The organism is Streptomyces sp. MJM8645 (assembly GCF_001625365.1).
GTDB lineage: Bacteria > Actinomycetota > Actinomycetes > Streptomycetales > Streptomycetaceae > Kitasatospora.
Window position 1 is genome coordinate 1 of record NZ_LJJF01000001.1, and the last position, 56214, is coordinate 56214.

Below are 56214 nucleotides of genomic sequence, written 5' to 3' on the forward strand. Positions count from 1 at the left end.
ACAGACACAGGCACAGGCCAAAGGCCAGAAAGCAAGAACTCAGGACTTCAGGAATTCAGGAAAGAACAGGAGGGCCCGCCATGCACACCTACGACCTCATCAACGAAGCCATCATCCACGCCCCCACCCAACAAGTCTGGAACCACCTCATCGCCGAACTCAACGGCACCACCACCTGGTGGACCCCCCACAACACCCACCAACCCGGCAACCCCACCCCCGAACACCCCGGCGGCACCACCCACATCACCATCCACCCCAACGGCCACACCAAACCCGGACCCAAAATCCACACCACCGCCACCACCACCCACACCACACCCCCACACACCCTCACCACCACCCACACCGGCCACTTCACCGGCACCACCACCTACACCCTCACCCCCACCCACAACAACCAACACACCAAACTCACCATCACCTTCACCACCACCCCCCACGGATGGCCCACCCTCCTCCCCAAACACACCATCCCCAACCAACACACCAAAGCCACCCACAACGCCCTCACCAACCTCAACCACCAACTCACACACGGCACAGCCGCAGACAGGAGCACCTCGTGACCACCACCGCCGACGTCACCATCACCGACCTCGCCACCACCACTCCCGACGGCGCCCGCCTCACCGTCGCCATCCACCACCCCGCCCACATCGACACCCACGACACCACCGCCACCACCACGCCCCTGATCGTCCTCGCCCACGGCTGGGGCGCCACCCACACCGTCTGGCACGCCACCGCCCGGCTGCTGGCCGCCCAGGGCCACACCGTCGCCGCCTACGACCAGCGCGGCCACGGCACCAGCACCCTTGGCTCCAACGCCCTCACCATCCAGCAACTCGGGCACGACCTCGCCACCGTCGCGGACGCCCTCGCCCCCCACCGCCCCGTCGTCGTCGCCGGCCACTCAGGCGGCGGTTACGCCGCGCTCGCCTATGCCACCCAGCTCTACGCCGACGCCCCCCGCACCGCGCCCCAGCGCCTCGTCGGCCTGCTCCTCGCCGCCAGCGCCGCCGACGACCAGCAGACCCCTCCGGGCGAACTCCGCATCATGAAGACGAAGGCCTTCCAACGCGCCCTCAGGAACCCCCGCCTCGGCCGCCAGCTCCTCAAGAAGACCCTCCACCCCAACGCCCCCGCTCACACCCAGGAGACCAACCGGCGCCTCTTCGCCAACACCGACCCCCACACCCGTCTCACCACCTTCGCCTCCACCAGCACCATGGACCACACCCCCCACCTCCGCCACATCACCACCCCCACCACGATCCTCCGCGGCACCCACGACACCTCTGTCGGCCAGACCCACATCCGCACCCTCCAGACCCACCTCCCCAACACCACCGTCGACACCCTCTCCGACGCCGGCCACATCCTCCCGCTCGAAGCCCCTCACCAACTCGCCCGCCAGATCCACCAACTCACACTCACTTCGCAGCGGTGACCACCACCACCCTCACCACCGAGCTGGGCAGGCTCCTGCCGCCAACTGTCCACTGCACCGAGGCCTTCGGGCCGCCGCCCCAGGGCGCGCTCCTTCCTGCGGAGCGCGCCCACATCAGTGGCCGATCGCCCCGCAGGCAGCGGCAGTTCACCGCCGCCCGTACGCTCGCCCGTCGTGCTCTCGCCCAGCTCGGCCACCCGCCGGTCCCGCTCCTCCCGGGGCCGGGCGGGGCTCCCGAGTGGCCGTCGGGGACCGTCGGGAGCATCACCCACTGCGACGGTTACACCGCTTGCGCTGCGGCGCACACGGCCGATGTCGTCTCGCTCGGCATCGACGCCGAGCCTGCTCTACCGCTCCCCGACGGGGTCCTCGCCCTCACCGCTTCCGAGGACGAACGTCACCGGCTCGACCGGCTACCTCACGGCCAAGTCCCTTGGGACAGACTGCTCTTCAGCGCCAAGGAGGCCACCTATAAGGCCTGCTACCCGCTCACCCGACGCTGGACCGGTCTGGCCGGCATCTCCGTGCGCCTCCACCCCGACCGCACCTTCACCGCCCACCACCCCCACCTGCCCGGTCGCTGCCACGGCCGCTGGACCACCACCGGTGCCATCCTCCTCACGACCCTCACCATCCCGCACGGGACGACGACCGGTTGAGCGCGCAGCACCGAAGCACCACCGAACCGCGAACCGGCCGCCGCAGGGCCTACAGGCCCCGCCCCCACGTGCGGCGTCGGAGCGAGGCCGACACGGGGGCGAGGGGGCGAGGCGACAGCTGACGGCTCCGGTCAGCGGGACGATCCGAGGGACAGGACAGGGAGCCCCGGCCCATGGACCTGCCCCGCCCGGGCGCTCGCCCTCAACGGGCGGGGCCCGCCGAGCCGTTGTCGGCCGTGCGCACCGCTTCGATGAACCCCGTGGTGCTCGGGCCCGAGCCGGGCGGGAAGGGGCGGCCGTACGCGACGGCGACCTCGTCGAGCAGGGTGAGCCGGGTGGTCCAGCCGTGGGCGTCAAGCCACTCGTGGGTCTGGGGGCCGAGGCCGCCCTGCCACAGGTCGGTGATGTGGGCGAGGGTCGGGTCCTGCGGGGTGCTGGTCACGTCCCGGCCCTTTTCGAGCAGCAGTCGGCTGCCCGGCGCGGAGAGGGTGCCGACGGCGGTGAGCAGGCCGGCCGCCTGGTCGGCGGTGAGGTAGACCAGCAGTCCTTCGGCCAGCCAGGCGGTGGGCCGCTCCGGGTCGAAGCCGGCTTCGACGAGGCGGCGCGGCCAGTCCGAGTCCAGCAGGTCGCCGGGCAGCGTGGTGCGTTCGCCGGCCGGGTCGGCGCCGAGTTCGTCCAGGACGTGCTGTTTGAAGGTCAGGACGGGCGCGAGGTCGAGTTCGAAGAGGCGGGTGCCGGACGGCCAGTCGAGCCGGTAGGCGCGGGCGTCCAGGCCTGCTGCGAGCAGGACGACCTGGTCCGCGCCGGCGGCGAGCAGACGGTCGTCGTAGAAGCGGGTGCGCAGGATGCCGTGGACCACCAGGCCTTTGGCGAGGCCGCTCGCCGGTCCCGAGGTGGGCATCGACATGCCGGAGGCGGTGACGAAGGCGGCGGCGTAGGGGTCGGTGAACAGCGGTTCGGGGCGGGAGCTCTCGTAGGCGCGCACCAGCGCGACGGACAGGGCCGTACGGGAGACCGGGCTCAGCGGGTCGGTGGTCGTCATGCCCGGGAATCTACCCCGGCGCCGAACCGGCCGGGCCGGCACTCCCCTCACCGGTCCGGACGGGCACCTGGCCTGCGGGGAAGGCGAGTTGACGCAACGCCACGAGGTCACGTCAGGAGGTGCCGCCAGCGGTCGGCGGACTCCACCATGTCCTGGATGACGCGCTCCAGGAACGTCCCGCCCCTGGCGAGCCGCTGCCCCACGGGGCTGTCGGGCCCGAACTCCGCCGCGGCCGTCATCGCGATCTGCGCCGTCCCGAGCGTCTCCCGCGAGCCGATCATGATCGAGTGGTACCAGGCCTCGTCGTCGACCACGTAGATGTCGCGACGCCGCTGCGGGTCGCGTTCGCGCCGGACGTACCCGTGCTGGACCAGGTAGTTCACGGCCACGGAGACGGAGGCCGCACTGACGTTCAGCCTGCGGGTCAGCTCGGCCGCGGTGCGCCTGCCGTCCTCGGACAGCAGCAGGTCGACGTGCACGCGCGCCGTCATCCTCGGCAGCCCCGTCCTGACCGCCATGTCGATGATCTCCTCTCCCGTCGGGCTGCCCGAGGGCCCGTCCGCGGGTGGCGGTGCCGGGGTGCCGCGCCGCGCGCGCTGGACCGTCGCCCGGTGCGCCTGTTCGGGCCGGTAGCCGCTGGGGCCGCCGTTGCGTCCGATCTCCCGGCTGATCGTCGAGGTCGGCCGGTCGAGCTGTCTGGCGATCTCGGCATAGGAGAGCCCGTCGGCGAGTCCGGCCGCGATGCGCTGGCGGTCCTGCTGGGTCAGTCGTCCTCCTGGCATGCCGCCAGTATTGCCTTCGCATTCATTCATTGCAATGCGGCATTGCATTCGACTTCAGTGTCATTGCATCAATTTACCGCTGTTCACCTGGGAATACTCATTCGACTGATTGCGACCATGCTCAATGCAACGTAGCTTTCGAATAGTCCCGAAGACACATTTCCGCGAGATGAGGAACGGTCATGGGTGAATCCGTCCACACCGTCACGACGCTGCCGACGGCGCGCCCGCCCGGCTGCCCCTTCGACCCGCCGGCCGAGCTGACCGACGCCCGACGGCACGGCCCGATCAGCCGCTACACCCACCCCGGCGGGGCGGCCGGCTGGCTGATCACCGGGTACGAGCTGGTCAGGTCGGTCCTGGCCGACCCGCGGTTCAGCTCGCGCAAGGAGCTCATCAACGTGGGCGACTTCGAGATTCCTCCGGCGCCGCCCGGCGAGTTCCTCCTCATGGACGACCCTCAGCACGGGCGCTACCGGAAGCCGCTGGTGGGCAAGTTCACCGTGCGGCGGATGCGGCTGCTCGCCGAGCGCATCGAGCAGATCACCGCCGAGTGCCTGGACGCCATGGAGGCGGCCGGGCCGTCGGCGGACCTGGTGACCGCGTTCGCCAAGCCCATCCCCGCCATCGTGATCTGCGAGCTGCTGGGGGTGCCGTACGAGGACCGCGGCTCCTTCCAGGAGCAGATCGACTCGTTCGTGAACGGGGAGACGAGCGACGAGGAGCTGATCGCGGCCTACACGGCGACCCAGCAGTACCTCGCGGAGCTGGTGGCCGCCAAGCGCGCGAACCCCACCGACGACGTGCTCAGCGACCTCATGGACAGCGACCTCACCGATGAGGAGCTGAGGGGCGTCAGCCTGATCCTGTTGGCGGCCGGGCTCGACACCACCGCGAACATGCTGGCGCTGGGCACCTTCGCGCTGCTGCAGAACCCGGCGCAGCTGGCCGACCTGCGCGCCGATCCCACGCTCACCGGCCGGGCCGTCGAGGAACTGCTGCGGTACCTGAGCGTCGCCAAGTCGTTCATGAGGACGGCGCTGGAGGACGTCGAGGTGGGCGGCCAGACCATCAAGGCCGGCACGACGGTCATCCTGTCGTACAACACCGCCAACCGTGACCCCGAGCGCTTCGCCGATCCCCACGTGCTCGACTTCCGGCGGCAGTACGGCGGGCACCTGGCCTTCGGCCACGGCGTCCACCAGTGCCTGGGGCAGCAGCTGGCCCGCGTCGAGCTGAGCGTCGCGATCACCGCCCTGGTCAAGCGCTTCCCCACGCTGCGCCTGGCCGTACCGGCGGAGGAGGTCGGCCTGCGGCCGGAGACTGCGGACATCTACGGGGTGAAGAGCCTCCCGGTCACCTGGGACGTGTGACCGCGAACCAGACCGGGCGAGGTCGGGGCCAGGGTCGGGGTCGGGGTCGGCGCCGGGAGCCGGAGCGGCCCGGCACACCCACGGGGGGTGTGCCGGGCCGCCGGCGCCACCGGGTTCAGGGGGTGTAGCTCACCCAGCCGCTCAGGGCGGTGGTGTTCGGCGGGCAGTAGACGCGCACGTTCAGGAAGGTGGTGTACGGGCCCACGGTGCGGGTGGAGCCGTCGGAACAGCTCACGTTGACCCACCACTTGGTGGTTCCGGTGCCCGAGCAGGAGATGTTGAAGTACTGCTGGGTGCCGTCGCTCCCGAACGTGCCGGTGCTGCAGTTGATGCTCTGCAGCGCGTCCGGGGAGGCGGTCTGCGCCTGTGCTGCCGGGGCCGCGGCGAGGCCCAGCGCCGTGGCTGTGGCGAACGCCGCGAGGCCGCCCGCGATCCTGTTCCTGGTCCGGTTGTTCACAGCTGTCCGTCCTCGGGGTCGGTGGTGCGCGTGGGGGCGCCGGGCGGCAACTCGCAGAGCAGCCCGGCGCCCTGTCTGCGGTGACTTTAGGGAGCGGTCGGATCCGCGAGCATATGACGGCGGAAAATGCGTCCACCCCGGCCTGGTCAGGCCTCTTGGCCCGTCGATCGCGAATTCCTGCGACGGGGCACCGCCGATGGGGCGGCCGAGGTGGTCCGCCCGCGCCCGGAAACGACCGAAAACACGCGGGCACCGACGCACCGCCCGCACCCCCGGCATGGCACAAGTCCGTTACAGCGGTGCCGGGTTCCTCCCGCCCTACCCCTGCCCCTGGCATCATCCAAGTCCGTGCCGCCCCCGGAGCCGCCCACGGCGTGCCGGGGCGTCGGCCCGCATGGCGACCGATGTCCAGACGAGGGGGAGTCCGATGGCTCTGTTCGGCAAGCCGCCGGGCCCGCAGGACGCCCGGCCGCGCGGGCGGGCCACCGCGCTGACGCTGCGGGTCGTGGTGCAGGCCCTGCTCCTGCTGCTCGGCCTGTCCGCGGTCGGCCTCGGGTTCGCACGGTTCGTCGCCGCGTACCACGAGGGGTGGGCGTATCGCGGCGCCCCGGTCTGCGGCGCCCCGGCGATCGGGCCCGGGGTGGACTGCACGCTGCGGGAGAGCGGGCGGGTGACGAAGAGGGCGGCGGAGCGGGACGGCGACTCGACCTCGTACACCCTGACCGTGGCCCGCGAGAAGGCTCCGACCGGCGCCTACGACGTCGGGGAGGCGTTCTACGACGACGTGCGGACCGGCACGGTCGTGAACCTGACGGTCTGGAGGGGCCAGGTGGTCGAGGTCGACTACCAGGGGCACCGGGCCCGCAATCCGCACACCCTGTGGCTGGCCGTCCTGAAGCTGGCGCTGCTGGTCGGCGCGGGCACGGCCCTGATCGCGGGCGGCCTGCTCGGGCCGAACGTGCGCTCCTGGTGGATCCCGGCCGGGATGTCCGTCCCCGTGGCGGTCACCACGCTGGTGGGTGCCGCCATGCTCCTCCTGATGGACTGGCCGCTGCCCGTGACCGTGACCCTGGCCGTCCTGGCCTGGCTGCTCGCGGTCTCCGTCATCAGCGGGATGTCCGTGGAGTAGCGGCCCGGAGCGGATCCGGAATGCCCCTCACAGGTTGTCAGGTTCCCAACGTGGGAAACAGTTGTCAGGTTCTCAACGTGGGAAATAGGCTGCCACCTCCCGCTCACGCCACCACCGGGGAGGCCACCCATGCCCAGCAGTACCAGGAGCCGCAGGACCAGAACCGCCGCAACCCTCCTCACCGCCGCCCTGGCCGCGGCCCTCCTCGGCGGCGCCCCCGCGCTCGCCGCACCCGCAGCCCCGCCCGGAACCACGACGGGCGCCGCCCCCACAGCCGCTCCGACGGACGGTCGGCACCCGGTCGAGGTGTTCGGCGAGGACGGCGGCATATCCCGGGCCCTCGTCCCCGGCGGCTCCCCGTACACGGCCAGCCCCCGCATCCAGGGCGTGGCCCCGATGCAGGACGACGGCGACGTCACCGCGCTGGTGCGCAACGGCGATCCGGCCGCCAAGCTCGACGTGGTGGTCATCGGGGACGGCTACGCGGCGCAGGAACAGGAGAAGTTCCGCAGCGACGCGGCCGAGAAGTGGCGCGAGATCACCGCCGTCGAGCCGTACGCCACCTACCGCAACCTGTTCAACGTCTGGGCGGTGTCGGCCGTTTCGCCCGAGTCGGGCGTCTCCGGGGATCCGGACCAGACGACCGTCCGGCACACCGCGCTGGGCTCGTACTTCTGGTGCGACGGGGTGGAGCGGCTGCTCTGCGTGGACGAGAAGGCGGTCGAGCGCTACGCGGCCAAGGCCCCGCAGGCGGACCTGGTGATCGTGGTGGCCAACAGCACCAAGTACGGCGGCGCGGGCTACAACGACGTGAAGTCCTCGCTCGGCTACGAGGGCATCGCCACCGTGGCGGGCGGCAACGCGAAGTCCGGGCAGATCGCGGTGCACGAGACCGGGCACTCGCTGGGCAAGCTCGCCGACGAGTACGCGTACGACGGCCAGGGCACCTACCAGGGCGCGGAGCCGGCCGAGGCCAACATCAGTACGCTGACCGCCGACCGGATGCGCGCCCAGGGCACCAAGTGGTCCCGCTGGCTCGGCCGGACGTCCCCCGACGGCGGGACGGTCGGCGCGTACGAGGGCGGCGGCTACTACCCGACGGGGCTGTACCGGCCGACCGAGAACTCGATCATGCGCTCGCTCGGGCGGGAGTTCAACCTGCCCGGACGGGAGGCGATGATCGCCGGCTTCTACCGCCACGCCACCCCGCTGACGAGTCCCGTCTCCACCGACACCCAGCTCACCTCCGCCAGCCGCCTCACCGTCGACCTGCCCGTCCCGGGCACCCGGCTGCGCTGGTTCCTGGACGGACGCGAGCTGCCCGGGCAGCGCGGGCGCACCGCCCCCGACCTCGCCGCCCTCCACCCGGGCGGCCCCCGCTCCCGGCCGCACCTGCTCACGGCCGTCGCCACCGACCCCACCCCGGCGGTGACCGACCCGGCGCTGCGCGAGCACCTGACCGGCAGCCTGTCCTGGCTGGTGACGTTCTAACGCGCGTCGACGCGGCGCGCCGGCCGGCACGGCGACGGCCCCGGGCCCGGCAGCATCACGCTGCCGGGCCCGGGGCCGTCGCCGTGCCTACCGCCCGCTCTCTCCCGGCCTGCGCGGGGGGTTGCGCCGCAGCGGGGCCAGTTCACGGGCCAGCGTCCGCACGTCCACGGCTATCCGCGCCGCGAGTTCGCCCGGCCCCGCGTCGCCCGGCAGGCGCCGGGACCAGGAACGCGCCTTGGCCGGACCGTCCTGGACCATGTCGAAGTTCAGTCGCACCGCCCCGGCCACGTCCGCCAGGGTCACCAGGATCCGGGTGTCCACGAGGTCGATCGTGACCTCGTTCCCGATGCACGAACACGCCACCAGACCCTCGATGTCCTCCTCCGCCAGATATCTGGCCAGGGGAACCGCTCTCCCCCGGATCAGGTACGGACGTACCACCGCCACCACAGACCCCGCCCCCTCTCCAGCTCACCGGACACGCCGACCACCGTACGGCCCGGCAGCGGCGCAAGCGCGCCGCAACGACCGGGCCCGCCCATGCTCCACCCATAGCCCCCGGATCGCCAAGTCCAGGACGCCCCAGGCGACTTGACCGACAGCACTGGCCCGGCGCACCGGCGCACGCCCCGGCGCACTCGGGCGCCCCACCACCAGGCCCACCACCGGGCCCGCCACCGGGCCCGCCGCACCCGGAACGCACGAAGGCCCGCCCGCACGAGGCGGACGGGCATCCCTGCGGCCGCGCAGCCCTGCGGCGCGCGGCCGGGCCGCTCAGCGGCCCAGGCGGCTGAACCGGCCGTGCAGGACCAGCGAGCGGCTCAGGGCCGCCAGACCTGCCGTGCAGAGCAGCGTGCGGAGCATGTTGGCAGCGACCCAGCTGCCCTCGAACTTGGCGCGCGCGCCCGCGAAGTCGTGGATCTGGGACGGGTCTCCGGCCGCCGCCAGCTCGTTGTTGAGCGGGATGTTGACGCCCATCGTGACCATCAGCGCCACCACGTAAAGCACCGTCGCCCCGGCCGCCCACAGCGCCGCCTGGCGCCGGCCGGCCTTGTGCTGGAGCCAGGCCGCCACGCCGGTGGCGGCGAAGGCGCCGACGAAGACCAGGCCGAACATCCCGTTCTCGATCGACGAGTTGATGTGCTGCATCGCCGTCACGTACGTCCGGTCGTCCCCGGCCGCGAGGCCGGGCATCACGGACACGTCGAAGGCGAAGAACAGGCCCGCCATCAGGCCCATCGCGATGGTGGCGCCCGCCAGGACGGGCCCGGCGGCGCGGCCCTGCCCGGCGGTTCCGCCGTGCGGTGAACTCCCCGGCCGCACACCGCCGATGGCCGACGGGACGGCGTACGACACCGGTGCCGACCTCTGATCCGAACGCATCACAGGACCCCTTTTCACTCTCCCGGCCCCGCAGGACGCGGCGCCGGCGAACAGCGGAACGAACGACACCACCCACCGTGCGGCGCCACCCGCAACGGAACCGCGACAACCGGAACCCCACTACGCGCCAGGGCACTTGCGGCACCGGAGGGTGCCGGGAGGAGTTGGGAAGGGGCCGACGGTCACAGCACCGGGTTCAGGGTGCGCCGGTACCGGCGCTCCAGCACCGTACGGCCGATCAGCCGCACCGGGCCCGGGATGGTGGCCGACACGGCCCGCACGGACGCCGCGTCCGCGCCGTCGAACATCCACGGCTGCAGGTACGTCATGACCTGCCCCGGCGCGCTCTGGATGATCCGCCGCTCCACCCGCAGGTACTCGTCCACCGGCAGGCCCGCGAGAGCCGGGAACACCACCGGCTCCTCGTGCCCCAGGTGCTCGCGGATCAGGTTCTCGAACCCCGCTGCGGCCTCGGGCAGTTCGGCGACCCGACGGGCGGACAGCACCTCCGCCACCCGGCGCATCGTCCGGTCGAGCGCTTCGTGGTCCTGTTCCAGGATGCCGCCGCCGTCGAAGCCGGCCAGCCGCTCGCGCAGGAAGGGCCAGAGGATCTCGTCCTCGCTGTGGTGGTGCCAGTCGATGACGGCCCGCAGTCGGCCGAACCAGTCCGCCAGGGCCGCCGAGGGCCCCCAGCCGCCCGCCGACGAACCCCGGGCGGCGGCCGCGCTCAGCCGCGCGGCGTCCCGGCGCATCGCCACGTGCATCAGCCCGAAGCCCCGGATGTGCCCGGGCAGCGCGCCCACACCCTGCTCACTCGACCAGACCTGCTTGCCGTCCGACATGGCCAAACCTCCACTGTTATGTCCGGATACACGACCAACGCCCGCCCGGTGGCGGCCTGTTCGGGCCGCCGCCGGCGAGCCGGCTCACACGTTCCACACGCCCGAGGCGGCGGCCTCGCGGGCGAAGTCGGCGAAGTCCCGCGGCTCACGCCCCAACGCCCGCCGCACCCCGTCCCCCAGCGAGGCGTTACGACCGTCCAGGATCACCGAGAACAGCTCCGCGAAGTCCCCCGGCAGCCCCGCATCCTCCAACACCCCCCGGTACGCCGCCTCCGACACCGCCTCGAACCGCACCTCACGACCCGTCGCCCGCGACAACTCCACCGCCACCTCCGCGAACGACAGCAACCGCGGCCCCGTCAACTCGTACACCTCCCCCGCATGCCCCGCCCGCGTCAACGCCGCCACCGCCACCTCCGCGATGTCCTCCGCATCCACGAACGGCTCCACCGCACCCCCCACCGGCAACGCCAACTCCCCCGCCAGCACCGGATCCAGGAAGAAACTCTCACTGAAGTTCTGGTTGAACCACGCGCACCGCACCACCGTCCACGCGGCCCCCGACTCCATCACCGCCTTCTCCCCCGCCTCCGCCGCCTCCTCACCACGCCCCGACAGCAGCACCAGACGCCCCACACCACGCCGCGCCGCCAACCGCGCGAACGCCCCCACCGCCTCCACCGCCCCCGGAAACGCCAGATCCGGGTAGTACGTCAGATACGCCGCACTCACCCCCTCCAGCGCCGCCTCCCACGTCCCCTCGTCATGCCAGTCGAACGCCACCGCCCCCGACCGCGACCCCACCCGCACCCCGTACCCCAACCCCGACAACCGCTCCGCCACCCGCCGACCGGTCTTACCCGTCCCACCCACCACCAGCACCACACCAGCACCGACCGGAAGATCCACAACACCCTGACGAGTCATCACGAGCACCTCATTCGGAGAGACGGAGGAAACTGACGGAACCGACCCCCCGAAGGCGCCGGCGGCGCCCGGGAGGTCCGACGCGATCCGCGGGCCCCTACCGCTCTGCGAGCCCGGTCGGTTCGTCGTCATGGCACCATTCAAATCCACCCCGAGTCGGCGAACCATAGCCACCGCACTCACATCCATGCGCGAGCGTCTACGCCGCCCACCAGCGGCTGTCCGCCCGGGCCGGGCCGCCACGGGGGTGCGGCCCGGCTCCTCCACCACCCCACCACAACACACCGCACCCTCGCCGGAAAGCCCTTTCCAGTACCTCTCGACCCCGGCTCCACCACCCCCGGAAATCGACTTCGCATGGGCTCCGGAAAAGGGCGGGAAGAAAATCACCGATGGTGCGGAAATGCGGGTGGAATTCCGTCGGAACACCGGGGCGGCGACGGCGGCGGGCCCCGGGGGCGCGTCCGGACCGGGTGCGGGCGCCCGCGCCCCGCCCCGCCAGCGGTAGTCTCGCGGCTGCTGTCGACCTGTGGGAGGGCATGTTCATGGCCAAGCTGATAGTCCTGCTCGCCGCGATCTCGGTGGTCTTCTCGATGATCGCGTTCAACGGTGGAAACGCCCCGATCGGTGTGCTGTTCGCCGTCGTGGCGGCGTCCCCGATCCTCTTCATCGCCTACGCCGTGGCGACCAGGAAGCGCGCCGCCACCGGCGCCGCACGGCAGTTGACACCCGGCCAGCGCAAGGGACGGACGATCGCCGCACGGGTGGTCGCGCTGGCGATGGTCGGAGTCCTCGGGTACGGCGTCTACTGGGTGATCTTCGAGCCGAAGGCGAGCGACAAGGCACTCAGCCGGCTCTCCGACCTCGACGCCGGCTGCGCGTCGAACATCGCGCGCAAGTACTTCCCCAAGACCGCCGAGCACACCGGCGCCGGGCCGCACCCGGTCGCGATGTTCACCCTCAGCGAGTCCGGCTCCTCGCACCCCGCCTCCCCCACCGCCGGCTCGCCGGACTACTGGAGCGCGACCCGCCTGGACCCGTACCGCGTCCAGCTGATCGCCTGCCTGGACTCACCCGACGAGGGCGAGTTCCTCACCGACTGCAAGTTCACCTCGGACACCCTCAAGCTCTACCGCGGCAAGTACGAGGTGACCGTGTACGAGGCCAGGACGGGGAAGAAGGTCGGCACCGAACAGCTGCTGGGCAGCGCCAAACCCAGCTGCCCCAGCATGGTCTACCTGAAGAAGGACGTCTCCAAGCTGCACACCGAGCCCGAGTTCGCGGACTACCAGCAGGTACTGCGCAAGTACGTCGAGCAGTAGCCCGGACGCCGCCTTCCACAGCCGGACCCGCCCGCCGCCGCCCGCCAGGAGGAACGCCTCCCCGGGCGGCGCCTCCGTCCTCGGGGGATGATGACGGAGGGAGCGCCTAAGCTCACCGAGCGTAGCGAAGAGGGCGCCCGCGTTCGATCCTGCGGAAAGCGGGCAGACGGGGCGTCTCGATACGGCGAGCGAAGGAGCCCCGCATGGCCGATCCGGCGAAGTCATCCGCGCGGAACCCGCACGGCGGTACGGCCCCCGGGGCCGGGTCCGGGTCCGGGTCCGCCGGAACCGGGGTCATCGAGACCAACGTGCCGGCCCGGCTGGACCGGCTTCCGTGGTCCCGCTGGCACTGGCGGATCGTGATCGGCCTGGGCACCGTCTGGATCCTGGACGGCCTTGAGGTGACGATCGTCGGCAACATGGCGGCCAGGCTCGCGCAGCCCGGCAGCGGCATCGCCATCTCGACGACGCAGGTGACGACGATCGCGGCCGCCGTGTACGTGGCGGGCGCCTGCGCCGGCGCGCTGTTCTTCGGCTGGCTGACCGACCGGCTCGGGCGCAAGAAGCTGTTCATGGTGACGCTCGCCGTCTACCTGGCGGCGACCGCCGTGACCTCGCTGTCCTGGACGGCCTGGTTCTTCTTCCTCTGCCGCTTCTTCACCGGGTTCGGCATCGGCGGCGAGTACGCGGCGATCAACTCGGCGATCGACGAGCTGATCCCGGCCCGGGTGCGCGGCCGGATCGACCTGATCATCAACGGCAGCTTCTGGATCGGCGCCGCGCTCGGCGCCTTCGCCTCCGTCGCGCTGCTGAACACCGCGCTGTTCGCCACCGACGTGGGCTGGCGGCTCGCCTTCGGGATCGGTGTCGTGCTGGGCCTGGTGATCCTGCTGGTCCGCCGGCACGTCCCGGAGAGCCCGCGCTGGCTGTTCACCCACGGGCGGGCGCCGGAGGCCGAGGAGGTGGTGGCCGAGGCCGAGCGGATCGTGGAGCGGGAGACCGGCCGACCACTGCCGGCCGTCACCGACCGGCCGATCCTGATCCGCGAGCGCGGCCCGCTCGGCTTCGTCACGATCGCCCGCACCGTGATCCGCCGCTACCCGCGCCGCACGGTGCTCGGCCTCTCGCTCTTCATCGGGCAGGCGTTCCTGTACAACGCCGTGACCTTCGGCTACGCCGTCATCCTGACCCTCTACTTCGACGTGCCGGAGGGCGACACCGGCTACTACTTCGCGGTCATCGCGGTCGGCAACTTCCTCGGCCCGCTGCTGCTGGGCCACCTCTTCGACTCGGTCGGGCGGGTGCCGATGATCGCCGGCACGTACATCGGCTCCGGCGTGCTGCTGTTCGGCACCGCCGCACTGTTCCAGCAGGGCGCGCTGAGCGCGGCCGGCATGACGGCCTGCTGGACGGCCGTGCTGTTCCTGGCCTCGGCGGGGGCGAGTGCGGCCTACCTGACGGTCAGCGAGATCTTCCCGCTGGAGACCAGGGCGATGTGCATCGCCTTCTTCTACGCCGTCGGCACGGCGGTCGGCGGCATCAGCGGCCCGCTGCTCTTCAACGGCCTGGTGAGCAGCGGGAAGGTCTCCGACACCACGCTCGCGTTCTGCATCGGGGCGGCGCTGATGACGGCCGCGGGGCTGGTCGAGGCCGCGATCGGCGTGCGGGCGGAACGGCGCAGCCTGGAGGACCTGGCGGCCCCGCTGAGCGCTGTCGAAGCGGCGGACCGCTAGGACTTCCGCGGCACCCGGCCGGGGTCGTCGCGGCGGCCTCCTCGGCGGACACCGCCGGCCCGGCGATGCCGCCGCCGATGACCGGGATCCGTGTCAACTCGCCTACCCTTCAATGCGTTTGTCACCGTCCCGAAGTCCAGGGCGGTGGCGCAGCCGGGCCGGCTGCGCGGCGTTGCGGTGGATCGGCCCGCCCGGGAATCGCTCAGCCATCCGGCCGTCGAAGGCCGCATCGGAGATTTTCTGATGAATCATCAGACTTCTTTGGCGTCAGCCATGTTGTTCGTGCGAGCCCCATCGATCTGCGGTTAGCATGCGGGGCGTTCCGTTCGGAGGCGAATTGCCCGGGAGGGCCGGCTTGAGCTGCCGAGATCGGAGCCGGGCAGGCCAGGAGGAGAGTTCATGCACGAGTCCTTAAAGCACGTCCAGCCCATCAGCGAGGGCCCGACCGCGGGCGATGTCGCGCTGCCGCCGGGCCTGCCGTACCCGGACGGGTGGGCCTCGGTCGGCTTCGCCGACGAACTCAAGCCCGGCACGGTGCTCACCCGCCGGCTGGCCGGGGAGGACGTCGTGCTGTACCGGCTGCGGAGCGGGCGGATCCGCGCGATCCGCCCCTACTGCCCGCACCTGGGGGCCCACCTCGGCCTCGCCGAGGTGGAGGGCGACGACCTGGTCTGCCCCTTCCACCGCTTCGCCTTCGACCCGGACGGCCGGTGCGTGCGGACCGGGTACGACTCCGCGCCGCCGAAGGCCTCGCTGGCGCAGCTCCCTGTGCGCGAGGTGAACGACGCCGTCTTCGTCTGGCGCCACCACGACGGCCGGCAGCCGGACTGGGAGATCCCGGCGTGGCACACGCTCGGGCACCAGCCGCCCCGGCACGCCGCCTGGGAGATGGCCGGCTACGCCCAGGACGTCATGGAGAACGCGGTGGACCTGGGCCACTTCGTCACCCTGCACGGCTGGCCCAGCGGCGAGTTGGCGGCCCCGATCGACTGGGACGGCACGCGCTTCCACGTCTCGATGCGGGTACAGGAGGACTTCCCGCTGCTGGGCCGGCGCCAGGTCGAGATCGAGGTCGACGGTTACGGCCTCGCCTGCCTGCACACCGACGTGCACACCCCGGCCCTCGGTCTGAAGATGTGCTCGCTGGTGATGGCCACCATGGTCGCGCCCGGCCGGATGCAGTTCCGGCAGGCGAGCCGGTTCTCCTTCGACGAGCCGTCCCGGCTGCCGCCCGTGCTCGGCAGGGCGGTCAGCCGGTCGCTGTCGAGCCTGCTGGCGGGTCCGATGTTCAAGCGGAGCTGCGAGTTCACGGCGGCCGACTTCCCGATCTGGTCCACCAAGAAGTACCTGTCGCCGCCCCGGCTCGCCCCGGGCGACGGGCCGATCGGCGCCCTGCGGCACTGGGCCCGGCAGTTCTACCCGCCGGACCACCAGGAACGCCTGTCCGTGCCGGCCGCCCTCACGGTCCGGGCCGAGAACGGTGCCCGCAGCGGGCTCGCCCAGCCCTGAGCGGACGTACGGACGGCCGGTCGGGGCCCGGGTCGGGGCCCGACCCGCCGTCTGCTCAACTCGGGAGCCGGCCGCCGAGCAGGAAGGCGGTGAACGGCGCGAGCACCCGGGGGTCGGTGAAGTCCACACCGTGCGCGGTCGTGTCGAAGGTGACCATCGCCGCCCGGTGCCCGAAGGCGCGCTGGGTCTGCCGGGCGCCGTTGTAGGTGGTGTCGGGGTCGTACCGGTTCTGCAGCATCAGGATGTTACGCGGGCCGTCCGGGTCAGCCCGGACCGGCGGCTCCTTCGGGCCGTAGTGCCAGAAGGCGCACGGCCAGACGTTGCCGCTCATGCCGTTGGTGAGCGGGTAGCGGGCCCGGTCGGCGGCAGTGCGGGCGGCGTAGGCGGCCGGGTCGCGGGGCCAGGCCGAGTCGCCGCAGATCACCGCGAACTGGGCCGCGAGGAAGTTGTCGGGGATGACCTGCGGCAGCGGGTTGCCGCCCGAACCGCCGGTGCCCGCGCCCGCCGGCATCGGAGCCGTAACCGTAACCGGGGCCTGGGCCTGGGCCGGAGTCGTGTCGCGCTCCTCGGCCAGTTGCAGGACCCGCGCGCCGAGGGGGTAGTAGCTCGGCTTGACCAGCGAGGCGTAGACGACGCTGCGCAGGCCGCCGCCGGTGAGCAGCCGGCCGCCCGACAGCGGCAGCGGGTCGCGGTCGACCTCGCCGGCCAGCCGCAGGTAGCTCGCCCGGACCGCCTCGGGGGTGGCGCCGAGGTGCAGGGTGGCGTCCTGGGCGGCGACGAAGCGGGCCAGGGCCGGGAAGGAGTCGGCGAAGCCCTCGCTGAACAGCCTGAACCCCTGCTCCAGCCCGCCCGGCGGCACCGTGCTGTCCAGCACCACGCGGTCGGTGTGCGAGGGGAAGAGGGTGGCGTAGACCTGGCCGAGGTAGGTGCCGTACGAGCTACCCAGGTAGGAGATCCGGGGCAGGCGCAGGGCGGCCCGGATCCGGTCCAGGTCGCGGGCCGAGTTGGCCGTGGTCACGTCGGCCAGGTAGCCGCCGCTCGCGGCCGCGCAGCCGTCGGCCACCCGCTGGGCCTGGTCGAGGTTGGCGGTGATCGAGCCGTCGGGGCCGGGGAAGGGGTAGTTGAGCTGGGCGTCCCGGTCGGCGGCGGACAGGTCGCAGTGGACCGGGGTGCTGTTGCCCACCCCCCGCTCGTCGAAGCCGATCAGGTCGTAGGAGCGCAGGACGTCCGCCGGCAGCAGCTTCGCCATCTCGCCCGGGTAGTCGAGTCCGGAGCCGCCCGGCCCGCCCGGCACCACGGCCAGGGTGCCGCGCCGGTGGGCGGGGTCGGCGGTGCGCAGCCGGGAGACGGTGAGGGTGATCGTGCCGGCGTCCGGGTGCTGGTAGTCCCGCGGCACCCGCAGGGTCGCACACTGCTGGCGCGGGTCGCGGGGGAACGGCACCCCGTTGGCGTTCGGGGTCGGCGCGGGGCAGGGCCCCCAGGAGAGCTGGGCCGCCGGGGCCGCGACGGCGGTCGGTGCGAGTGGTGCGGCGAGCAGGAGGCCGGCGGTGAGCAGCGCGCCGCCGGCGCGGGCCGTGGTACGGCCGGTAGGTCGGGTCATACGTCCGACGCTAGGACTGCTGAGGTGTCGTCAGCCTCGGCGCGGGGGTGGAGAATTCGCCGGAGTGCTTCTCCACCCGGCTCCACCCGGATCCACCCGGCTCCACCTCGGGGGTGAGTGCGACCCGGGCGGGCCGGTGTCGGCCCGCCCGGCGTCGGACCGGACCTACGCGTGGGCGCCCACGCACTCCGGGTGTCCCCAGCTGCTGCCCACCTTGGTGATGGTGTCGCCCTTGGCGTAGGAGCGGGTGCAGGGGCAGGTGCCGGGGAAGCGGGCGGCCAGGGTCCGCGAACCGCCCGAGGAGCGCTTCTTCGCCGTGGACGAGCCGGCCGACGAGCCGGCCGACGAACCCGCCGACAAGGAGGCCGGGCGGGCGGCCCGCGCCGGGGTGGTCCGGGCCGGGTCCGGCTCGGGGAGGTCGGCGGCGGTTCCGCCCGCGGCCTGCTGCTGGCGGGCGGCGTCGCTGGCGGCCTTGTCGGCGATGGCGTTCAGCGGGTCGCCGTTCACCTGGTGGGCGGGGACGTACACGAAGGTGACGTCCCGCCCGGTCAGCAGCTCGTCGATGTGCTGGATCAGCTCGCGGTTGGCGACGGGCTTGCCAGCGGCGGTCTTCCAGCCGTTGCGCTTCCAGCCGACCAGCCACTTGGTCACCGCGTCGCGGGTGTACGTGCTGTCGAGCCGGACCTCCAGCGGGACGGCCGGGTCCGTCGACGCCAGCAGCTGCTCCAGCGCCGTCAGCTCGCCCACGTTGTTGGTGCTGTGCCCGAGCGGACCGGCCTGCCAGCGCTGGGGCGCCCCGGCGGCGTCCGCCACCACGTAGGCCCAGGCCGCCGGACCGGGGTTGCCCTTGGCTGCTCCGTCACACGCTGCAATGACTCGTTCGACCATGCCCCGATCATGCCAGGACGTGGCAGGCCGGGGCCAAATCGGTCAGGCGCGGAGCAGCAGCAGGAGCAGGGCGGCGGACCAGCTGAAGTTGGTCGAGTTCCGCCCCTCCCCCGTCAGCGGGTCGTAGTTCTCCCGCAGCGGACCGTCGCCGCCGAGCCCGGCTGCTGTGGCCAGGAGCCGGTCCGTCGCCCGGCGGGCGTCCTGGTTCCAGCCGTACCGGCGCAGGCCTTCGATGGCGAAGTAGGTCTGGTCGATCCAGGCCAGCCCGCGCCAGTACCCGGCGGGGTCGAAGGAGGGCGAGCTGCGGGCGACGGTCGGGAACGGCAGCGCGGTGCCGAACTCGGCCGGGTCGAGCAGGAGCCCGCGGACCGCACGGGCCTGGGCGGGCGAGGCGGTGCCGGACCAGAGCGGGATCGCGCCCTCGATGCCGCGCCCGCGCGCGGTGAGGCGGGCGCCGGTGGCCAGGTCGGTGTCGTGGAACCAGCCCGTGGCCGGGTCGAACATGGTGTCGCGCACGGCCCGGTCGATCGCCTCGGCCCGTCCGCGCAGCCGCTGGGCGGCGGTGCGGTCGCCGAGTTCGGCGGCGATGGCGGCCAGGGCCCGGTGGTCGGCGGCCAGGTAGGCGTTGAGGTCGACGGAGCGCTGGGTGAGCGACCAGCCCAGCAGGGCCCCCTGCGCGCTGCGGTTGGCGACGACGGCGGCGCCGAGGGCGGCGTCGAAGCGCGGCGCGTTGTCCATGCCGGACTCCCAGGCCGCCGCCGCCAGGCAGTCCGCCGGGGCGGCGTTGCCCGGGTCGACGGTGGCGCCGTACTCGCACAGGCCTTCGCCGTCGTGGTCCCGGGTGCGGTACCACCAGTCCTGGTAGGCGGTCAGTTTGGGCAGCAGCTCGCGCAGGAACGCCCGGTCGCCGCCGCGCCGGTAGACCTCCCAGACGGCCCAGGAGGCCAGCGGGGGCTTGGAGTTGCGCTCGTTCCAGTTGCCGCCGCCGGTGCTCGGGTCGTTGTAGAAGACGCAGTCCGGGATCATCCCGGCGTCCTGCGGGCGGTCGGCGGAGTCGGGGCGGATCTGGTGGTCGAACATCGCCCGGATCTGGTCGGCGGCCAGCTCGGGGGCGAAGACGGCGGTGCCGGCGGCCTGCTTCCAGGTGTCCCAGGCCCAGACCCCGCTGAACCACTTGTACGAGAGCGTGGGCGTGACGGCGTCGTGCCGGATCCGCCCGGCCGGGCTGCGCCAGTTGGTGACCAGGGTCTGCACGCACTTGACGGCCGTCCGGCGGCGCGCGGCGGGGACGCCCTCGGTCGCCCGGGCGACGTACCCGGCCCAGCGGGCGGCACCCGCCGCGGCGACCCGGTCGGGGGCGCGCAGCGCGGCGTCCGCCTCGGCGACGGCGCGGGAGTGCTCGGCGTCGGTGAAGGTGTAGCTCTCGGCCCAGTCCAGGGTGCGGGCCGCGCCCGGGGCCAGCCGGACGGCCCCGGCCAGTTCGGTGCGGTGGCCATCGCCGCTGACGGTGGTGCGCACCGGCGCCGCGTGGCGGACTTCGAAGCGCTCGGTGCCGTCGGTCAGGTAGTCCCAGGTCTGCCGTACCCGGGCGAACCGGACGGCGATGCCGCGTTCGGCGGCGACCAGGGCGGGGGCGTCGTGCTGGGGGCCGGTGGCCGGGCGCAGCAGGGTCCCGGTCCAGGCGACCTGGAGGGTCCGCTCGGCCGGGCCGCCGTTGGCCAGCCGGGCCCTGACCAGGGCGGTGCGGTTGCCGGCGAAGCGCAGTTCCAGGGTGAGCGCCAGGCGGCCGCCGAGGTCGTAGGACTGGCGCAGCAGTCCGGGCAGCGAGGTGAGCCGGGGGGCGCCGCCGGCGGCGAGGTCCAGGACCTTTCCCTGCTCGGTCAGTTGGAGGCGGTTGAGGCCGTCGCTGAGCCACCACGGGTATTCCTGGGCGAGGTGGAGGGGGCCGGTGAAGCCGCCGAGCGGGTCCTGCGGGCGCGGCAGGGCGTAGGCGTGCCAGGCGCCGAGGTCGGCGAAGACGTTGATCGGGTTGTTGCCGGTGGCGTCGCCGGGGTAGGCCTGCGCGGGGGTGCCGTGCAGGTCGAGGACGTCGGCGTAGCGGTCGGACGGATCGGCTAAGTCGGCCTGCCGGTCGTCGGCGTGGGCGGCCGGTGCGACGCCGCCGGCCACGGCGAGGGCGGTGCCGGTGGCGGCGGTGGCGGCGGTGGCGGCGGTGGCGGCCAGGAGTCGGCGGCGGGACAACGGCGTCATGTGCGCTCCTCGGCGGGCGTGGACGGGGGCGTGGACTGAGACGGAGGTGGGGAGGCCGGGTCGGGGCCCGCGGCGGGGACGCGGACGACGGCGGCGCCGAGCGGCGCGAGGGTGAGGCCCCGGCCGGTGTCGGCCCCGGTGAGCAGGTCGGTGCCGGGCCGGTCCAGCGCCACCCGGCATACGGCGGGGCCGTGGTTGAGCAGGAACAGGTAGTCGGTGCCGTCGGCGGCGCGGCGGCGGGTGGCCTCGACGCCGGCCGGCAGGCCGGGCAGTTCGGCGCCCACCCCGGCTTCGGCGAGCGGCAGGTCGAGCACCCGGCCGACGTCCGCGCCGAGGTGGCAGCCGAGGTACCAGGCGCTGCCGGTGCCGTGGCGGTGCCGGGTGACGGCGGGCAGGCCGGCCAGCTCGCCGGAGGCGTAGCGGGCGACGGTCTCGGCGCCCTCGGTGTCGATCCATTCGCTCCAGTGCTCGGCGCGCAGCTCCGGCCCGCCGTCGTCGAGCCGGACGGTGGTGGCGGCACCGTCGGGGATCGGCCAGTGCTCGTCCACGACGAGGCCGAACAGCGGCCGCAGCGGCCCGGGGTGGCCGCCGGGGTGGAGGTGGTCGTGCCGGTCGCTGATGCCGCTGAACGGGCCGCAGACCAGGTGGCCGCCCGCTTGGACGAAGGCGGTGAGCCGGTCGGCGGTGGCGGTGTCGAGCAGGTACAGGTTGGGGGCGAGCAGCAGCCGGTAGCCGTCGAGGTCGCCGGTGGGCGGCACGAAGTCGACGGTCACGCCGCGGTCGTGGAGGGCCGCGTACCAGGGCCGGAGCAGGTCGAGCCAGCGCATCCGCGCGGAGGGGTGGTCGTCCAGCTCCAGTGCCCACCAGCTGTCCCAGTCGAGCAGGACGGCCGCCCGCCCGCGGATCCGGCTGCCCGCGATCTCGCCGAGCCGACGCAGCTCGGCCCCGAACCGGACGGTCTCCCGCCAGCCGCGCGAGGAGGTGCCGCGGTGCGGGAGCATCGCGCTGTGGAACTTCTCGGCCCCGGCGACGGAGGCGCGCCACTGGAAGTGCAGCACGCCGTCCGCGCCCCGGGCCAGCGCCTGGAGCGACCAGAGCCGGTACAGTCCGGGCCGTTTGGGCAGGTTGACGGGGCGCCAGCTGACGGCCGAGGGGGCCTGTTCCATCAGCAGCCACGGCTTGCCGCCCTTGAGGGAGCGCATCAGGTCGTAGTTCATGGCCGCGTTGACGTGTGTGCGGGGGTCGGCCGGGTCGGGGTAGGCGTCGTCGGAGACGAGGTCCTCGTGGCGGCTCCACTCCCAGTAGTCCAGCGACTTGAGCATCGACATGAAGTTGGTGGTGACGGGCACGCCCGGTGAGACCTCGTCGAGGACGGCCTTCTCGGTGCGGTGCAGGGCCAGCAGCGCGTCGGAGCAGAACCGGCGCCAGTCCAGCAGTTGGGTCGGGTTGACCGGCCCCGGCGCGGCGCGCGGCGGTTCGATCTCGTCGAACGAGCCGTAGCGCTGCGACCAGAACGCCGTTCCCCAGGAGCGGTTGAGTTCGTCGACGTCGCCGTGCCGCTCGCGCAGCCAGCGCCGGAAGTCGGCGGCGGACGCGGGGCAGAAGCACTCCTGGACGTGGTCGCCGTACTCGTTGTGGATGTGCCACAGGGCGAGTGCGGGGTGGTCGTGGTAGCGCTCGGCGAGGGCCCGGGTGAGTCGGGCGGCGGCGGCCCGGTAGACGGCGGAGGAGGGGCAGTAGTGCTGGCGCGAGCCGAACTCCAGCCGGACGCCGTCGGCGGTGACGGGCAGCAGCTCGGGGTGGGCGCGGACCAGCCAGGCGGGCGGCGAGGCGGTGGCGGTGGCCAGGTCGACGGCGATGCCGTGGCGGTGGACGAGGTCGAGGAGGCGGTCCAGCCAGCCGAAGTCCCAGCTGTCGGCGGCGGGTTGGAGCCGGGCCCAGGAGAAGACCCCGACGGTGACCAGGTTGACCCCGGCCTCGGCCATCAGCTTCACGTCCTCGGCCCACACCTCCTCGGACCACTGCTCGGGGTTCCAGTCCCCGCCGTAGAGGAGGCCGGGGACGCGGGTGAGTGCGCCTGCGCGGGAAGGGGTGCGGGGGGTCATGCGGGGGGTCATCCTTTCAGCGCTCCGCCGAGCAGGCCGGCCACGAACTGCCGCTGGAACACCAGGAAGAGCAGCACCAGCGGGAGGGTGGCCAGCAGGGAGCCGAGCATGAGGCCGGAGTAGTCGACGTGGGTCAGCCCGGTCAGCGTGTTGAGCGCCACCGGTACGGTGTACTTGTCCTCGGTGTTGAGCATCAGCAGCGGCCAGATGAAGCTGTTCCACTGGCCCATGAAGGTGAAGATCACGAGCGCGCCCAACTGAGGCCGCACGCACGGCAGGACGACCTGGTAGAAGGTGCGCAGTTCGCCGGAGCCGTCGATGCGCGCCGACTCCAGGAGTTCGTCGGGGAAGTCCAGGAAGCCCTGGCGCATCAGCAGGATGCCGAAGGAGTTGGCCAGGAAGGGCAGGATGACCGCCTGGTAGCTGTCGATCCAGCCGACGCTGGCCATCATCTGGAACAGCGGGACGAGCAGCACCTGGAGCGGGATCATCATGGTCGCGAGCACCAGCCCGAGCAGCAGCCCGCGGCCCCGGAACCGGTACTTGGCCAGCCCGTAGCCGCACATGGCCGACAGCAGGGAGCTCAGCGCGGTGTAGACGACGGCGACGCCGAGACTGTTGAGCAGCACCCGGCCGAAGCCGATGCTCTGCTGGAGGTGCGCCAGGTTGCGCAGCAGTTCCCCGCCGGGCAGGAACGGCGGCGGGGAGTGGAAGAGTTCGGAGCTGCTGTGGGTGCTGGCGATCAGCATCCAGGCGAACGGCACCAGGCTGACGACGGCGCCGAGGGCGAGCACGGCCAGGACGGCGCCGCGGCCGAGCCGGGCGGTCAGCGGGCGGGCCACCGGTGGGCGGACGGCCGCCGGCCGGGCGGGCCGGGGGCGGGCGGAGGTGGTGCTCATCGGCGGCGTTCCCTTCCGTAGAACCGGAACTGGAGGAGGGAGACGGCCGCGATGACCAGCACCACGACCCAGGCGATCGCGGCCGCGTACCCGAAGTCGAGCTGCTGGAAGCCGACCTTGTACAGGTAGACCACCGGGGTGAGGGTCGCGTCGCCGGGGCCGCCGCGCGTCAGCACGTAGTTCTCGTCGAAGAGTTGGAGCGTGCCGATGGTGGAGGTGATGACGCAGAACAGCACCACCGGCCGCAGCTGCGGCAGGATCACGCTGGTGTAGGTGCGCAGCGTGCCCGCGCCGTCGAGGGCGGCGGCCTCGTACTGGTCCCGGCCGATGGCGTGCAGGCCGGCGAGCAGGATGACGGCGTTGTAGCCGGTCCAGCGCCAGGTGACCGAGCCGATCAGGGAGATCCGGGCCCAGGTGGGCGAGTTGAGCCAGTCGACGGGGCCTGCGCCCAGGCCGTGCAGGAGCTGGTTGGCCAGGCCTCCGTCGGTGCGCAGCAGCACCTGGAAGACGACGGCGTAGGCGACCAGCGTGGTGACGGCGGGCAGGAAGAAGACGGCCCGCCAGCCGGCCCGGAAGCGCAGCCAGGACTGGTTCAGCAGGACGGCCAGCACCAGCGCCAGCCCGATCATCACGGGCACCTGGACGGCCAGGATCATCCCGGTGTTGACCAGGGAGTGCAGGAAGGCCGGGTCGTCCAGCATGCGCCGGTACTGGTCCAGGCCGACCCAGACGGTGGCGCCGTCCCGGCGGGCGGTGAAGCTCTGGTAGAGGCTGGCGCCGAGCGGATAGGCGAAGAAGAGGATGAAGAGCACGGCCGTGGGCCCGGCGAAGAGCCAGGCCGCGGAGCGTGGCAGCCGTCGTCGCCGGGTGGGCGTGGTGCGCGCGGGTGCGGCGGCCATCCGGGGGGCGGGGGCCTGGAGACTGGTCATGGCGCGTGTCCCTACGGGGCCGGCTGGCGACTGGTCGCGGTGGCGATCTGGCGGGCGGCGGAGCGCAGCACGGTGCCGGGGTCGGCTCCGTTGTGCAGCACCTGGTTGACGGCGGTGTTGACGATGTCGCCGGCCTTGGAGTCGTCGGCGGTGGTCTCGACGGTGGGGATGGACCGGGCGAGGTCGGCGAAGAGCCGCATGGCGGGCTGGTTCGCGTAGTACGGGTCCGGCTGCTGGAAGTACGGGTCGTCCAGGGCCGGGAGGTAGGCGGGGAAGAGGCCTTCGTGTTCCATCATCGAGGCCTGGTTGGCCCGGTCGGCGAGCAGGAAGGAGAGGAATTCCCAGGCGAGTTCGGGGTTCTTGCTCTGTGCGGTGACGGAGAGGGTGGAGCCGCCGCTGTTGGAGGTGCGGCAGCCGCCGGGGTCGAACGCGGGCAGGGGGACGACGCCGAACTTGCCGTTCAGGTCGGCCATGTCGCCGGTGAGGGTGCCGTCCCACCAGGCGGCGGTGGGGGTGGTGGAGGCCTTGCCGTCGTGGGTGCCGGAGACCAGGCCGTCCCAGCCGTTCTCGAAGTCGACCAGGCCCCGGTCGACGAGCTGCTTCATCAGGGTGAGCGCCCGTTCGGCGGCGGGTGAGGCGACGGCGACCTTGCCGTCGACGAACCAGCCCTGGCCCTGTTGTTGGAGCAGCAGGGCGAACATGCTGTCCTGCTTGGCGTCCAGGATGAGCAGTTTCTTGCCGGTGCGGTCCTTGAGGGTGGTGCCGGCGGCGAGGTAGTCGTCCCAGGTGGTGAGGGTGGCGGGGTCGATTCCGGCCTGCTGGAAGTGGTCGCGGCGGTAGAAGAGGGCGCACGGGCCGCTGTCCCAGGGCAGGGCGAGGACGCGGCCGCCCGCGTCGGTGACGGTGCGCCAGACGGACGGTGCGAAGTCCTTCGCGAGGCCGCCGGCCCGGCTGGTCAGGTCCACCAGCGCGTGGGGGAAGTTGCCGATGTAGGTGGGCATTCGGTGGCCCTCGACGGTCAGTACGTCGGGGAGTCCGCTGCCGGCTCCGAGTCCGACGGTGATCTTGTCGTAGGCGTTGTCGTAGCCGATGTCGACGACGTCGACGGTGGTGCCGGGGTGGGCCTGTTCGAAGGCCTTGCCGAGCCGTTGCATGGCCTTGGCGGCGACGTCCCAGGACCAGATGGTGATCTTCCCGACGGCCTTGCCGCCCGAACTCGCGTCCAGCCGTTTGGCGTTCGGGGCGCCGGCGCCGCCGGTGGCGCAGCCCGTCGCCCCGGTCAGCAGCAGCGCGCCGCCCGCGAGCCCGGCGCCGAGGACCCGGCGCCGGGTGGGGCCCGGTCCGGATCCGGCCCGGTTGCCCGCCGGAGCGTCAAGGCGTCTGTGCCGGGTGCCGGTTGAGTTCTTTCCTCCCGACATCTTGCCTCCTGAAGAGTGAATGCCGAATGCTGTATACAGAACTCAGCACACACAGTGCCGTCAAGGCTTGTGACCGAAATCGCGGAAGGTGCCAGGATGACCGCACGCGCCCCCCGGACCCACCCGTACATCCCCAACGCCGCCCCCGACGTGAAGAAGGCCATGCTGGCGGCGATCGGCGCGCACAGCGTCGAGGAGTTCTACGCCGACATCCCCGCCGAGCTCCGCCTGGACCGCCCGCTGCGACTGCCCGAGCCACTCGGCTCCGAGGCACAACTGGTCGCCCACATGGATGAGTTGCTCGCCCGCAACACCGCCGTCCCGCCCGGCCGCAGCTTCCTCGGCGCCGGCTGCTACCGCCACCACGTGCCCGCCGTGGTCGACGAGGTCGTCAACCGCAGCGAGTTCCTCACCGCCTACGCCGGCGAGCCGTACGAGGACCACGGCCGCTTCCAGGCCCTGTGGGAGTACCAGTCGCTGATGGCCGAACTGCTGGCCGTCGACGTCGTCAACGTGCCGACCTACGACGGCTTCCAGGCCGCCGCCACCGCACTGCGGATGGCCGGCCGGGCCACCGGGCGCCGCCGCCTCCTCCTGGTCGGCGACCTCGACCCGGACAAGCTCTCCCGGATCCGCGACTACGTGCGCGGCGTCCACGACCTCGTGCTCGTCCCGGCCGAACCCGGGGCCGTCCGCGCCGCCCTCGCCGCCGGCGACGCCGCCGCCGTCTTCGCCGAACTGACCGACCACTGCGGCCGCGTCGACCCCGAACTGCCGCAGTACGTCGAACTCGCCCACCAGGCAGGCGCACTGGCCGTCATCGGCGCCAACCCGCTGAGCCTCGGCGTGCTCGCCCCGCCCGCCTCCTTCGGCGCCGACCTCACCTGCGGCGACCTCCAGCCGCTCGGCATCCACCCCAGCTTCGGCGGCGGCAACGCGGGCTTCATCGCCAGCGCGGACGACGAACGCCTGGTGGCCGAGTACCCGAGCCGCCTCTTCGGCCTCACCCCCACCGACGTGCCGGGCGAGTACGGCTTCGGCGACGTCGCCTACGAGCGGACCTCCTTCGCCGTGCGCGAGGAGGGCAAGGAGTGGGTCGGCACCGCCGCCGCCCTGCACGGCATCGCCGCCGGGGTCTACCTCTCGCTGATGGGGCCGCACGGCATGCGCGAGATCGGCGAGACCATCCTCGCCAACACCGCCTACGCCCGCCGGCGCCTCACCCAGGCCCCCGGCGTGGAACTCGCCGACCCCGAGGCCGTCCACTTCGCCGACTTCACCCTCCGCTACACCGGCGGGCGCACCGCCGCCGAGGTCTCCGCCGCGCTGCTCGCCCGCGGCCTGCACGCCGGCACCCCGGCCGGGGAACGCGAGGGCCGCTACTGCGTCACCGAGCTCCACACCCAGGCCGACATCGACCGCCTCGCCACCGCCCTTGAGGAGATCGTCAAGTGACGGACCGTCAGACCAGCGGCGGGACCGACCCGCGGATCGCCCCCAAGCCCGCCCTGCGCCGCTTCCACCAGGCCCGCTGGGACGAGAAGCTGATCTTCGAACTGGGCGCGCCCGGCGAGCGCGGCATCCTGCCGCCGACCCCCGGCCCCGGCGTCACCGCCGCCGTCGGCAACCCCGCCGACGGCCTGCCCGCCGCGCTGCGCCGCGCCACCCCGGCCGCGCTGCCCGAACTCGGCCAGCAGCAGGTGCTCCGCCACTACCTGCGGCTCTCCCAGGAGAACCTCGGCGCCGACCTCAACGTCGACGTCGGCCAGGGCACCTGCACCATGAAGTACAGCCCCAAGGTCAACGACGCCTTCGTCCGCGACCCGCGCATCGCCGCCCTGCACCCGGCCCAGGACCCCTCGACCGTCCAAGGGGTGCTCGAACTCGTCCACCGGCTGGAGCAGTTGCTCAAGGAGGTCTCCGGCATGGACCGGGTCTCACTGCAGCCCGGCGCCGGCTCCGCCGCGATCTGGACCAACGTCTCCGTCATCCGCGCCCACTTCGCCGCCCGCGGCGAGCTGGAACAGCGCGACGAGGTCATCACCACCGCCTTCTCGCACCCCTCCAACGCCGCCTGCGCCAAGACCGCCGGCTTCAAGGTGATCACCCTGCACCCGGACGCGGACGGCTACCCCGACATCGAGGCGCTGCGCGCCGCCGTCGGCCCGCGCACCGCCGCGCTGCTCATCACCAACCCCGAGGACACCGGGATCTACAACCCCCGGATCGCCGAGTTCGTCCGCATCGTGCACGCGGCCGGCGGCCTGTGCGCCTACGACCAGGCCAACGCCAACGGCGTCCTCGGCATCACCCGGGCCCGCGAGGCCGGCTTCGACCTGTGCCACTTCAACCTGCACAAGACCTTCTCCACCCCGCACGCCTGCGGCGGCCCCGCCGCCGGCGCCTGCGGCGTCACCGCCGAGCTCGCGCCCCACCTGCCCAGCCCCACCGTCGAGTTCGACGGCGAGCGGTACGTCCTGGACCACGACCGGCCGGAGTCCATCGGCAAGATCCGCCCCTACCTGGGCGTCGTCCCGAACCTGGTCCGCGCCTACGCCTGGATCATGTCGATGGGCGCCGCGGGGCTGCGCGAGGTGGCCGAGACCGCCGTGCTCAACAACAACTACCTGATGCACCAGGTCCAGCGGATCCGCGGCGTCTCCGTGCCCTACGCCAAGGGGCGGCCGCGCGTCGAGCAGGTCCGCTACAGCTGGCAGCAGCTCAACGAGGACACCGGCCTGCACAGCGAGGATCTCGGCTACCGCGCCGCCGACTTCGGCACCCACTACTGGACCAGCCACCACCCGTACGTCGCCCCCGAGCCGATGACGCTGGAGCCGACCGAGTCCTACTCCCGCGCCGACCTCGACGAGTACGCCGCGATCCTCGCCGAGGTCGCCCGCGAGGCCTACGAGGACCCGGAGACCGTCCGCACGGCCCCGCACAACTCCACCGTGCACCGCATCCGGCACGAACCGCTGGACGACCCGGCGGTCTGGGCCGTCAGCTGGCGCGCCTACCGCCGCAAGGTCCTCGGCGAGCGGCCGTGACGGCGGACCCCGGGGCCGGTCGTCCAACTCTCGTCGCCCGACCGGCAGTCGGGAGTTCGACGACGGGCCCCACCATCGGGCTCGTGGTCAACCCGGTCGCCGGACTCGGCGGCCGGGTCGGTCTCAAGGGCAGCGACGGCACCGAGGTCCAGCAGCGGGCCCGCACCCTCGGCGCCCAGCCGGCCGCAACCTCCCGCACAGAATTGATGCTACGTCAGTTCACCTTGCTCGCACCGCACTCGACCCTGCTCACGGCGGCCGGGCCGATGGGCGCGGACGCGGCGCGGGCGGCCGGCCTCGACCCGACGGTGGTCCACCGGCCCGCCGGCCCGGGCACCACGGCGGCGGACACCCGCGCGGCCGTCCGCGCCCTCGTCGCGGCCGGCGCCGGCCTGCTGCTGTTCTGCGGCGGCGACGGCACGGCCCGCGACGTCCTCGACGCGCTCGGCACGCTCGACGCACTCGGCCCGCTCGGCACGCTCGGCCCGGAGCCAGGACCGCCCGTCCTCGGCATCCCGGCCGGCGTCAAGATGCACTCCGCCGTCTTCGCCGTCCACCCCCGCGCCGCCGCCGAGGTGGCCGCCGCCTGGGCGGGCGGCGGCGTCCGGCTGGCGTCCGCCGAGGTCGTGGACCGCGACGAGGCGGCGCTACGCGAGGGCCGGGTGTCCGCCCGCCTGCACGGGTGGCTGACCGTCCCGGTCCTGCCCGCCCGGGTCCAGCAGCGCAAGACCGGCAGCTCCACCGCCGACTCCGAGGCGCTGGGCGGCATCGCCGCCGAGGTCGCCGAGCGCGTCGGGGCCGGCGGGCTGCTCGCCCTCGGCCCGGGCGGCACGACGCACGCCGTCGCCACGGCACTCGGCGCGGCGGACGCCTGCCTGACCGGCGTCGACGTGCTCCGCCTCCAACCCGGCGGCACCGCCCGCGTCGTGATCCGCGACGCCCGGGCCGACCAGCTGCTGGCCCTGCCCGCCGCCCCGTGGATCGCGCTCTCGCCGATCGGCGGCCAGGGCTTCCTGCTCGGCCGCGGCAACCAGCAGTTCACCCCCGAACTGCTGCGCGCCGCCGGCCGCGAGCGGCTGCTCGTCCTCGCCACCGAGGCGAAGCTCGCCGCCCTCGCGGGCCGCCCGCTGCTGCTGGACACCGGCGACCCGGAGCTGGACGACGCCCTGTCCGGGCACGTCCGGGTGATCACCGGCCGCCACGCCAGCGCCGTCTACCGCCTGACCGCCTGAGACCCGCCCCTCCCTGAGACCCCCTGAGACCCCCTGAAGAGGAGCCCCCAGTGATCGACCTCCACGGCAAGCGCGCCCTCGTCACCGGCGCCGCCTCCGGCATCGGCCGGGCCACCGCCGCGCTGCTGGCCGAACTCGGCGCGGCCGTCGTCCTCGCCGACCTCGACGCCGACCGCGGCGAGCAGGCCGCCAAGGAGACCGGCGGCACCTTCGTCCGCTGCGACGTCTCCCAACGCGCCGACTGCGAACGGGCCGTGCGCACCGCCGTCGACCTGCACGGCGGCGTCGACGTGCTGTTCAACAACGCCGGGATCATCCGCCGGTCCACCGTCTGCGACATCACCGACGACGACTGGGACCTGGTGATGGCCGTCAACGTCCGCTCCGTCATGCTGCTCAGCGGGCTGGTCGTGCCGCTGATGGCCGCGAACGGCGGCGGCAGCATCATCAACACCGGCTCCGGCTGGGGCATCCGGGGCGGCGGCCGGGCCGTCTCCTACTGCGCCTCCAAGGGCGCCGTCGTCAACATGACCCGGGCCATGGCCATCGACCACGGCCCCGACAACATCCGCGTCAACTGCGTGTGCCCCGGCGACACCAACACCGGTATGCTCGCCGAGGAGGCCCGCCAGCTCGGCGAGAGCCCGGACGCCTTCTACGCCGACGCCGCCGACCGACCGCTCGGCCGCATCGGCCAGCCTCGGGACATCGCCCAGACGGTCGCCTTCCTCGCCAGTGACGCCTCCACGTTCGTCAGCGGCGCGATCATCGCCGTGGACGGCGCCGGGACCGCCTGACCAGTCGCCCGGCCGGTACGCTACGGACCGAGGAAGAAGGGAAAGCCCGATGGCGATCGAGCGGCGTCCGCTGCGCGAACAGGTGAAGGACGAACTCCTGGAGCGGCTGGGCCACGGCCGGTTCACCCCCGGCGAGTCGATCAACGAGGTCCACCTCGCGGAGGAACTGGGCGTCAGCCGCACCCCGTTGCGCGAGGCGCTGATCAGTCTGGAGCGCGAAGGCATCATCACCAGCGAGCGCGGCAAGGGCTTTCGCTTCGCACCCACCGGCCGGCAGGAGTTCCTCGACCTCACGGCCATCCTGATCGCCCTGGAGTCGCTGGCGCTGCGGACCTCCGACCGCGCGCACCTCTCGGCCATCGCGCCCCGGCTGCTGGCGGAGGCCCGCGCCTTCTCCGCGCCCCAGGCCCCGCACGGCACCATAGAGCGCTACGACGACGCCTGGCACGCGCTGTTGCTCTCCGGCTGCTCCAACGCCCGGCTGCGCGAGCTGATCGACTCGCTCAAACTCACCCTCCACCGCTACGAGCGGGTGGTCGTCGGCGACCACGAGATCCTCGAACGCGCCGCCGAGGAGCACGAGCGGATCGCCCAGTGCCTCCTCGACGACGACATGGAGCAGGCCGTCGCCGCCCTGGAGGCGAACTGGACGAGCGGCATGGAACGGATCATGGAGCGCCTGCCGGCCCTCGGCGTCCGCTGACGCGCGCTCCCCCGCGGCCGGGACGTCACTCCTCGTCGGACCGGCCGCGGACGCAGGTCAGCACTCCGGCCACGGCCGCGAGCTGCGCGGTGAGCCCGCCGGCGTCGCCCTGCCCCTGCACCGACAGGGCGACCTCGACGGGCTTCTCGGAGACCTCGCCGGGGAGCTCCCCGTCCGTGCCGGACAGCGTGCGCAGCTCGAAGACGGCGAATCCGGCCCGGGTGCACTGGTCCAGCACGTCCCGCAGCACCCCCCTGCCCGGACGGTAGACGATGCGGTACGAGACCGCGGGCCGGTGCAGCGCGGGCAGGCGGTTGAGCAACGGCCTGATCGCGTAGGAGGCGAGGAAGTACGCCGCGACGGTCAGCGCCGCGAGCAGCGGCAGGCCCGCGGCCGCGGCGGAGCCCACCGCCGCGGTGAGCCAGATCGTGGCCGCCGTCGTCAGCCCCTGCACCCAGCCCCGGTGCACGAAGATCACCCCGGCGCCGATGAAGCCCAGCCCCGACACGATCTGCGCGGCCATCCGCGACGGGTCCAGCACGACGCTGCCCTCGCGCATCACGTCGGCGAAGCCGTACTTGCTCACCAGGGTGAACAGCGCCGCGCCGCTGCCCACCGTCGTGTACGTCCGCAGCCCCGCGGACTTCTGGCGGATCTGCCGCTCGACCCCGATCAGGCCGGAGAGCAGGAAGGCGAACAGGAACTCCAGTACCTGGACCGACCCCTGACCGGACGGCCCGGCCGCCCATTGAACCGCTGCCATAGCCCTGACGCCTCTTCTCCGCCGCACCGCCGGCCCCGGACGTGGTGATCCATGCTAGGGCCCGGTACCCGACGGCACGGCCTCCTCTCGGAAGGCGGGGGGTCGATTCCACGTCAATTCCCGCCGGCTCCCCACCCGTCGGCGCGCGCGGACGGCCTGGGCCGGACCGAGGCGAGCAGGGCGGCCGGGTCGGGGTTCTTCTGGAGCCCCGGCAGCAGCAGTTCCCACAGGTCGCACAGGCGCTCCTCGATGGTGCGCCGTCCGTCGATCGCGTCGGAGACGGTGTGCAGCCCGAAGAAGGCGCAGATCACGCCGTGCGCCGTGGTCGACGGGTCGACCCGGGCGGCGAGCTCGCCCTCGCTGCCCGCCCGTTCGAGCAGGACGCGGACGGTGTCGATCCACCCCACGAACGGCACCGGGAGGTCGGCGTCGATGGCCGCGCGCTCGGACCAGAGCCGGGCGCCGGCCCTGACCACGACGTCGTCGCGGAAGGCCCGCGCCACCGCGAAGCTCAGCCGGACGAGTTGCTCCAGCGCCGGCACCGGCGTGCGGGTGTGGCGCGCGACGAGCTCCGGCCAGGTGGCGAAGTGCGCTTCGATCACGGCGCGGGCCAGGTTCTCCTTGCTGGTGTAGTGGAAGTAGATGGCCCCGCTCGTCCTGCCGGAAGCCGCGCTGATGTCGCTGATGCTGGTGCCCGCGTACCCGCGTTCGTCGAACAATCGCGCAGCTGATTCGAGGACTGACCTCCGTGTCGTCTCCGCCCGATTCTGCACGCGCCTCTGCCTTTTCAAGATCACCCCGGCTTTTCGCACGCACTGTAGTGATCCGCGGGCCGGAGCGCCAACTGACGACATGCGAAACCAAGGAGATTGATATTTTCTGTAAATATGAAGATGCTGGATTTCCTCCCCTCCTCGGCGGCCCGGCATCCTGCCCGACCGCTCAGCTGGTCCCGCACGGTCCCCCGCGAACTGGTCCACCGCGCCGCCGTGGCGGAGGTGCTGCTGACCGACGTCCGGGCCCGAGGCGGCGACCGCTTCGAGGCGGCGGCCCAGTGGCCCCGCTCCCACCCCACCTTCCCGCGCGGACGCGGAGAGCGGCACGACCCGCTGATCGCCGTGGAGACCGCCCGCCAGCTGGGCATCTACCTGCCGCTGCGCCACTACGGGGTGCCGGCCGACACGCACCTGCTGATCACCGACGTGTCCTGCCGGGTCGACCCGGCGGCCGAGCCGCGCGGCGACGGCCCGGCGGCGGTCCTCTGCCGGGCCCAGGTGCACGGCCTGCGGACCTCGGCCGAAAACCACCGGCCCACCGGCATGCGGCTGCGGGTCGACTGCTCCGCGCGGGGAGTGGTGTTCGCCCGGATCGAGGGCGGCACGCGCTTCGTCGAACGGCCCGCCTACCCGGCCCTGCGCGGCACCGCGCTGGCCGGGGGTCCCGCGGACTCCGGCCCACCCCCCGACCCCCCGTCACCGGCGGAGGTCGGCGTCGCCCTGCCCTCCGACGTGCTCGTGACGCGCGCGGGCGGCGGTTCGCGGGCGAGTGATGGTTCGCGGGCGGACGACGCGCTCCTGATCTGCCCGGCCGACCCGGCACACCCGTTCTTCTTCGACCACTCGTCCGACCACATGCCCGGCATGGTGCTGCTGGAGGCGGCCCGGCAGGCCGCGGCGCTGCGGAGCGCGGGGCGGCTGTCGCACCCCGTCGACTACCGGATGAAGGCGGTGCGGTTCACCGAGTTCGCCCCCCTCCCGGAAGTCGACATCACCGAGTACGAGCATTTGTGCGTTTTTCATATTCGTCAGAACGGTCATATCACCGCCGTGGGGTCGCTGGGCTATTGAAGTAAAGACCCGGCAAATCTAGGGCCGCCAAGTTTGACCGCGAAACATATCGATCGTAACGTTGCGATCGTTATGTTCCGGGTCGTTTTCTCCGACCCGGACGCCGAGGCGCGTCGTTCCGCCGCACTCCAGATTCCGGCCCCGGACAGGTCGGCAAAAGCGGCCACGGCCCAGGTCATGGTCGGCCCCCCTCGTCCCGACGCGCACTCCGGCGAATCCCACAGAGCCAATCCCACCTGAAGGGCGTAGGCATGACCGTGGAGAGAATCAACGACTGGACCCCTGCAGCGGTCGTCTTCGACTGCGACGGCACGCTGATGGACAGCGAGTCGCACTGGCACCAGGCCCGTGCGGAGGTGCTGCGAGGCTACGGACTCACGGCCGGACCGGAGTTCACGGCGCGCGCGGCCGGGTTGCACTACTCGGACTGCGGGCGGCTGATGGCCGAGACCGCCGGCGACCCCTCGCTGGCACCGGAGCTGACCGACCGGCTCCTGGTGAGCTTCCGGGCGCTCGTCGACGCCGACCCGGTCCCGATGCCGGGCGCGGCCGAACTGGTCGGCCGGCTCAGCGGGTTCGTCCCGCTGGCGGTCGCCAGTAACTGCCCGCGCGACGTGATCGAGGCCGGACTCGGCGGCGCCGGGCTGCTCGAACACTTCGAGCACATCGTGGTCCCGGCCGAGGGGATCGGGCCCAAGCCGGCGCCGGACGTCTACCTGACCGCCGCCCGGCTCTGCGGCGCCGAGCCCACCGACTGCCTCGCCGTGGAGGACACCTTCTGCGGCATCCGCTCGGCCGTCCTGGCGGGGCTGCGGGTGATCGGTGTCGGGCCGAACCCGTCGGCCGAGGCGCGGGAGGCGGTCGACCTGTGGGTCGCCACCCTGGGCGAGCCGGGACTGCTCGACTGGGTCCGGCGCCGGAGCGCTCTCGCCCTCACCAGCTGAGCAGCCCCCGGCGGGGCGGCCCCTGACCGAACAACCCCCGGCCGAGCAGCGCCCGGCGGGGCGCAAGCCGGCTGGGGAGTCGGCTGGGCGCCGCCCGGCCGGGGCCGGGCGGTCACGGTCCGGCGGGGGCCGGCTCGGGGCCGCACAGCGGATCGGGCCCGCCGAACGCGGTGTCGGTGGACACGGTGTCGGTGGACGCGGTGTCGGTCGGCACGGTGTCGGTCGGCACGGTGTCGGCGGACGCGGTGTCAGCAACGCCGTCACCGACCAGCACGCCGTCCAGCGTCCGCGGCACCGCGTGCGCGGAGGCGAACAGCAGCGCGATGCCCACGGCCCCCGGGTCGGGCACTCCCGAGGCCCGTTCGCCGAGGTAGCTGGCCCGGCCGCGGCGGGCCCGCAGGGCCCTGGTCCGGCGGACGCCCGCCGCGGCCGCGGCGGCGGCCGCGGCGAGGCAGTCGTCCGGGCGGGCATCGGGAGTGCAGCCGCGCAGGGCCAGTGCGGCCGGGTGCAGGGCGTCGACGAGCGTCTTGTCACCCGGCCGCGCCTCCCCCACCCGCTGGACGGCCTCCAGGGCCGCCGTCGCTCCCCGGGCGAGGGCCGGGCCGGTCAGCGGGCCGGCGCCGACGGCCGCCGCCAGTTCCTGGAGCACCAGGCCGAACAGCGGCCCGCTCGTCCCGCCGACCTCGTCCAGGAACGCGCCCGCCGCCGCGCCCAGCGGTACCGCCGCGGCCTGGCGCCCCGGCGGCAGCCGGTCCAGCGCGGCCAGGGCGCACCGCACGCCGGTGAGCAGGTTGACGCCGAAGTCGCCGTCCCCGGCGGCCTGGTCGAGCCGGGTGAGCTCCTCCTCGGTGACCGCGACGGTCTCGGCGAACCGTCGCATCCAGCCCGCCGTGAAGACGCCGTCGAAGGCCTTCGTGCCCGTCATCTCCTGACCTCCTGGTGACCGGGGGCCGGCGCCGATTGCGCGACCGGCCAGGCCGCCGTGTACGCGGGGGCGTCGAGCAGCGCGAGCGTCTGCTCGTCGGCGGCGAGCAGGGTGATCGAGAACCCCCGCATGTCGAGGGCGGTGACGTAGTCGCCGACCAGGCTGCGCGCCAGGCGGCGCCCGCCGGCGTCCAGGACGGCGGCCAGTTCATACAGGACCGCGTACAGCTCCAGGCCGGTGGTCGCGCCCAGCCCGTTGACCAGCGCGACCAGGGGGGCGCGGGCCGGGCGCAGCGCCTCCAGCAGGCGCAGCGCCATCCGGCCCACCAGGACGGCCAGTGGTTCGCACTCCAGGGAGAGTTCGGCCCGTTCGCCGTGGATGCCGACGCCGAACTCGACCGTCCGGTCCGACACCTCGAAGGCCGGCCGGCCGGTGGCCGGGGAGGTGTGTGCGGCGCCGGCCACTGCGATGCTGCGGCAGCGCCCGGCCAACTCGGCTCCCAGCAGGGAGAGTTCCGCCAGTCCGAGCCCGAGGTCGGCGGCCGCTCCGAGGATTTTCTGCACCAGGACGGTGGCCGCCGTCCCGCGCCGGCCGGCGGCGACGGACTCGGACTCGGAGGCGAGGTCGTCGTCCACCAGGACCCTGGCGCACGGTATGCCCTGGCGGTGCAGCCGTTCGGCCGCGATGCCGAAGTTGATCCGGTCGCCGGTGTAGTTCTTCACGATGTGCAGGACGCCGTCCTCGCCGGCGACCGCGCGCGAGGCCTCGAAGATCTGCCGGTTGTGCGGTGAGGCGAAGATCCGACCCGGGCAGGCGGCGTCGAGCATGCCCCGGCCGACGAATCCGACGTGCAGGGGCTCGTGCCCGGAGCCGCCGCCGGAGAGCAGTCCGACCCGGCGCCCGGGGGCCCGGTCACGGGCGCGGACGAATCCGAGGTCGGGGTCGTGGACGACGAGCGATGGGTGGGCCCGGGCGAATCCGGCGAGTGCGCTCGCCACCAGGGCGTCCTGATCGGTTTCGAGGTAAGGGGCCACGTCCGGCTCCGCTCGGTAGGGCGGCCGCGCTGCGCGCGATCGCCGATCACGTTCACCCATGCTTGGGCAGGCGCCCGCGCGCGGCAACCCGCAGACGGAAGTGCGCGAGGGCCCGGGACGGCCGCCCGGCGGGCGGTTCGGGGCCTTCGGGGCGCCGGCGCTTCGAAGGGGCGCGGCACCCACTCGGGTGATGTCGCGCCCGCCGGTCCGGCGGGCCCGGGCCCCGGGTTTCCCCCCGCTTCCGCACGGTCTCCCGGTGTCCGGGCCGTAATCCGTTCCCGGAGTTCCGGTGGCGGCCGGATGGTATCCGGAGTTTTGACATTCTGCTTAAAGTCATACAGTCTTCTCGGCATGTCTGACCGTCACCCGATCGAGTGCGCCGCCATCGAGCTGGCGCTGATCGGCGTGGCCGCGCACTGCGTTTCCGACAATCTCTGTCGCTGAATCCGCCTGTCCCGACGCGTAGCGGTGATCGCCGCCCCGGGACGTCGCCCCTCCCTGCGGGCGCGGTGCCGCTCACTCTCCTCACGGCCTCACTGTCGCCCGCCTTCCTCCGTACACCATCGGTAGCGAAAGGCCCCCTTTCCGATGTCTCGAACCACCTTCACCCCCCGCCGCCTCGCGGCGGCGACCGTCACCGTCGCCCTGGCCGTCGGAGTCGCGGCGTGCGGACCGAAGGGCGACGGCGGTGGAAGCACCGGTAAGGACGCCGCACCGCAGCAGGGCGGCACCCTCACCGTCCTCAACCAGAACCCGCAGGACCAGTTCGACCCCGCACGGCTCTACACCTCCGGCGGCGGCAACGTGCCCTCCCTGGTCTTCCGCACCCTCACCACCCGCAACCGGGCCGACGGCGCGGCCGGCACCAAGGTCGTCCCGGACCTCGCCACCGACACCGGCACCCCCTCGGAGGGCGCGACGGTGTGGACGTACCACCTCAAGGACGGCCTGAAGTACGAGGACGGCTCGGCGATCACCACCGCCGATATCAAGTACGGCATCGAAAGGTCATTCGCCCCCGAACTCTCGGGCGGGGCGCCATTCCTGAGGGACTGGCTGGTCGGCGCCGCCGACTACCAGGGCCCGTACAAGGACGGCCGCGCTCTGGACGCGATCGAGACCCCGGACGAGAAGACCATCACCTTCCGCCTCAACAAGCCCGAGGGCGACTTCCCGTACCTGGCCACCCAGACGCAGTTCGCCCCCGTCCCGAAGGCCAAGGACACCGGGACGAAGTACCAGGAGCACCCCGTCTCCTCCGGTCCCTACCAGGTCGTCAAGAACGAGAACGACGGCGCGCACCTCGTCCTCAAGCGCAACCCCAACTGGTCCGCGGCCAACGACGACCAGCGCAAGGCGTACCCGGACACCGTCGACGTGCAGTCCGGGCTCGACCCGGCGGTGATCAACCAGCGGCTCTCCGCCGGCACCGGCGCCGACGCGGCCGCCGTCACCACCGACACCAACCTCGGCCCCTCCGAGCTCGCCCAGGTGAAGGACGACAAGGCGCTCGCCGCCCGCGTCGGCACCGGCCACTTCGGCTACGTCAACTACCTGGCGTTCAACCCCAAGGTCAAGCCCTTCGACAACCCCAAGGTCCGGCAGGCCGTCGCCTACGCGCTCAACCGCACCTCGGTCGTCAACGCCGCCGGCGGCTCCTCGCTCGCCGAGGCCGCCACCACCTACCTGCCCACCCAGGAGACCTTCGGGTACACGCCGTACGACCCGTTCCCGGCCGGCGCCACCGGCAACCCGGAGAAGGCCAGGGAGGCGCTGAAGGAGGCCGGCTACCCGGACGGCCTGACCATCACGCTCACCCACTCCACCGAATCGGGCAAGGGCTACGGCCCGAACCTGGCCACCGCCGTCCAGGACGGCCTGAAGGCGGCCGGGATCACCGTCCAGCTCGACGCCCTGGACTCCACCAGGTACTCCAAGACGATCCACACCGTCAGCACCGAACCCGGCCTCTTCCTCTCCGGCTGGGGCGCCGACTGGCCCTCCGGCGGCCCCTTCCTCGCGCCGATCTTCGACGGCCGGCAGATCGTCACCGACGGCTACAACTTCAACTCCGCGCAGCTGGACGACCCGTCGGTGAACGACGAGATCGACCAGATCAACAAGATCACCGACCACGCCGAGGCGGCCAAGCGCTGGGGCACCCTGGACAAGCGGATCGGCGACCAGGCCCTCACCGTCCCGCTGTTCCACCCCGTCTACAAGCGCCTGTCGGGCAAGGACGTCCGCAACATCGTCATCAGCGACTGGACCGGCGTGCTCGACATCTCCCAGGTCGCGGTCAAGTAGCGGGCGGGATCGGACGGATCGGTCAGACAACCATGGCTCCACAGGAACCCCAGGCCGGGGAGGCCCTCGCGGCCTCCCCGGCCGCCGGGGGCCGGACGGTGTGGCGGCGGCTGCTCGCGCGGCGCGCCGTCCTCGCCGCCGGCCTCGTCATCGCCCTGCTCGCCCTGATCGCGGCAGCGGCACCGCTGCTCAGCGCGATCGAGGGCCAGGACCCCACCAGCTACCACAACGACCTGCTCGACTCGGCGGCCGGCGGGGTGCCCACCGGCTCCTTCGGCGGCGTCAGCGCCGAGCACTGGCTCGGCGTCGAACCCGGCACCGGACGCGACGTGTTCGCCCGGCTGGTCCACGGCGCCCGGATCTCGCTGCTCGTCGCCGTCGGCGCCACCCTCGTCCAGGTCACCATCGGCGTCCTGCTCGGCCTCGCCGCGGGCCTCGGCAGCCGGCTGCTCGACCAGCTGATCGGCAACACCACCGAGGTCATGCTCGCGCTGCCCTCGCTGGTCTTCGCCATCTCGCTGATGGCCGTCGTGCCCTCCGACTTCCCCCGCCCGCTCCTGCTGACCCTGGTCATCGGGCTGCTCGGCTGGGCCGGCACCGCCCGGCTGGTCCGGGCGCAGACGCTCAGCCTCCGCCAGCTCGACTACGTGGCCGCGGCCCGGCTCGCCGGCGCCACCCGCTGGCGGATCGCCCGCCGGGAGCTGCTGCCGTCCCTGGCCGCGCCCGTCATCACCTACGCCGCGGTGCTGCTGCCGTCCAACGTGATCGCCGAGGCCGGGCTGTCCTTCCTCGGCGTGGGCGTCAAGCCGCCGACCTCGTCGTGGGGCCAGATGCTCTCCGGCGCGACCACCTGGTTCCGCGCCGACCCGATGTACGTGCTGCTCCCGTCCGCGCTGCTGTTCGCCACGGTGCTCGCCTTCACCGTGCTCGGCGACGCCGTCCGCACCGAGCTCGACCCCCGCGCGGCCTCCCGGCTGCGGGTCGGAACGGCGCGCGGCGCCGGCTCGTCGGGCAGCGGCTCGTCAGGCTCCGCATCGTCGGGCAGCGGCTCGCCGGACCCCGCCCGCCCCGGCCCGTCGGCCGCCGCCGCCGAGGAGGCCACCGCATGACCCGCTTCCTGTTCCGCAGGGCCATCGGCATGGTCGGCGTCCTGCTCGCCATCTCGCTGATCGTCTACGCGGTCTTCTACATCGCCCCCGGCGACCCCGCCCAGCTGGCCTGCGGCGAGAAGTGCAGCCCCGCCCAGGTCCTCCAGGTGCGCGAACGGCTCGGCCTCGACGCACCGGTCTACCTCCAGTACGCCCACTTCCTCCAGGGCGTCGTCGCCGGCCGCGACTTCAGCGCCGGAACGGGCCTGCTGCACTGCCCGGCGCCGTGCCTGGGCGTCTCCTACCGCAGCGGCGAGCAGGTCACCGACATGATCGCCGCCCGGCTCCCGGTGACGGCCTCGCTGGCACTCGGCGCGATGGTGCTCTGGCTGGCCCTCGGGGTCGGCACCGGACTGCTCTCCGCGCTGCGCCGGGGCCGCCTCAGCGAGCGGCTGCTGACCGCGCTGACGCTGGCCGGCAACTCCATCCCGGTCTTCGTCATCGGCCTGGTGCTGCTCATCGTCCTGTGCGCCCAGCTCCAGTGGCTGCCGTTCCCGAGCTACGTACCGCTCACCGAGGACCCGCAGCAGTGGTTCTGGGGCCTGCTGCTGCCCTGGGTCTCGCTCGCGCTCATCGAGTCCGCCAAGTACGCCCGGCTGACCCGCTCGTCCATGCTGGAGACCCTCGCCGACGACCACATCCGGACCTTCCGGGCGTACGGCGTCAGCGAGCGGCGCCTGGTGACCAGGCACGCGCTGCGCGGCGCGCTCACCCCGGTGATCGCGCTCACCGCCATGGACCTCGGGACGATGTTCGGGTCCGCCGTGCTGACGGAGTCACTGTTCGGGCTCCCGGGGCTCGGCAAGCTGCTGGTCAGCTCGGTCAGCCTGATCGACCTGCCGACCGTCGTCGGCCTCACCCTCGTCACCGGGTTCGCCGTGGTCCTCGCCAACGTCGTCGCGGACGTGCTCTACGCGGTGACCGATCGAAGGGTGGTCCTGACGTGAGCGCCGAATCCCTGACTCCTCCCCTGGTTTCCCCCCTGGTCGACGTCCGGGACCTGGTCGTCGACTTCCCGGTCGGCGACGGGCACGTCCGCGCCGTCGACGGCGTGGGCTTCACCCTGGAGGCCGGGCAGGCGCTCGGCATCGTCGGCGAGTCCGGGTCCGGCAAGAGCACCGTCGCCTACGGACTGCTCGGCCTGCACCGCGGCACCGGCGCCCGGGTCGGCGGCTCCGTCCGGGTCGCCGGCGTCGACGCCGTCACCGCCGAGGGCGACGAACTGCGGCAGCTGCGCGGCGGGTTGGCGGCCATGGTGTTCCAGGACCCGCTCTCCGCCCTCGACCCGTACTACGCGGTGGGCGACCAGATCGCCGAGGTCGTACGCGTCCACCGGGCCGTCTCCCGCCGAGCCGCCAGGGCCCGGGCCGTCGAGGTGCTCGGCCGCGTCGGCATCCCCGATCCGGCGCGTCGCTCGCGGTCGCGTCCGCACGAGTTCAGCGGCGGCATGCGCCAGCGGGTGCTGATCGCGATGGCCCTGGCCTGCGAGCCGCGGCTGCTGGTCGCCGACGAGCCCACGACCGCGCTGGACGTCACCGTCCAGGCCCAGATCCTCGACCTGCTGCACGAGTTGCGGGCCGAGACCGGGGCCGGGCTGGTCCTGGTCACCCACGACCTGGGGGTGGTCGCCGGGAGCGTCGACCGGGTGCTGGTGATGAAGGACGGCCGGGCGGTGGAACACGGCCCGGTCACCGAGGTGCTGGGCGCGCCGCGCGAGCCGTACACCCGCGCGCTGCTGTCGGCGGTGCCCCGGGTCGACGCTCCGGGCGTTCCTGGCGCTCCTGGCGCTGCACACACCGGGCCTGCCGGGCCTGCCGGAGGCGCCGACGGAGCCGCCGGGCGCACCGGGGGCGACGTCCTACTCGAAGCCACCGACCTGCGCCGGGAGTTCGCCACCCGCGGCGGCCTCACCCGGCGCGCGGCCCCCGTGGCCGCCGTGGACGGCGTCTCGCTCACCGTGCGCGCGGGCGAGACGCTGGGCATCGTCGGCGAGTCCGGCTCCGGCAAGACCACACTCGGGCGGATGCTGGTCCGGCTGCTGGAGCCGACCGGCGGCCGGCTCCACTACCGCGGCCGGGACATCGGAGCGCTCGGGGAGAAGGAACTGCGCCCGCTCCGGCGGGAGTTGCAGATGGTCTTCCAGGACCCGGCGTCCTCGCTCAACCCGCGCCGCAGCATCGGGGAGTCCATCGCCGACCCGCTGCGCATCGCCGGTGAGAGCGACGAGCGCCGCATCCGCGCCCGGGTCGGCGAGCTCCTCGAACGGGTGGGCCTCGACGCCGACTGGTACCACCGCTATCCGCACGAGTTCTCCGGCGGACAGCGCCAGCGCGTCGGCATCGCGCGGGCGCTCGCGCCGCAGCCGCGACTGATCGTCTGCGACGAACCGGTCTCCGCACTGGACGTCACCACCCAGGCCCAGGTGGTCGCGTTGCTGGGCGAGTTGCAGCGCGACCTCGGCCTCGCGCTGGTCTTCATCGCCCACGACCTGGCCGTGGTCCGACAGGTGAGCGACCGGGTCGCGGTGATGCGGGCCGGGCGGATCGTCGAGCAGGGCGACGCCGACGCCGTGTACGACTCCCCCCAGCACGCGTACACCAAGGGCCTGCTGGCGGCCGTGCCGGTGCTGGACCCCGTCGAGGCGACCGCCCGGCGCACCGCCCGGCTGGCATCCGCCGGGGCCTGACCGACGCCCTGACCGATCCCCTGACCGGCTCCCGGCCGGGGCCCGCACCGGTGAGGTGCGGGCCCCGGCCGGAGTGCTCAGCTCAGGCAGCCGACGTGCGCCAGGGCCCGCTTGAGCAGCGCCCCCTGACCGCCGGGCATGTCCTGCTGCACCAGCGGGGAGGCGGCCTCCTGCGGGCTGAACCAGACCAGGTCGAGCGCGTCCTGGCGCGGCCGGCAGTCGCCGACCACCGGCACGACGTACGCCAGCGACACCGCGTGCTGGCGCGGGTCGTGGAACTCGGTGATCCCCAGGGTCGGGAAGTACTCGGCGACCGTGAACGGTTGCAGCGAAGCGGGGATCCGGGGCAGCGCCACCGGGCCGAGGTCCTTCTCCAGGTGCCGCAGCAGGGCGTCGCGGATCCGCTCGTGGTGCAGCACCCGGCCGGAGACCAGCGTGCGGCTGACCGTCCCGTCCGGTCCGATCCGCAGCAGGAGACCGACCTGGGTGACCTCGCCGGCGTCGTCGACGCGGACCGGCACGGCCTCGACGTACAGGATCGGCATCTTGGCGCGGGTGGTCTCCAGCTCCTCGGGGGCGAGCCAGCCTGGCGTGGTTTCCGTCATGTCAGCCATTCGCCGATCGTACGTTCCCGGGCCCCGTCCGCGCCGGGCGCCCCGCCCGTCACACCGTCGAGCGCCGGCCCGACGCGCCGACCCGCCGCACCGCTCTGCCGCACCGGTCTGCCCGGAGGCCCCACCAGAGCGCCCGGAACCGCGCTCGACGGGCACTTGAGGAATCCGGCCCCCGCCCCTCGGCCCAACTAGGGTGCGACGCGTCCGCCCCACCATTCCGTCGACCCGAACAAGCAGCCGAATGACGCCCACCCGAGCGGACGCTCCGCGCCCGAGAGGAGAACCGCCATGCACCTCAAGGTCCTCGGCCCCCTCACCGCCGACCTCAACGGCATCTCCGTCGTCCCCACCGCCGCCAAGCAGCGCCAGATCCTGGCCCTCCTCGCGCTCTACCCGAACCGCATCCTGCCCACCGCCACCCTGATCGAGGAGATCTGGGGCGACGACCCGCCCAGACAGGCGCTCACCACCATGCAGACGTACATCCTGCAACTGCGCCGCCGGATCACCCACGGCCTCGGGCCGACCCCGCACATCACCGCCAAGGACATCCTGACCACCCGGCACGGCGGCTACCAGCTCACCACCCACCCGGACAACCTCGACGTCCACACCTACAGCCTGCTCACCACCCAGGGGCAGCACGCCTTCAACCACGGCCACGACCACCAGGCCGCCACCCACTTCCGGCAGGCCCTCGCCCTCTGGCACGGCCCGGCCCTGGTCGACGTGCGGCCCGGGCCGATCCTCGCCATCGAGATCATGCGCCTGGAGGAGAGCCGCCTGATCACCCTGGAACGCCGCATCGACACCGACCTGCGGCTCGGCCGGCACAACGAGCTCATCCCCGAACTCACCCACCTCACCCACCAGCACCCGCACCACGAGGGCCTGCACGCCCAGGCCATGGTCGCGCTCTACCGGGCCGGCCGGCAGACCACCGCCCTCGCCACCTACCACCACCTGCGGCACCGCCTCACCACCGAGCTCGGCATCCAGCCCTCCCCGCACCTGCAACACGTGCACCACGCGATCCTCACCCTCGACCCCACCCTCAACACCCCGACCACGGCCCACCCGACCACCTACAACCTCTACCCGGCCTGAGCTCCCGCCCCGACCACCCCACCGACCCCCGACCCCGACCACCCACCACCGGCCCGAGCTCCCAGCCCGCCCTCACCCCCAGGACCCGCCATGACCACCGCACCCGAGCAACCCCTCGCCCTGATCACCGGCGGCACCCGCGGGATCGGCCTCGCCATCGCCCGCGAGCTCGGCAGCCGCGGCCACCGCCTCTTCATCTGCGCCCGCACCGGCCCGCACATCACCGAGGCGCTGGCCACTCTGCGCGGCGAGGGCCACCAGGCCGACGGCACCACCTGCGACGTGCGCGACCCCACCCAGGTCAGCGCGCTGATCCGGCACGTGGTGGCCGAGCACGGCCCGATCACCGTGCTGGTCAACAACGCCGGCCGCACCGGCGGCGGGCCGATCGCCACCACCACGGACGACCTCTGGTACGACGTCATCGACACCAACCTCAACGCCGTCTTCCTCGTCACCCGGGAGACCCTCAAACACGGCCACCTCACCGGCACCGCGCACCCGCGGATCATCAACATCGCCTCCACCGCCGGGAAGCAGGCCGTCACCCTCGGCGCCCCGTACACCGCGAGCAAGCACGCCGTGATCGGCTTCACCCGGGCACTCGCCAAGGAACTGGCCCCGACCGGCACCACCGTCAACGCCATCTGCCCGGGCTACGTGAACACCCCGCACACCACCCGGATCCACCACGAGTACGCCACCGCCTACAACACCACCCCCGAGACCATCCACCAGCACTTCCAGACGCACATCCCGCTCGGCCGCTACACCACCCCGGAGGAGGTCGCCTCGCTGGCCGGCTACCTCACCTCCCCGACCGCCGCCAGCATCACCGCCCAGGCACTGAACGTCTGCGGCGGCCTCGCCACCCAGTAACCCCGGCGCAACCCTGGCCGGCCCACGGGAAGGAACCGGGCTCCGGTGCCCGCTGATCAGCGATGACGAACCGTCACTTCTCCAGCGCACCCGTCACCCTGCTGGTGGCCGGCGCCCCGTCGCCCGAGCCCTGCCTGCCCGCCGCCCGCCCGCCGAGACGGCTCGACACCGGCGCGGTCAACGCCGCGCTGGCCCGCACCGCCACCCGCCGGTGGCGGCCGCCACAGCCGCGCGGGGCCGGCCGGCCCCCGGAGTTCCTGCTGGTCGAACTGCAGCAGACGTACGAGGCCGACGTGCTGCGCGCCGCCCTGCGCGCCGTCGCACCGGAAGGCGGGGCAGCAGACGGGGCCCGCCCCACGCCCCAGGGCCGGTCGGACGCGCTCTGGGAGCGCACGGTCGACGGCCCCGACGGGCTCGACCGGGTCCTGGCCGACCTCGGACGCGCCCTCGCCGGTGGAGCACGGCTGCGCGCCGTCCTGGTCGAGGACCGCCAGGGCGGCCTCCGGCGCCTGTTCGTCGGCATCGCCGCCGGACCGTCCGCGCGCGCCGCCGAACTCGTGGAGCGGCTGCGGGAGGCGCTGGCGCACCCGCCGGAGCCCGTCACCGTGCCGACCAGCGCGCTGCAACGGGAGATGCTGCGCCAGGTCATCGGGCGCGCCGACCACGGCGGGCGGCACGTCGAACAGCTGTCCTGGAACTGGCACGGGCCGCTGGACACCGACCGGTTCACCGCCGCCTGGCAGTCCGTGTTCGACCACGAGACGGTGCTGCGCGCCGCCTTCGACTGGGACGACACCGCCGGCGACCCCTGGATGGTGCTGCACGAACGCGCCGTCCCCGACGTCACCCGGCACCCGCACGGCGCGATCGGCTGGGACGACCTCCTGGAAGCCGACCGGCACCGCGGCTTCGACCTGCGCCGACCCGCCCTGCTGCGCGCCACCCTGCTCGACTCCGGCCCGCAGGACCAGGACGACGGACCGGCCACCCGGGTCCTGCTCACCTACCACCACGCGATGCTCGACGGCTGGAGCGTGCGGCTGCTCCTCCAGGCCTTCTACCGCGCCTACCTGACCGGCGGCGTCCTGCCCGGCGGCGAGCGCCGCCCCGACGTCCGCGACCACGCCCGCTGGCTCGACGCCCAGGAAAGCGACGCCGCCCGGCAGTTCTGGGCCACCCGGACCGCCGCCAGCGCCGTCCTCCCGCTCGCCCCCGACCCGGCCCGGCACGGCAGCGGACGCGCCCGGCGCCGGCTCACCCCGTACGAGGCGGTCCGGCTGCGCGGCTGGGCGGCCACCTGGGGGGCGGGCGAGAGCAGCGCCCTCCAGGCCGCCTGGGCGCTGCTGCTCTACCGCGCGGCGCAGTCCCACGAGCAGCGCCCACCGGCCCGGGCGGTACGGGTCGGCTTCGCCGTGACGGTCTCCGGGCGGGGCATCCCGCTGGACGGCATCGACCGACTGCCCGGCGCGCTGCGCAACCCGCTGCCGATCTCCGTCCGGGTCCACCCGAGCACGACGGTGCCGCAACTGCTCGCCGCCCTGCGCGACGACGTGCTCGACCTCGCCGCCTACGAGTGGGTCTCGCCCGGACAGGCCCACCGCTGGAGCGCCACCCCGCGCGGGCAGCGGCCGCACAGCCTGGTCGTCCTGGAACACCAGCCGACCGCCCCGCACCACCTGCGGCTGGAGACCGACCTGGCCGCGCACGGCATCCACGTGGAGAACCCCGTACCGGCCGGCACCTTCACCTCGTACCCGATCACCCTCGCCGCCCACTACGACGCCACCGGCGGACTCGTCCTCACCACCACCCACGACCGCGCCCTGCTCGCCGACCGGGACGCCGTCGAACTCCTCAGCCAGAGCGCCCACCTGCTGCGCACCTTCCCCGACCTGCCGAGCGGCCTCAGCACCTCCGAAGTGCTGCGCTCCACCCTCGCCGGACACCCGGCGCCCCGGCCCGGCGGGCCCGCCGACCACCCGCCGGGCCCGGACGCGCCGGCGGACGCACCGACGGACGGCCCGGCCGTCCGGCTGGAGGTTCTGCGCCGGGCCGCCCGCCCGGGCGCGGGCTGGGTGCTGCTGCTGCCCCCGCCCGACGCCCCGCACACCCGCTACCCCGGCACCGCACGCGGCTGGCCGGGACCGCAGGCCCTCGGCGTGCTCCGCCCGGCCGCCGGCCCGCCGTCACCGGCCGCCTACCGCCCGGTCCTCGCCCCGCTGCTGGAGTCCCCGGCCCCGGTCGCCCTGGTCGCCGCGCACGGCAGCGGCGTCACCGCCTACGAGGTCGCCCGGCTCGGCCCGCCGGCCCGCCCCCCGCTGGTCGTCCTGCTCCCCGACGACGCCGCCCCGTCCGACCTGTTCGCCCTGGCCCCCCTCCTCGCCGGCCCGCCCCCGCCGTGACGCCCTGCCCGCAGACGTACCGTTAGGCATGGCCCGCTTCGTCCTGACCCGCCGTTCGCCCCTGCCCCCGGCCGTCTGCTGGGAGCGGCTGACCGCCTGGCCCCGGCACGGGGACCGGGTGCCGTTCACCCGGGTCACCGTGGTGCGGGGCGGCGGCGGGCGGGCGGGGGACGCCATCCTGGCCCGGACGGCCATCGGGCCGTTCCGGTTCGACGACCCGATGGAGATCGTCGGCCTGACCGCCCCCTCGGCCGGGCGCGACGGGCTGTGCCGGCTGGAGAAGCGCGGCCGACTGGTGCTCGGCTGGGCCGAACTGCGCGTGCAGGCCCCCGGCCAGGACACCGGGGAGACCGGGGAGGCCGCCTGGTCCGAGGTGACCTGGACGGAGGAACTCCGGGTCGCGCGCCTGCCCGCGTTGCTCGACCCGCTCGTGGCCCGCGCCGGGCGCCTGGTCTTCGGCCGGGTGCTGGATCAGCTGCTGGAGCCGGGGGCGGCCCCTACGACCTGACGTCCCGCCAGAGCCGGTACTGCCGGCGGGCGTACCCGCGCGGGTCGGCGTCGGCCATGACGCGGTCGTGCTCCGCCGGCGTTTGGCGACGGGCCCCGCCAGTGGCGTCGGGTCTGCCGCCTACGCCGACAGGATCGGCAGCAACCACGACGCCCGACGACTTCACCAGCATCTGGCCACGATCGCAGCTCGATGAGCCGCCACAGCCCGCGTCCGCTCACGCCAGAAAGAACATCGCCGCAACTCTGGACATCACCCGGACCGAACAGGAGGACCTTTCACTGTGCGACATGGTCACCAGACTCCGCCGCATGATCATCGCCACCCGATTCATGCCCAGCCGCCCAGTTCAGCCCACAAGTAGGAAATCCACACCACCCAACAAGCCTGGGCCAGCACCAACGCCGCGCAAGACCCAGGCTTCGGCGTAGTCGCTCGGCGCCCGGTTCATAGTGATCCGCCCAATTTCCAGGCGCATTGATCAGGCGCATTGATGAGGTTGCGTCGTCGCAATGCGTCAGTGCCAACCTGGTGCCACGGGTGGCGCTCGTCCGGTCCCTCAGCCGCGTGTCAGCTTGAGATGCGGGCTTCGATGCCGTCGAGGAGGAAGTCGAGGCCGGTCCGGAAGGTCTGATCGGCGTCCAGGTGAGGACCGTCGCGGACGACCGTGGCCAGCGCGGGGAATCGGCCCGTGGCGAAGGTGCGCTCCAGGTACGGCCCGGTCGGCCTGACCTGGCCCTCGACCCCAGGCGTCACCCTCCTGGGCGACGCCGCCCACCTGATGCCCCCGGTAGGGCAGGGCGCCAACATGGCGATGCTCGACGGCGCCCTGCTCGGCCTCGCACTGGCCGCCCACCCGGACGACCACCCCGCCGCCGTCGAGGAGTACGAACGCGAGATGTTCGACCGCACCGGCGCTGTCGGCCGACAGTCCGCGGACATGCAGGAGATGCTGGCGTCGCCGGACGCCAGCCAGAAAATGCTCGCATTCTTCCAACCTGCCTGACTGCAAGCGAATACGACGAGGCAACCCAGAGCTTCGGCGTAGCCGCCTGGCGTCAGGTTCGTGACGGCCCGTGGGGCAGGTGGCTCTGGGATCGGAAGCAGGCACAGCTTCCAAGATCATGGACTTCTCCACGTCCCGTGACCCGAGTGGAAGACCGTGTCTGCCGACGCATCATCGCCGATGCCCCGCCCCACCTGCTCGAACGGCTCGGACTGCGGCCCGATCCGCTGCCGCCGTGCCGCCTTCTGTTCTGCATACGTCAACGCGCCCTGTACAGGGGCACGTTCACCCGGTGCCGATCCGGCGGCCGGTGACGCCGACCGGCTGGACGCGCACCCACAGCGGGCGGGAACCGCCGGCCCACGGGGTGGCGCCCGGGAGGGTCGAGAGCCGCTGCTCCTCGTCCGGAGTGTCGGCGTGATGGGCCTCGCCGAGGATGAGGACGCTCCAGCCACGGCTCCGACGGTCGTCGATGTGGTCCACCTCGAACGAGACGGGTGCGCCGTCCTTCGGGGCGGCGGCGCCTCGGGGAGCTGTACGGTAGGCGATCGTCCTGGCGTCCACCACGTAGTTGACCGGGAGCACGACGGGGGCCGTGGCGCCGGGCAGGCCGATCCGGCCGACACCGTGGGTACCGAGCAACTCCCAGCACTGCGGCTCGGTCAGATGGAGCAGCAGGGGGCGCGGATCGGCGTCGTCCTGCCCCGGTGGGGCGTCGGGGCGCCGGCCCGAGAGCAGCTCCGGCCAGGTCATCCCGAGCACAGCGGCGATCCGGACGAGCCCGGGCAGGTCGAACTCCGGCCCCGATTGCAGGAGTTGCCGCAGATAGGAGGGCGACATGGCGGCCCGGTGGGCGAGCATCCGTTCACTCATGCCGAGTTGGTCGCACCGCTGGACGATCCGGCGGGCGATGTCGCCCGGGTCGGTACGACTGGTCATCATTTCAACTCCTCCGTACATGGGAGGTCACGTCCGGAAGAGCGCGACCTTGAGCGCCCCGGTATCGGCGGCGTCGGCGAAGACGTCGTAGGCGTCCTGCATCTCGTCGAGGCCGAAGCGGTGGGTGACCAGGCCACCCACGTCCAGGTGCAGGTCGGTGCCGCAGATGGTGACCGCGTCCACCCTCGCAACGGCGTCGTCCGGGGCTCGAACGGCCGGGTCGGGGACGTTGCCCCAGGTGCGACGGTCGGGTCCGTGGTAGGTGAGCGCTTTCATGCTGCGGTCACTCCTCGCGGAGGGCGGAGCCGGGCGCTTCCGCTCGTTCTTCCAGCGTTTCCCGCGGTCGTACCCGCCGCCAGGGGTCCGGTGGGGTGCTCCCACAGGGCCGATGGGCCCCCTTGCGCCTGACGCGCCGCAGCTGGCGCGCCTACGCTGGTCAGTGGGCACCGAGGGCGAGCCACGGAGGATCCCTTGAGCAGTGCGTCGGAGAGTCCCGACCCCGTGCCGAAGCTACGGCTGGACGAGCTCCTGGAGGAGCTCCAGGCCCGGTTGGACGCCGCCCGCGGTACCCGCGACCGGGTGCACAGCCTGTTGGAGGCGGTGCTGGCGGTCGGGCGCGACCTGGAGCTGACCGAGGCCCTGCAGCACATCGTGGAGGCGGCGGTCACCCTGGTGGACGCCGAGTACGGCGCGCTCGGTGTGATCGGCGAGGACCAGAGGCTGTCCCAGTTCATCCCGGTCGGGGTCACGGACGACCAGGTCAAGCTGATCGGCTCGCTACCGTCCGGGCACGGCATCCTCGGCGAGCTGATCCGCCGCCCTGAAGCGCTGCGGCTCTCCCGTATCGCGGACCACCCGGCCTCTTACGGTTTTCCGGCCAACCACCCACCGATGCGGTCCTTCCTGGGGGTGCCGATCCGGATCCGGGGCAAGGTGTTCGGCAACCTCTACCTGACCGAGAAGCGTGGCGGCGGCGATTTCGACGCCGAGGACGAGTCGGTGCTCGCCACCCTCGCCGTCGCCGCCGGTGTGGCCATCGACAATGCCCGCCTCTATGCCCGGGCACGCCGGCGGCAGCGCTGGTTGGAGGCGAGTGCGGAGGTCACCAGCAGCCTGCTGTCGGGCAGCGGGGAGCAGGAGGTGCTGGACCTGCTGCTCGCCCGGGCCGCCGAGATCGCCGGCGCGGATCTCGCCGTCGTGGCTGTGCCGCGACCGGATGTCGGGGAGTTGGAGGTGCGGATCGCCATCGGCCTCGGCGACCGGGCACACCGCGGTCTGGTGCTGCCGGTCGAGGGCACGTTCATGGGCGCGGCCTTCCGCACCGGCGGCCTCGTGGTGAGTCCCGATGTCCAGAAGGATCCTCGGATCACCGCCGGACCACCGCGTTGGAGGGGACTGGGCCCGGCGGTGGCGGTGCCGGTCGGCACGGCCGAGCGCGGGATCAGAGGTGTGTTGCTGCTGGCCCGGGCGGCCGGCGCAGCGCTGTTCGACGAGGGCGAGTCCGGGCCGCTGCTGGGCTTCGCCGCCCAGGCCGCGGTCGCGATGGAACTCGCCGAGCGGCGCCGCGACTCCGAGCAGATCGCGCTGTTGCAGGAACGCGACCGAATCGCCCGAGACCTGCATGACCTGGCCATCCAACGCCTCTTCGCCACCGGCATGACCCTCCAGGGCGCCACCCGCTTCATCGAGCACCCCGAGGCGACCGACCGTGTCCTGCGGGCCATCGACGACCTGGACGAGACCGCGAAGACCATCCGGGCCACCATCTTCGGCCTGCGTCTGCGCGAGAGCGGCCCAGCAGCGAGCGGGCTGCGTGCCCGGCTCGTCGACGTCGTCGAACGCGCTGCCCGCGCCCTCGGTTTCGCCCCCGCTCTGAGGATGAGCGGCTTGCTCGACGTCGTCGTCCCCACCGAGATCGCGGACGCCGCCGTCGCGGTCCTGGAGGAGGCCCTGTCCAACGCCGCCCGCCACTCCCGGGCGGGCGCCGTGGAGATCTCGGTGGACGCCGACCAGGAGCTGACGATCGTGGTCACCGACGACGGAGTAGGCCTTCCCGAAAACGGTCGCCGCAGCGGGCTCACCAATCTCGCCGACCGCGCCACCTCGCTGGGCGGCACCTTCACCGCCCGTTCCCGTCCTGAAGGCGGCACCGGTCTGGTGTGGAGAGTGCCCCTCGCGCAGCCCTAAGGCTCCGGGTCCAGCACGTCACCGGCCTCCAGCCGAGGCGTCGAGGGCCCCTCAGGGCCGTAGCCGAGGCGGATCAGGATCTGGACGTAGCCGGGACGCCGGTGGGGGTCGCGGGCTTCCCGGCGCAGGTAGGGCCACTCCATGGCCTGGTGCAGCAGGGAGGCTCGGACGCCGTGGACGGTGGCGGCGAGCAGGACGTGTTCCAGGGCGAGGCCGGCTCGCAGCCAGTCCTCGGGGGTGTCGTGCCCGGTTGTCAGGACGGCGATGCACGGCTCGCGTTCGAAGAAGGCGGGGGCCTGGTGCTCGGAGGCGCGGATCGCGGTGAAGTCGCGCATCGGCAGGTGGCCGACGAGGTCCTGCGGGCCGAGTGCGCCGACCGGGATGCCGTAGGGCGGTGCGTCGCCCGTACGGATCCAGCTGCGGCTCTCGGCGCGCTGGGCCTCGTCGGTGATGTTGCGGCGCTCGGCCTCGGCGGTGAGGTGGAGCAGCCGGGTGGTCTCCGCGAGGTCGGGCAGGTGGAGCATGGCGTCCTCGGACCGGGCGGCGGTGGCCAGTTCGTCGAGGACGGCCGGCGGAACGGGTTCGCCGGTGAACGGCGTACGGATGGAGTGTCGGTGCCAGATCGCCTCGTACAGTCGCTCGGTGCCCGGAACGGGCGCGGCGGACGGGGCGTCCAACCGGACGGCGGCGAGCAGATCCGGCTCGGCCGGATCGGGCAGCAGGCGCACCTCGGGTGCCCAGCCGAGGTGCCGGGCAGCGACCCGCAGGTTGAGGACGGCCGCGCCGACCGAGATGTACAGGGCCCGGCCCTGCGGATCGGCGGCGGGGACGGCCCGACTCCGGTCGGCCCGGACCTCCAGGGTCGAGGTGGCCGGCTGGAGGCGGAAGCGCCAGGGCTGGCTGTTGTGGATCGAGGGTGCGGCGACCGCTGCGGAGACGAGCTTCTCCAGTGCGGCGACATCGAGGGCGAGGATGGTCATGACCGCCTCCGTGGGTGGGCGGGTTTCAACTCCACCGTGCGGCCGGGGCCCTGGGCGGCACTTGGGCCGTTCGGCTCAATCTCCTGGCCCATCCGGGCACCGGAACCTCAGTGCGGACGCTGGTGATGCTGCTCGGGCGGCTCGGCGTGGGCGGCGAGAACAGCGGCCTGGAGGCGGCGCTCGACCCCCAGCTTGGCGAGCAGGCGCGAGACGTGGTTCTTCACGGTCTTCTCGGCCAGGTAGAGCTCCTGGCCGATCTGGCGGTTGGTCTTGCCCTCCCCGACGAGAGCGAGGATCTCCCGTTCGCGGGGCGTGAGCCCGGCGAGGGCCGCGTCGGTCCCGCTCTCCTGGTGGTGGCGCAGGCTCTCCATCAGCTGGTGGGTGGTGGCCGGGTCGAGCATGGACTGGCCCGAGGCCACCGTACGCACCGCGCTGACCAGGTCGGCGCCCTTGACCTGTTTCAGTACGTAGCCGGCCGCTCCAGCCATGATCGCGTCGAGCAGGGCGTCGTCGTCATCGAAGGACGTCAGCATCAGGCAGACCAGGTCGGGCATCCGGTCCCGGAGTTCGCGGCAGACGGTGACGCCGTCGCCGTCCGGGAGCCGTACGTCGAGCACGGCGACGTCCGGGCGCAGCGCCGGCACCCGGGCGAGGGCTTGGGCGCAGCTGCCGGCCTCGCCGACGACTGCGAGGTCCGGCTCGGCCTCCAGGAGGTCGCGGACGCCGCGCCGGACGACCTCGTGGTCGTCGAGTAGGAACACCCGGACGGGCTGGGGCGTGTCCATGGCCTGCTCCCTGGGGTGCGCGGGCGGTGACTCCACCGATTCTGCGCGTCCGCGCCACCTGGCGCACCCGTGTCAGTCACGCGGGACGACGGCGATCGGGCACCAGGCGCGGGCGGCGTCCACGCGTAGACGACCCTCAGTGGGACGTCCCAGTTCGTGGCGGTCTTCCGCGCGAAGGCGAGAACGGCTGCGGCAGGATCCCGCTCCTACGCCCGCCCGAGCCCTTCACCGGCGCCGACGTCCTGCTGATGGAGTCCACCTACGGCCACCGGCACCACGACGAGACGGCCGCCCGCGAGTGGTTCTCCCAGGCACTGGAGCGCACCCTCGCCCGGGGCGGCACCGTCGTCATCCCGTCCTTCATCGAGTGGCTGCGCCCGGCGCCGCCACCCAGCACGGTCTACCTCGTCCACGGCGAGCCGGAGGGCTCGGAGGCGCTGCGCGACCGCATCGACCGCGAGCTCGGCTGGACCGCCGTGGTGCCGCGCTCGGGCGAACGGGTGCTGATCCGGTGAGCGGCACAGTCTGAAGGGCGGGGCAGATCGACGCGGTGCGGAGGTGCCGCCGATGAACCGATTCGTCGTCGTGGGTGTGGACCCGTCGACCCGGAGCCGGGCCGCAGTCGACTGGGCCGTCGACGAGGCCTTCCGCCGACGGGCGGACCTACGGCTCGTCCACGCCTTCGAGGCCGCCCAACGGCAGTCCGCGGCCGCGCAGAACCGGAGGCCGGGAAGGTGTCGGCCGACGTGCCGTCGGGATGCTGTGCCTCATGGTGCTCACTCCCCCTCGGCGGCCGCCGGCCAGCGCAGCCGCCGCAGGTAGGGGTCGAAGGACGGCCTGCGTTCGAGACGGACCCGGGCGTCCACGCAGACCGCGCCGTCGGGGCGGAGGATGACGGGGTTGAGGTCGGCCTCGACGAGCTCCGGGAAGTCGTCGGCGAGCCGGGACAGCCGGGCCAGGACGGACCGTACCGCCGCGAGGTCGACGGGAGGCGCCCCGCCATTGCCCAAAAGGAGGGGTGCGCTGCGCAGTTCGGCGACCATGGCGGTCAGGTCGCGCTCGCTCAGCGGGGCGAGCCGGGCCGTCCGGTCGGCCAGGACATCGGCGGCGGTGCCACCCGTCCCGAGGACGACGAGCGGGCCGAAGACCTGGTCCTGGGCCACGCCGGCGAGCAGTTCCA

52 protein-coding genes and 3 pseudogenes (1 of these 55 only partly in view) are annotated in these 56214 nt (G+C 73.1%); 29 read left to right on the plus strand and 26 right to left on the minus strand.

Annotation, left to right across the window (positions count from 1 at the left end; genetic code table 11):
* Positions 1–80 precede the first annotated feature (80 nt).
* From A6F73_RS00005 to A6F73_RS00015, 3 genes are read left to right on the plus strand one after another with little or no spacing between them, the layout of a single operon-like run.
* A complete protein-coding gene (locus A6F73_RS00005) occupies positions 81–569 on the plus strand; it encodes an SRPBCC family protein (protein ID WP_063345825.1) in 489 nt (162 codons plus the stop codon).
* Complete coding sequence (locus A6F73_RS00010) at positions 566–1453, plus strand: alpha/beta hydrolase (protein WP_063345826.1); 888 nt, start codon at positions 566–568, stop codon at positions 1451–1453. Before A6F73_RS00005 ends, A6F73_RS00010 begins: the two co-directional genes overlap by 4 nt.
* Positions 1450–2112 (plus strand): 4'-phosphopantetheinyl transferase superfamily protein, encoded by a 663-nt coding sequence (locus A6F73_RS00015; protein WP_244293231.1) that lies wholly within the window; start codon positions 1450–1452, stop codon positions 2110–2112. The genes A6F73_RS00010 and A6F73_RS00015 overlap by 4 nt, the downstream gene beginning before the upstream one ends.
* 202 nt (positions 2113–2314) lie before the next feature.
* Here the strand turns inward: A6F73_RS00015 and A6F73_RS00020 are convergent, their stop codons facing one another.
* The 3 genes and pseudogenes from A6F73_RS00020 to A6F73_RS43835 all read right to left on the minus strand — a co-directional run.
* The gene (locus A6F73_RS00020) at positions 2315–3154 is read right to left on the minus strand and encodes an SAM-dependent methyltransferase (protein WP_063345827.1); all 840 of its coding nucleotides are present in this window, start codon (positions 3152–3154) and stop codon (positions 2315–2317) included.
* Between the two features lie 107 nt (positions 3155–3261).
* A complete protein-coding gene (locus tag A6F73_RS42725) occupies positions 3262–3672 on the minus strand; it encodes a MarR family transcriptional regulator (protein ID WP_347878559.1) in 411 nt (136 codons plus the stop codon).
* 66 nt (positions 3673–3738) lie between these two features.
* A pseudogene (locus A6F73_RS43835) lies at positions 3739–3984 on the minus strand (helix-turn-helix domain-containing protein); the annotation flags it as partial.
* Positions 3985–4118: 134 nt separating this feature from the next.
* Here A6F73_RS43835 and A6F73_RS00030 point away from each other — a divergent pair.
* The gene (locus A6F73_RS00030; protein ID WP_063345829.1) at positions 4119–5309 is read left to right on the plus strand and encodes a cytochrome P450; all 1191 of its coding nucleotides are present in this window, start codon (positions 4119–4121) and stop codon (positions 5307–5309) included.
* Positions 5310–5424: 115 nt separating this feature from the next.
* On the opposite strand, the gene A6F73_RS00035 is transcribed toward A6F73_RS00030, so the two are convergent.
* Positions 5425–5766, minus strand: coding sequence for a hypothetical protein (locus A6F73_RS00035; RefSeq protein ID WP_063345830.1), 342 nt, complete (start codon positions 5764–5766; stop codon positions 5425–5427).
* 427 nt (positions 5767–6193) lie between these two features.
* Between A6F73_RS00035 and A6F73_RS00040 the strand changes: the two genes are divergently transcribed.
* Positions 6194–6895, plus strand: coding sequence for a hypothetical protein (locus A6F73_RS00040; protein WP_063345831.1), 702 nt, complete (start codon positions 6194–6196; stop codon positions 6893–6895).
* 129 nt (positions 6896–7024) lie between these two features.
* Positions 7025–8386, plus strand: coding sequence for a M64 family metallopeptidase (locus A6F73_RS00045; RefSeq protein ID WP_063345832.1), 1362 nt, complete (start codon positions 7025–7027; stop codon positions 8384–8386).
* A gap of 87 nt (positions 8387–8473) precedes the next feature.
* Here A6F73_RS00045 and A6F73_RS00050 read toward each other — a convergent pair whose 3' ends face one another.
* The 4 genes from A6F73_RS00050 to A6F73_RS00065 form a co-directional block, all read right to left on the minus strand.
* Positions 8474–8707 carry a hypothetical protein gene (locus tag A6F73_RS00050; protein WP_159398300.1) on the minus strand — a complete coding sequence of 78 codons (234 nt, stop codon included), beginning with the start codon at positions 8705–8707 and terminating at the stop codon, positions 8474–8476.
* A gap of 453 nt (positions 8708–9160) precedes the next feature.
* Positions 9161–9769 carry a DUF1772 domain-containing protein gene (locus A6F73_RS00055; RefSeq protein ID WP_079135300.1) on the minus strand — a complete coding sequence of 203 codons (609 nt, stop codon included), beginning with the start codon at positions 9767–9769 and terminating at the stop codon, positions 9161–9163.
* A 182-nt stretch (positions 9770–9951) separates the two neighbouring features.
* Positions 9952–10611 (minus strand): hemerythrin domain-containing protein, encoded by a 660-nt coding sequence (locus A6F73_RS00060; protein ID WP_063345834.1) that lies wholly within the window; start codon positions 10609–10611, stop codon positions 9952–9954.
* 84 nt (positions 10612–10695) lie between these two features.
* The gene (locus A6F73_RS00065; protein WP_208869138.1) at positions 10696–11538 is read right to left on the minus strand and encodes an NmrA family transcriptional regulator; all 843 of its coding nucleotides are present in this window, start codon (positions 11536–11538) and stop codon (positions 10696–10698) included.
* Between the two features lie 545 nt (positions 11539–12083).
* On the opposite strand from A6F73_RS00065, the gene A6F73_RS00070 reads away from it, so the two are divergent.
* The 3 genes from A6F73_RS00070 (at position 12084) to A6F73_RS00080 (ending at position 16102) form a co-directional block, all read left to right on the plus strand.
* Positions 12084–12860: a hypothetical protein gene (locus A6F73_RS00070; RefSeq protein ID WP_063350803.1), complete on the plus strand. Its 777-nt coding sequence runs from the start codon at positions 12084–12086 to the stop codon at positions 12858–12860.
* Between the two features lie 203 nt (positions 12861–13063).
* Positions 13064–14593 (plus strand): MFS transporter, encoded by a 1530-nt coding sequence (locus A6F73_RS00075; protein WP_079135301.1) that lies wholly within the window; start codon positions 13064–13066, stop codon positions 14591–14593.
* Positions 14594–14992: 399 nt separating this feature from the next.
* Positions 14993–16102: a Rieske 2Fe-2S domain-containing protein gene (locus A6F73_RS00080; RefSeq protein ID WP_063345835.1), complete on the plus strand. Its 1110-nt coding sequence runs from the start codon at positions 14993–14995 to the stop codon at positions 16100–16102.
* 55 nt (positions 16103–16157) lie between these two features.
* On the opposite strand, the gene A6F73_RS00085 is transcribed toward A6F73_RS00080, so the two are convergent.
* From A6F73_RS00085 to A6F73_RS00115, 7 genes are all read right to left on the minus strand, one after another.
* Positions 16158–17702 carry an alpha/beta fold hydrolase gene (locus A6F73_RS00085; protein WP_063345836.1) on the minus strand — a complete coding sequence of 515 codons (1545 nt, stop codon included), beginning with the start codon at positions 17700–17702 and terminating at the stop codon, positions 16158–16160.
* Positions 17703–17867: 165 nt separating this feature from the next.
* The gene (locus A6F73_RS00090; RefSeq protein ID WP_063345837.1) at positions 17868–18590 is read right to left on the minus strand and encodes a ribonuclease H; all 723 of its coding nucleotides are present in this window, start codon (positions 18588–18590) and stop codon (positions 17868–17870) included.
* A gap of 42 nt (positions 18591–18632) precedes the next feature.
* Positions 18633–20840, minus strand: a complete 2208-nt coding sequence (locus A6F73_RS00095) for a trehalase family glycosidase (RefSeq protein WP_107452789.1) — start codon at positions 20838–20840, stop codon at positions 18633–18635.
* The gene (locus A6F73_RS00100; protein ID WP_063345838.1) at positions 20837–22945 is read right to left on the minus strand and encodes a beta-galactosidase; all 2109 of its coding nucleotides are present in this window, start codon (positions 22943–22945) and stop codon (positions 20837–20839) included. The genes A6F73_RS00095 and A6F73_RS00100 overlap by 4 nt, the downstream gene beginning before the upstream one ends.
* 8 nt (positions 22946–22953) lie before the next feature.
* Positions 22954–23844 (minus strand): carbohydrate ABC transporter permease, encoded by an 891-nt coding sequence (locus tag A6F73_RS00105; protein ID WP_063345839.1) that lies wholly within the window; start codon positions 23842–23844, stop codon positions 22954–22956.
* Positions 23841–24773, minus strand: coding sequence for a sugar ABC transporter permease (locus A6F73_RS00110; protein WP_244293232.1), 933 nt, complete (start codon positions 24771–24773; stop codon positions 23841–23843). The genes A6F73_RS00105 and A6F73_RS00110 overlap by 4 nt, the downstream gene beginning before the upstream one ends.
* A gap of 11 nt (positions 24774–24784) precedes the next feature.
* Positions 24785–26191, minus strand: a complete 1407-nt coding sequence (locus A6F73_RS00115; RefSeq protein ID WP_079135302.1) for a sugar ABC transporter substrate-binding protein — start codon at positions 26189–26191, stop codon at positions 24785–24787.
* Positions 26192–26287: 96 nt separating this feature from the next.
* Here A6F73_RS00115 and gcvPA point away from each other — a divergent pair, with 96 nt between their 5' ends.
* From gcvPA to A6F73_RS00140, 5 genes are all read left to right on the plus strand, one after another.
* Positions 26288–27646, plus strand: coding sequence for an aminomethyl-transferring glycine dehydrogenase subunit GcvPA (gene gcvPA, locus A6F73_RS00120; RefSeq protein WP_063345840.1), 1359 nt, complete (start codon positions 26288–26290; stop codon positions 27644–27646).
* Positions 27643–29241, plus strand: a complete 1599-nt coding sequence (gene gcvPB, locus A6F73_RS00125; RefSeq protein WP_063345841.1) for an aminomethyl-transferring glycine dehydrogenase subunit GcvPB — start codon at positions 27643–27645, stop codon at positions 29239–29241. Before gcvPA ends, gcvPB begins: the two co-directional genes overlap by 4 nt.
* Positions 29242–29324: 83 nt before the next feature.
* Positions 29325–30473, plus strand: coding sequence for an NAD(+)/NADH kinase (locus A6F73_RS00130; RefSeq protein WP_244293233.1), 1149 nt, complete (start codon positions 29325–29327; stop codon positions 30471–30473).
* A 50-nt stretch (positions 30474–30523) separates the two neighbouring features.
* Positions 30524–31270, plus strand: a complete 747-nt coding sequence (locus A6F73_RS00135; RefSeq protein ID WP_063345842.1) for a glucose 1-dehydrogenase — start codon at positions 30524–30526, stop codon at positions 31268–31270.
* 49 nt (positions 31271–31319) lie between these two features.
* On the plus strand, positions 31320–31973 hold the full coding sequence (locus tag A6F73_RS00140) for a GntR family transcriptional regulator (protein WP_063345843.1): 654 nt from the start codon (positions 31320–31322) through the stop codon (positions 31971–31973).
* 25 nt (positions 31974–31998) lie between these two features.
* On the opposite strand, the gene A6F73_RS00145 is transcribed toward A6F73_RS00140, so the two are convergent.
* Positions 31999–32736 (minus strand): MgtC/SapB family protein, encoded by a 738-nt coding sequence (locus A6F73_RS00145; protein WP_063345844.1) that lies wholly within the window; start codon positions 32734–32736, stop codon positions 31999–32001.
* A gap of 113 nt (positions 32737–32849) precedes the next feature.
* On the minus strand, positions 32850–33509 hold the full coding sequence (locus tag A6F73_RS00150) for a ScbR family autoregulator-binding transcription factor (RefSeq protein ID WP_063345845.1): 660 nt from the start codon (positions 33507–33509) through the stop codon (positions 32850–32852).
* Between the two features lie 114 nt (positions 33510–33623).
* On the opposite strand from A6F73_RS00150, the gene A6F73_RS00155 reads away from it, so the two are divergent.
* Both A6F73_RS00155 and A6F73_RS00160 read left to right on the plus strand, forming a co-directional pair.
* A complete protein-coding gene (locus tag A6F73_RS00155) occupies positions 33624–34583 on the plus strand; it encodes a ScbA/BarX family gamma-butyrolactone biosynthesis protein (protein ID WP_244293234.1) in 960 nt (319 codons plus the stop codon).
* A gap of 251 nt (positions 34584–34834) precedes the next feature.
* Positions 34835–35527, plus strand: a complete 693-nt coding sequence (locus tag A6F73_RS00160; RefSeq protein WP_063345846.1) for an HAD family phosphatase — start codon at positions 34835–34837, stop codon at positions 35525–35527.
* A 301-nt stretch (positions 35528–35828) separates the two neighbouring features.
* Here the strand turns inward: A6F73_RS00160 and dhaL are convergent.
* Both dhaL and A6F73_RS00170 read right to left on the minus strand, forming a co-directional pair.
* A pseudogene (gene dhaL, locus A6F73_RS00165) lies at positions 35829–36452 on the minus strand (dihydroxyacetone kinase subunit DhaL); the annotation flags it as partial.
* Positions 36449–37486, minus strand: coding sequence for a dihydroxyacetone kinase subunit DhaK (locus A6F73_RS00170; RefSeq protein WP_063345848.1), 1038 nt, complete (start codon positions 37484–37486; stop codon positions 36449–36451). The pseudogene dhaL and the gene A6F73_RS00170, both read right to left, overlap by 4 nt.
* Before the next feature lie 351 nt (positions 37487–37837).
* Between A6F73_RS00170 and A6F73_RS44325 the strand changes: the two genes are divergently transcribed.
* The 5 genes from A6F73_RS44325 to A6F73_RS00190 all read left to right on the plus strand — a co-directional run bounded on the left by A6F73_RS44325 (position 37838) and on the right by A6F73_RS00190 (position 43627).
* Entirely contained in the window at positions 37838–37930 is a 93-nt protein-coding gene (locus A6F73_RS44325) for an Ms4533A family Cys-rich leader peptide (protein WP_317620150.1), read from the plus strand.
* A 144-nt stretch (positions 37931–38074) separates the two neighbouring features.
* The gene (locus A6F73_RS00175; RefSeq protein ID WP_063345849.1) at positions 38075–39793 is read left to right on the plus strand and encodes an ABC transporter substrate-binding protein; all 1719 of its coding nucleotides are present in this window, start codon (positions 38075–38077) and stop codon (positions 39791–39793) included.
* Positions 39794–39825: 32 nt separating this feature from the next.
* Positions 39826–40902 (plus strand): ABC transporter permease, encoded by a 1077-nt coding sequence (locus A6F73_RS00180; RefSeq protein ID WP_079135304.1) that lies wholly within the window; start codon positions 39826–39828, stop codon positions 40900–40902.
* Positions 40899–41888 carry an ABC transporter permease gene (locus A6F73_RS00185; protein ID WP_063345850.1) on the plus strand — a complete coding sequence of 330 codons (990 nt, stop codon included), beginning with the start codon at positions 40899–40901 and terminating at the stop codon, positions 41886–41888. The genes A6F73_RS00180 and A6F73_RS00185 overlap by 4 nt, the downstream gene beginning before the upstream one ends.
* Positions 41889–41911: 23 nt before the next feature.
* Positions 41912–43627, plus strand: a complete 1716-nt coding sequence (locus A6F73_RS00190) for an ABC transporter ATP-binding protein (RefSeq protein ID WP_063350811.1) — start codon at positions 41912–41914, stop codon at positions 43625–43627.
* 77 nt (positions 43628–43704) lie between these two features.
* Here A6F73_RS00190 and A6F73_RS00195 read toward each other — a convergent pair whose 3' ends face one another.
* Positions 43705–44232, minus strand: coding sequence for an NUDIX hydrolase family protein (locus A6F73_RS00195; protein WP_063345851.1), 528 nt, complete (start codon positions 44230–44232; stop codon positions 43705–43707).
* 297 nt (positions 44233–44529) lie between these two features.
* Between A6F73_RS00195 and A6F73_RS00200 the strand changes: the two genes are divergently transcribed.
* From A6F73_RS00200 to A6F73_RS00215, 4 genes are all read left to right on the plus strand, one after another.
* The gene (locus A6F73_RS00200; RefSeq protein ID WP_063345852.1) at positions 44530–45348 is read left to right on the plus strand and encodes an AfsR/SARP family transcriptional regulator; all 819 of its coding nucleotides are present in this window, start codon (positions 44530–44532) and stop codon (positions 45346–45348) included.
* A 90-nt stretch (positions 45349–45438) separates the two neighbouring features.
* Positions 45439–46227, plus strand: coding sequence for an SDR family NAD(P)-dependent oxidoreductase (locus tag A6F73_RS00205; protein WP_063345853.1), 789 nt, complete (start codon positions 45439–45441; stop codon positions 46225–46227).
* A 62-nt stretch (positions 46228–46289) separates the two neighbouring features.
* The gene (locus tag A6F73_RS00210; protein WP_063345854.1) at positions 46290–48629 is read left to right on the plus strand and encodes a condensation domain-containing protein; all 2340 of its coding nucleotides are present in this window, start codon (positions 46290–46292) and stop codon (positions 48627–48629) included.
* 28 nt (positions 48630–48657) lie between these two features.
* Positions 48658–49137, plus strand: coding sequence for a hypothetical protein (locus A6F73_RS00215; protein WP_063345855.1), 480 nt, complete (start codon positions 48658–48660; stop codon positions 49135–49137).
* A 570-nt stretch (positions 49138–49707) separates the two neighbouring features.
* Here A6F73_RS00215 and A6F73_RS42735 read toward each other — a convergent pair.
* A complete protein-coding gene (locus tag A6F73_RS42735; RefSeq protein WP_063345857.1) occupies positions 49708–49947 on the minus strand; it encodes a TetR/AcrR family transcriptional regulator C-terminal domain-containing protein in 240 nt (79 codons plus the stop codon).
* Here A6F73_RS42735 and A6F73_RS00230 point away from each other — a divergent pair.
* Positions 49856–50143, plus strand: a pseudogene (locus A6F73_RS00230) (FAD-dependent monooxygenase); the annotation flags it as partial. The gene A6F73_RS42735 and the pseudogene A6F73_RS00230 overlap by 92 nt on opposite strands.
* A 285-nt stretch (positions 50144–50428) precedes the next feature.
* Here the strand turns inward: A6F73_RS00230 and A6F73_RS00235 are convergent.
* Positions 50429–51082, minus strand: a complete 654-nt coding sequence (locus A6F73_RS00235; protein ID WP_244293235.1) for a pyridoxamine 5'-phosphate oxidase family protein — start codon at positions 51080–51082, stop codon at positions 50429–50431.
* Between the two features lie 27 nt (positions 51083–51109).
* Complete coding sequence (locus tag A6F73_RS42435; protein ID WP_063345860.1) at positions 51110–51358, minus strand: hypothetical protein; 249 nt, start codon at positions 51356–51358, stop codon at positions 51110–51112.
* A gap of 225 nt (positions 51359–51583) precedes the next feature.
* Here A6F73_RS42435 and A6F73_RS00245 point away from each other — a divergent pair, with 225 nt between their 5' ends.
* Positions 51584–53269, plus strand: coding sequence for a GAF domain-containing protein (locus tag A6F73_RS00245; protein ID WP_279634866.1), 1686 nt, complete (start codon positions 51584–51586; stop codon positions 53267–53269).
* Here A6F73_RS00245 and A6F73_RS00250 read toward each other — a convergent pair.
* Together A6F73_RS00250 and A6F73_RS00255 are read right to left on the minus strand one after the other, a co-directional pair.
* On the minus strand, positions 53266–54249 hold the full coding sequence (locus A6F73_RS00250) for a nitroreductase family protein (protein WP_063345862.1): 984 nt from the start codon (positions 54247–54249) through the stop codon (positions 53266–53268). The two genes, A6F73_RS00245 and A6F73_RS00250, sit on opposite strands and share 4 nt — an antisense overlap.
* Before the next feature lie 107 nt (positions 54250–54356).
* A complete protein-coding gene (locus A6F73_RS00255; RefSeq protein ID WP_063345863.1) occupies positions 54357–55034 on the minus strand; it encodes a response regulator transcription factor in 678 nt (225 codons plus the stop codon).
* 248 nt (positions 55035–55282) lie between these two features.
* On the opposite strand from A6F73_RS00255, the gene A6F73_RS00260 reads away from it, so the two are divergent.
* Together A6F73_RS00260 and A6F73_RS43840 are read left to right on the plus strand one after the other, a co-directional pair.
* Positions 55283–55549, plus strand: a complete 267-nt coding sequence (locus A6F73_RS00260) for an MBL fold metallo-hydrolase RNA specificity domain-containing protein (RefSeq protein ID WP_063345864.1) — start codon at positions 55283–55285, stop codon at positions 55547–55549.
* Positions 55550–55601: 52 nt separating this feature from the next.
* Entirely contained in the window at positions 55602–55856 is a 255-nt protein-coding gene (locus A6F73_RS43840) for a universal stress protein (RefSeq protein ID WP_079135305.1), read from the plus strand.
* Here A6F73_RS43840 and A6F73_RS00265 read toward each other — a convergent pair.
* Positions 55811–56214 carry the 3' end of a GNAT family N-acetyltransferase gene (locus A6F73_RS00265; protein ID WP_063345865.1) on the minus strand. It continues 2320 nt past the right edge of the window, so only the last 404 of its 2724 coding nucleotides appear in the window; its start codon lies off the right edge, out of view; its stop codon occupies positions 55811–55813. The two genes, A6F73_RS43840 and A6F73_RS00265, sit on opposite strands and share 46 nt — an antisense overlap.

Coding starts and splice junctions, on each gene's coding strand:
- A6F73_RS00205 (WP_063345853.1), top strand. CDS start 45,439: ATGACCACCGCACCCGAGCAACCCCTCGCCCTGATCACCGGCGGCACC.
- A6F73_RS00200 (WP_063345852.1), top strand. CDS start 44,530: ATGCACCTCAAGGTCCTCGGCCCCCTCACCGCCGACCTCAACGGCATC.
- A6F73_RS00195 (WP_063345851.1), bottom strand. CDS start 44,232: ATGACGGAAACCACGCCAGGCTGGCTCGCCCCCGAGGAGCTGGAGACC.
- A6F73_RS00175 (WP_063345849.1), top strand. CDS start 38,075: ATGTCTCGAACCACCTTCACCCCCCGCCGCCTCGCGGCGGCGACCGTC.
- A6F73_RS00080 (WP_063345835.1), top strand. CDS start 14,993: ATGCACGAGTCCTTAAAGCACGTCCAGCCCATCAGCGAGGGCCCGACC.
- A6F73_RS00020 (WP_063345827.1), bottom strand. CDS start 3,154: ATGACGACCACCGACCCGCTGAGCCCGGTCTCCCGTACGGCCCTGTCC.
- A6F73_RS00140 (WP_063345843.1), top strand. CDS start 31,320: ATGGCGATCGAGCGGCGTCCGCTGCGCGAACAGGTGAAGGACGAACTC.
- gcvPA (WP_063345840.1), top strand. CDS start 26,288: ATGACCGCACGCGCCCCCCGGACCCACCCGTACATCCCCAACGCCGCC.
- A6F73_RS00075 (WP_079135301.1), top strand. CDS start 13,064: ATGGCCGATCCGGCGAAGTCATCCGCGCGGAACCCGCACGGCGGTACG.
- A6F73_RS43840 (WP_079135305.1), top strand. CDS start 55,602: ATGAACCGATTCGTCGTCGTGGGTGTGGACCCGTCGACCCGGAGCCGG.
- A6F73_RS00255 (WP_063345863.1), bottom strand. CDS start 55,034: ATGGACACGCCCCAGCCCGTCCGGGTGTTCCTACTCGACGACCACGAG.
- A6F73_RS00105 (WP_063345839.1), bottom strand. CDS start 23,844: ATGAGCACCACCTCCGCCCGCCCCCGGCCCGCCCGGCCGGCGGCCGTC.
- A6F73_RS00030 (WP_063345829.1), top strand. CDS start 4,119: ATGGGTGAATCCGTCCACACCGTCACGACGCTGCCGACGGCGCGCCCG.
- A6F73_RS00040 (WP_063345831.1), top strand. CDS start 6,194: ATGGCTCTGTTCGGCAAGCCGCCGGGCCCGCAGGACGCCCGGCCGCGC.
- A6F73_RS00055 (WP_079135300.1), bottom strand. CDS start 9,769: ATGCGTTCGGATCAGAGGTCGGCACCGGTGTCGTACGCCGTCCCGTCG.
- A6F73_RS00180 (WP_079135304.1), top strand. CDS start 39,826: ATGGCTCCACAGGAACCCCAGGCCGGGGAGGCCCTCGCGGCCTCCCCG.
- A6F73_RS00215 (WP_063345855.1), top strand. CDS start 48,658: ATGGCCCGCTTCGTCCTGACCCGCCGTTCGCCCCTGCCCCCGGCCGTC.
- A6F73_RS00250 (WP_063345862.1), bottom strand. CDS start 54,249: ATGACCATCCTCGCCCTCGATGTCGCCGCACTGGAGAAGCTCGTCTCC.
- A6F73_RS00095 (WP_107452789.1), bottom strand. CDS start 20,840: ATGACGCCGTTGTCCCGCCGCCGACTCCTGGCCGCCACCGCCGCCACC.
- A6F73_RS42735 (WP_063345857.1), bottom strand. CDS start 49,947: ATGTTGGCGCCCTGCCCTACCGGGGGCATCAGGTGGGCGGCGTCGCCC.
- A6F73_RS00045 (WP_063345832.1), top strand. CDS start 7,025: ATGCCCAGCAGTACCAGGAGCCGCAGGACCAGAACCGCCGCAACCCTC.
- A6F73_RS00260 (WP_063345864.1), top strand. CDS start 55,283: ATGGAGTCCACCTACGGCCACCGGCACCACGACGAGACGGCCGCCCGC.
- A6F73_RS42725 (WP_347878559.1), bottom strand. CDS start 3,672: ATGGCGGTCAGGACGGGGCTGCCGAGGATGACGGCGCGCGTGCACGTC.
- A6F73_RS00085 (WP_063345836.1), bottom strand. CDS start 17,702: ATGACCCGACCTACCGGCCGTACCACGGCCCGCGCCGGCGGCGCGCTG.
- A6F73_RS44325 (WP_317620150.1), top strand. CDS start 37,838: ATGTCTGACCGTCACCCGATCGAGTGCGCCGCCATCGAGCTGGCGCTG.
- A6F73_RS00065 (WP_208869138.1), bottom strand. CDS start 11,538: ATGACTCGTCAGGGTGTTGTGGATCTTCCGGTCGGTGCTGGTGTGGTG.
- A6F73_RS00100 (WP_063345838.1), bottom strand. CDS start 22,945: ATGACCCCCCGCACCCCTTCCCGCGCAGGCGCACTCACCCGCGTCCCC.
- A6F73_RS42435 (WP_063345860.1), bottom strand. CDS start 51,358: ATGAAAGCGCTCACCTACCACGGACCCGACCGTCGCACCTGGGGCAAC.
- A6F73_RS00005 (WP_063345825.1), top strand. CDS start 81: ATGCACACCTACGACCTCATCAACGAAGCCATCATCCACGCCCCCACC.
- A6F73_RS00160 (WP_063345846.1), top strand. CDS start 34,835: ATGACCGTGGAGAGAATCAACGACTGGACCCCTGCAGCGGTCGTCTTC.
- A6F73_RS00235 (WP_244293235.1), bottom strand. CDS start 51,082: ATGACCAGTCGTACCGACCCGGGCGACATCGCCCGCCGGATCGTCCAG.
- A6F73_RS00210 (WP_063345854.1), top strand. CDS start 46,290: ATGACGAACCGTCACTTCTCCAGCGCACCCGTCACCCTGCTGGTGGCC.
- A6F73_RS00115 (WP_079135302.1), bottom strand. CDS start 26,191: ATGTCGGGAGGAAAGAACTCAACCGGCACCCGGCACAGACGCCTTGAC.
- A6F73_RS00185 (WP_063345850.1), top strand. CDS start 40,899: ATGACCCGCTTCCTGTTCCGCAGGGCCATCGGCATGGTCGGCGTCCTG.
- A6F73_RS00060 (WP_063345834.1), bottom strand. CDS start 10,611: ATGTCGGACGGCAAGCAGGTCTGGTCGAGTGAGCAGGGTGTGGGCGCG.
- A6F73_RS00090 (WP_063345837.1), bottom strand. CDS start 18,590: ATGGTCGAACGAGTCATTGCAGCGTGTGACGGAGCAGCCAAGGGCAAC.
- A6F73_RS00110 (WP_244293232.1), bottom strand. CDS start 24,773: ATGACCAGTCTCCAGGCCCCCGCCCCCCGGATGGCCGCCGCACCCGCG.
- A6F73_RS00070 (WP_063350803.1), top strand. CDS start 12,084: ATGGCCAAGCTGATAGTCCTGCTCGCCGCGATCTCGGTGGTCTTCTCG.
- A6F73_RS00145 (WP_063345844.1), bottom strand. CDS start 32,736: ATGGCAGCGGTTCAATGGGCGGCCGGGCCGTCCGGTCAGGGGTCGGTC.
- A6F73_RS00155 (WP_244293234.1), top strand. CDS start 33,624: ATGAAGATGCTGGATTTCCTCCCCTCCTCGGCGGCCCGGCATCCTGCC.